Source organism: Blautia sp. SC05B48 (genome assembly GCF_005848555.1).
GTDB lineage: Bacteria > Bacillota > Clostridia > Lachnospirales > Lachnospiraceae > Blautia_A.
In genome coordinates this window covers 2,730,515-2,788,185 of sequence record NZ_CP040518.1, presented here as the reverse complement: position 1 = coordinate 2,788,185, position 57,671 = coordinate 2,730,515, and the positions used below count along the sequence as shown (strand labels likewise).

51 protein-coding genes and 2 pseudogenes (2 of these 53 running past the window's edge) are annotated in these 57,671 nt (G+C 44.5%); 5 read left to right on the top strand and 48 right to left on the bottom strand.

Features of this window, described 5'->3' with window-relative positions:
• The 12 genes and pseudogenes from EYS05_RS12845 to EYS05_RS12795 form a co-directional block, all read right to left on the bottom strand.
• Positions 1 to 460, bottom strand: partial view of a Fic family protein gene (locus EYS05_RS12845; protein WP_138277323.1) — the beginning only. 623 nt of this gene lie to the left of the window's left edge; the window shows 460 of its 1,083 coding nt (coding positions 1-460); the start codon lies at positions 458 to 460; its stop codon lies off the left edge, out of view.
• 20 nt (positions 461 to 480) lie between these two features.
• Complete coding sequence (locus tag EYS05_RS12840) at positions 481 to 1,371, bottom strand: Fic family protein (RefSeq protein WP_138277322.1); 891 nt, start codon at positions 1,369 to 1,371, stop codon at positions 481 to 483.
• 217 nt (positions 1,372 to 1,588) lie between these two features.
• A pseudogene (locus EYS05_RS17380) lies at positions 1,589 to 2,106 on the bottom strand (LPD25 domain-containing protein); the annotation flags it as partial.
• Positions 2,107 to 2,262: 156 nt separating this feature from the next.
• Positions 2,263 to 2,487 (bottom strand): hypothetical protein, encoded by a 225-nt coding sequence (locus tag EYS05_RS12835; protein WP_138277321.1) that lies wholly within the window; start codon positions 2,485 to 2,487, stop codon positions 2,263 to 2,265.
• Positions 2,488 to 2,602: 115 nt separating this feature from the next.
• Positions 2,603 to 3,637, bottom strand: coding sequence for an alcohol dehydrogenase (locus tag EYS05_RS12830; protein WP_138277320.1), 1,035 nt, complete (start codon positions 3,635 to 3,637; stop codon positions 2,603 to 2,605).
• Positions 3,638 to 3,721: 84 nt separating this feature from the next.
• A complete protein-coding gene (gene iadA, locus EYS05_RS12825) occupies positions 3,722 to 4,870 on the bottom strand; it encodes a beta-aspartyl-peptidase (protein WP_138277732.1) in 1,149 nt (382 codons plus the stop codon).
• 32 nt (positions 4,871 to 4,902) lie between these two features.
• Entirely contained in the window at positions 4,903 to 6,423 is a 1,521-nt protein-coding gene (gene yfcC / locus EYS05_RS12820) for a putative basic amino acid antiporter YfcC (protein ID WP_118513288.1), read from the bottom strand.
• A gap of 230 nt (positions 6,424 to 6,653) precedes the next feature.
• Positions 6,654 to 7,871 carry a carboxynorspermidine decarboxylase gene (locus EYS05_RS12815; RefSeq protein ID WP_138277319.1) on the bottom strand — a complete coding sequence of 406 codons (1,218 nt, stop codon included), beginning with the start codon at positions 7,869 to 7,871 and terminating at the stop codon, positions 6,654 to 6,656.
• Entirely contained in the window at positions 7,871 to 9,130 is a 1,260-nt protein-coding gene (locus EYS05_RS12810) for a saccharopine dehydrogenase family protein (protein WP_022426348.1), read from the bottom strand. Before EYS05_RS12810 ends, EYS05_RS12815 begins: the two co-directional genes overlap by 1 nt.
• Positions 9,131 to 9,172: 42 nt before the next feature.
• A complete protein-coding gene (gene speB, locus EYS05_RS12805; protein WP_015524486.1) occupies positions 9,173 to 10,030 on the bottom strand; it encodes an agmatinase in 858 nt (285 codons plus the stop codon).
• A gap of 3 nt (positions 10,031 to 10,033) precedes the next feature.
• Complete coding sequence (gene speE, locus EYS05_RS12800; protein WP_015524485.1) at positions 10,034 to 10,888, bottom strand: polyamine aminopropyltransferase; 855 nt, start codon at positions 10,886 to 10,888, stop codon at positions 10,034 to 10,036.
• A gap of 5 nt (positions 10,889 to 10,893) precedes the next feature.
• Complete coding sequence (locus EYS05_RS12795) at positions 10,894 to 12,360, bottom strand: aminotransferase class I/II-fold pyridoxal phosphate-dependent enzyme (RefSeq protein ID WP_015524484.1); 1,467 nt, start codon at positions 12,358 to 12,360, stop codon at positions 10,894 to 10,896.
• Between the two features lie 572 nt (positions 12,361 to 12,932).
• On the opposite strand from EYS05_RS12795, the gene EYS05_RS12790 reads away from it, so the two are divergent.
• Positions 12,933 to 14,318 carry an MATE family efflux transporter gene (locus EYS05_RS12790; protein ID WP_092070385.1) on the top strand — a complete coding sequence of 462 codons (1,386 nt, stop codon included), beginning with the start codon at positions 12,933 to 12,935 and terminating at the stop codon, positions 14,316 to 14,318.
• Positions 14,319 to 14,408: 90 nt separating this feature from the next.
• Here EYS05_RS12790 and EYS05_RS12785 read toward each other — a convergent pair whose 3' ends face one another.
• From EYS05_RS12785 to EYS05_RS12775, 3 genes are all read right to left on the bottom strand, one after another.
• The gene (locus EYS05_RS12785) at positions 14,409 to 15,875 is read right to left on the bottom strand and encodes a sensor domain-containing diguanylate cyclase (RefSeq protein WP_138277318.1); all 1,467 of its coding nucleotides are present in this window, start codon (positions 15,873 to 15,875) and stop codon (positions 14,409 to 14,411) included.
• A 203-nt stretch (positions 15,876 to 16,078) separates the two neighbouring features.
• Positions 16,079 to 17,815, bottom strand: coding sequence for an adenine deaminase C-terminal domain-containing protein (locus EYS05_RS12780; RefSeq protein WP_092070388.1), 1,737 nt, complete (start codon positions 17,813 to 17,815; stop codon positions 16,079 to 16,081).
• A gap of 15 nt (positions 17,816 to 17,830) precedes the next feature.
• On the bottom strand, positions 17,831 to 19,135 hold the full coding sequence (locus tag EYS05_RS12775) for an NCS2 family permease (protein ID WP_021650670.1): 1,305 nt from the start codon (positions 19,133 to 19,135) through the stop codon (positions 17,831 to 17,833).
• 114 nt (positions 19,136 to 19,249) lie between these two features.
• Between EYS05_RS12775 and EYS05_RS12770 the strand changes: the two genes are divergently transcribed.
• Together EYS05_RS12770 and EYS05_RS12765 are read left to right on the top strand one after the other, a co-directional pair.
• Complete coding sequence (locus tag EYS05_RS12770; RefSeq protein ID WP_022426354.1) at positions 19,250 to 20,158, top strand: LysR family transcriptional regulator; 909 nt, start codon at positions 19,250 to 19,252, stop codon at positions 20,156 to 20,158.
• A gap of 218 nt (positions 20,159 to 20,376) precedes the next feature.
• Positions 20,377 to 21,755 (top strand): annotated as a pseudogene (locus tag EYS05_RS12765) (alanine/glycine:cation symporter family protein).
• Positions 21,756 to 21,862: 107 nt separating this feature from the next.
• On the opposite strand, the gene EYS05_RS12760 reads toward EYS05_RS12765, so the two are convergent.
• The 3 genes from EYS05_RS12760 to EYS05_RS12750 form a co-directional block, all read right to left on the bottom strand.
• A complete protein-coding gene (locus EYS05_RS12760; RefSeq protein ID WP_138277317.1) occupies positions 21,863 to 22,366 on the bottom strand; it encodes a gamma carbonic anhydrase family protein in 504 nt (167 codons plus the stop codon).
• Positions 22,367 to 22,466: 100 nt separating this feature from the next.
• Positions 22,467 to 23,498: a LacI family DNA-binding transcriptional regulator gene (locus EYS05_RS12755; RefSeq protein ID WP_138277316.1), complete on the bottom strand. Its 1,032-nt coding sequence runs from the start codon at positions 23,496 to 23,498 to the stop codon at positions 22,467 to 22,469.
• Between the two features lie 225 nt (positions 23,499 to 23,723).
• Positions 23,724 to 25,214, bottom strand: a complete 1,491-nt coding sequence (locus EYS05_RS12750; RefSeq protein WP_138277315.1) for an AAA family ATPase — start codon at positions 25,212 to 25,214, stop codon at positions 23,724 to 23,726.
• Positions 25,215 to 25,503: 289 nt separating this feature from the next.
• Between EYS05_RS12750 and EYS05_RS12745 the strand changes: the two genes are divergently transcribed.
• Complete coding sequence (locus EYS05_RS12745) at positions 25,504 to 26,877, top strand: MATE family efflux transporter (protein WP_138277314.1); 1,374 nt, start codon at positions 25,504 to 25,506, stop codon at positions 26,875 to 26,877.
• Between the two features lie 122 nt (positions 26,878 to 26,999).
• On the opposite strand, the gene EYS05_RS12740 is transcribed toward EYS05_RS12745, so the two are convergent.
• From EYS05_RS12740 to EYS05_RS12730, 3 genes are read right to left on the bottom strand one after another with little or no spacing between them, the layout of a single operon-like run.
• Positions 27,000 to 27,380 carry a prenylated flavin chaperone LpdD gene (locus tag EYS05_RS12740; RefSeq protein WP_015524472.1) on the bottom strand — a complete coding sequence of 127 codons (381 nt, stop codon included), beginning with the start codon at positions 27,378 to 27,380 and terminating at the stop codon, positions 27,000 to 27,002.
• Positions 27,365 to 27,934 carry a UbiX family flavin prenyltransferase gene (locus tag EYS05_RS12735; RefSeq protein ID WP_044960990.1) on the bottom strand — a complete coding sequence of 190 codons (570 nt, stop codon included), beginning with the start codon at positions 27,932 to 27,934 and terminating at the stop codon, positions 27,365 to 27,367. Before EYS05_RS12735 ends, EYS05_RS12740 begins: the two co-directional genes overlap by 16 nt.
• Entirely contained in the window at positions 27,931 to 29,397 is a 1,467-nt protein-coding gene (locus tag EYS05_RS12730; RefSeq protein WP_138277313.1) for a UbiD family decarboxylase, read from the bottom strand. The genes EYS05_RS12735 and EYS05_RS12730 overlap by 4 nt, the downstream gene beginning before the upstream one ends.
• Before the next feature lie 171 nt (positions 29,398 to 29,568).
• Between EYS05_RS12730 and EYS05_RS12725 the strand changes: the two genes are divergently transcribed.
• Entirely contained in the window at positions 29,569 to 30,444 is an 876-nt protein-coding gene (locus tag EYS05_RS12725) for a LysR family transcriptional regulator (RefSeq protein WP_138277312.1), read from the top strand.
• Positions 30,445 to 30,454: 10 nt separating this feature from the next.
• Here EYS05_RS12725 and feoB read toward each other — a convergent pair whose 3' ends face one another.
• The 27 genes from feoB to gltX form a co-directional block, all read right to left on the bottom strand.
• Complete coding sequence (gene feoB, locus EYS05_RS12720) at positions 30,455 to 32,833, bottom strand: ferrous iron transport protein B (protein WP_138277311.1); 2,379 nt, start codon at positions 32,831 to 32,833, stop codon at positions 30,455 to 30,457.
• Positions 32,834 to 33,242: 409 nt separating this feature from the next.
• Complete coding sequence (gene glgA, locus EYS05_RS12715; protein ID WP_015524465.1) at positions 33,243 to 34,688, bottom strand: glycogen synthase GlgA; 1,446 nt, start codon at positions 34,686 to 34,688, stop codon at positions 33,243 to 33,245.
• 58 nt (positions 34,689 to 34,746) lie between these two features.
• A complete protein-coding gene (gene spo0A, locus EYS05_RS12710) occupies positions 34,747 to 35,553 on the bottom strand; it encodes a sporulation transcription factor Spo0A (RefSeq protein ID WP_015524464.1) in 807 nt (268 codons plus the stop codon).
• 324 nt (positions 35,554 to 35,877) lie between these two features.
• Complete coding sequence (spoIVB, locus tag EYS05_RS12705) at positions 35,878 to 37,083, bottom strand: SpoIVB peptidase (RefSeq protein ID WP_138277310.1); 1,206 nt, start codon at positions 37,081 to 37,083, stop codon at positions 35,878 to 35,880.
• Between the two features lie 150 nt (positions 37,084 to 37,233).
• Complete coding sequence (recN, locus tag EYS05_RS12700) at positions 37,234 to 38,919, bottom strand: DNA repair protein RecN (protein WP_118513309.1); 1,686 nt, start codon at positions 38,917 to 38,919, stop codon at positions 37,234 to 37,236.
• Between the two features lie 42 nt (positions 38,920 to 38,961).
• Positions 38,962 to 39,423, bottom strand: coding sequence for an arginine repressor (gene argR, locus EYS05_RS12695; RefSeq protein ID WP_021650687.1), 462 nt, complete (start codon positions 39,421 to 39,423; stop codon positions 38,962 to 38,964).
• 16 nt (positions 39,424 to 39,439) lie between these two features.
• On the bottom strand, positions 39,440 to 40,300 hold the full coding sequence (locus tag EYS05_RS12690; RefSeq protein ID WP_138277309.1) for an NAD(+)/NADH kinase: 861 nt from the start codon (positions 40,298 to 40,300) through the stop codon (positions 39,440 to 39,442).
• 23 nt (positions 40,301 to 40,323) lie between these two features.
• Positions 40,324 to 41,133, bottom strand: coding sequence for a TlyA family RNA methyltransferase (locus tag EYS05_RS12685; RefSeq protein ID WP_118513310.1), 810 nt, complete (start codon positions 41,131 to 41,133; stop codon positions 40,324 to 40,326).
• An 84-nt stretch (positions 41,134 to 41,217) separates the two neighbouring features.
• Complete coding sequence (gene dxs, locus EYS05_RS12680; protein WP_174235850.1) at positions 41,218 to 43,104, bottom strand: 1-deoxy-D-xylulose-5-phosphate synthase; 1,887 nt, start codon at positions 43,102 to 43,104, stop codon at positions 41,218 to 41,220.
• 22 nt (positions 43,105 to 43,126) lie between these two features.
• Positions 43,127 to 44,014, bottom strand: coding sequence for a polyprenyl synthetase family protein (locus EYS05_RS12675; protein WP_118513311.1), 888 nt, complete (start codon positions 44,012 to 44,014; stop codon positions 43,127 to 43,129).
• Positions 44,004 to 44,228, bottom strand: a complete 225-nt coding sequence (gene xseB, locus EYS05_RS12670; RefSeq protein ID WP_118624479.1) for an exodeoxyribonuclease VII small subunit — start codon at positions 44,226 to 44,228, stop codon at positions 44,004 to 44,006. Before xseB ends, EYS05_RS12675 begins: the two co-directional genes overlap by 11 nt.
• Positions 44,228 to 45,433, bottom strand: coding sequence for an exodeoxyribonuclease VII large subunit (gene xseA, locus EYS05_RS12665; protein ID WP_138277308.1), 1,206 nt, complete (start codon positions 45,431 to 45,433; stop codon positions 44,228 to 44,230). The genes xseB and xseA overlap by 1 nt, the downstream gene beginning before the upstream one ends.
• Positions 45,430 to 45,906 (bottom strand): transcription antitermination factor NusB, encoded by a 477-nt coding sequence (gene nusB / locus EYS05_RS12660; RefSeq protein ID WP_138277307.1) that lies wholly within the window; start codon positions 45,904 to 45,906, stop codon positions 45,430 to 45,432. The genes xseA and nusB overlap by 4 nt, the downstream gene beginning before the upstream one ends.
• Positions 45,907 to 45,938: 32 nt before the next feature.
• Entirely contained in the window at positions 45,939 to 46,325 is a 387-nt protein-coding gene (locus EYS05_RS12655; RefSeq protein ID WP_015524453.1) for an Asp23/Gls24 family envelope stress response protein, read from the bottom strand.
• 80 nt (positions 46,326 to 46,405) lie between these two features.
• Complete coding sequence (locus tag EYS05_RS12650) at positions 46,406 to 47,995, bottom strand: peptide chain release factor 3 (protein ID WP_118624473.1); 1,590 nt, start codon at positions 47,993 to 47,995, stop codon at positions 46,406 to 46,408.
• An 87-nt stretch (positions 47,996 to 48,082) separates the two neighbouring features.
• A complete protein-coding gene (locus EYS05_RS12645; protein ID WP_138277306.1) occupies positions 48,083 to 48,907 on the bottom strand; it encodes a SpoIIIAH-like family protein in 825 nt (274 codons plus the stop codon).
• Between the two features lie 11 nt (positions 48,908 to 48,918).
• Entirely contained in the window at positions 48,919 to 49,233 is a 315-nt protein-coding gene (locus EYS05_RS12640) for a hypothetical protein (protein WP_227752199.1), read from the bottom strand.
• Entirely contained in the window at positions 49,199 to 49,771 is a 573-nt protein-coding gene (locus EYS05_RS12635; protein ID WP_158293334.1) for a stage III sporulation protein AF, read from the bottom strand. Before EYS05_RS12635 ends, EYS05_RS12640 begins: the two co-directional genes overlap by 35 nt.
• The gene (locus EYS05_RS12630) at positions 49,768 to 50,910 is read right to left on the bottom strand and encodes a stage III sporulation protein AE (protein WP_138277304.1); all 1,143 of its coding nucleotides are present in this window, start codon (positions 50,908 to 50,910) and stop codon (positions 49,768 to 49,770) included. The genes EYS05_RS12635 and EYS05_RS12630 overlap by 4 nt, the downstream gene beginning before the upstream one ends.
• On the bottom strand, positions 50,907 to 51,293 hold the full coding sequence (locus tag EYS05_RS12625; RefSeq protein ID WP_021650699.1) for a SpoIIIAC/SpoIIIAD family protein: 387 nt from the start codon (positions 51,291 to 51,293) through the stop codon (positions 50,907 to 50,909). Before EYS05_RS12625 ends, EYS05_RS12630 begins: the two co-directional genes overlap by 4 nt.
• Positions 51,294 to 51,308: 15 nt before the next feature.
• On the bottom strand, positions 51,309 to 51,503 hold the full coding sequence (gene spoIIIAC, locus EYS05_RS12620) for a stage III sporulation protein AC (protein WP_021650700.1): 195 nt from the start codon (positions 51,501 to 51,503) through the stop codon (positions 51,309 to 51,311).
• A 58-nt stretch (positions 51,504 to 51,561) separates the two neighbouring features.
• Positions 51,562 to 52,080 (bottom strand): stage III sporulation protein AB, encoded by a 519-nt coding sequence (locus tag EYS05_RS12615; protein ID WP_021650701.1) that lies wholly within the window; start codon positions 52,078 to 52,080, stop codon positions 51,562 to 51,564.
• A complete protein-coding gene (gene spoIIIAA / locus EYS05_RS12610; RefSeq protein ID WP_138277303.1) occupies positions 52,065 to 52,997 on the bottom strand; it encodes a stage III sporulation protein AA in 933 nt (310 codons plus the stop codon). The genes EYS05_RS12615 and spoIIIAA overlap by 16 nt, the downstream gene beginning before the upstream one ends.
• A gap of 84 nt (positions 52,998 to 53,081) precedes the next feature.
• Positions 53,082 to 54,230 carry a hypothetical protein gene (locus EYS05_RS12605; RefSeq protein ID WP_138277302.1) on the bottom strand — a complete coding sequence of 383 codons (1,149 nt, stop codon included), beginning with the start codon at positions 54,228 to 54,230 and terminating at the stop codon, positions 53,082 to 53,084.
• A 17-nt stretch (positions 54,231 to 54,247) separates the two neighbouring features.
• Complete coding sequence (locus EYS05_RS12600; protein ID WP_138277301.1) at positions 54,248 to 54,796, bottom strand: 4'-phosphopantetheinyl transferase family protein; 549 nt, start codon at positions 54,794 to 54,796, stop codon at positions 54,248 to 54,250.
• Positions 54,793 to 56,619 (bottom strand): ATP-dependent helicase, encoded by a 1,827-nt coding sequence (locus tag EYS05_RS12595; protein ID WP_138277730.1) that lies wholly within the window; start codon positions 56,617 to 56,619, stop codon positions 54,793 to 54,795. Before EYS05_RS12595 ends, EYS05_RS12600 begins: the two co-directional genes overlap by 4 nt.
• Positions 56,620 to 56,641: 22 nt before the next feature.
• Positions 56,642 to 57,671, bottom strand: the 3' portion of a protein-coding gene (gene gltX, locus EYS05_RS12590; protein WP_138277300.1) for a glutamate--tRNA ligase. The gene runs 425 nt beyond the window's last position; the window shows 1,030 of its 1,455 coding nt (coding positions 426-1,455); the start codon falls outside the window, past its right edge; it ends in the stop codon at positions 56,642 to 56,644.

The window sequence follows — 57,671 nt, the reverse complement described above, 5'->3', positions numbered from 1 at the left end:
TACTGTTCCACGCTGCGTAGGTTACGGTATCGCCTTTTAATATCCATTCCTTTTTTGTAATATTATACTGGCGAATCTGACCGGCATGGGTAAACACGCCCTCAAACAGTCTGCGATGAATCGTCAGCCATTCAGCCGGAGAAAACTGAAATGCTTTCTCGCCCAACAGCTTCGCTATCCTTGCGGACACAATATCCGCTTCCTTGGTATTGTTCTCAACTTCTGTACGATCAGTACACTGCTCATAATAGCTCTGAATGCGTTTCTGTGCTTCATCAATACTGATTTTTCCCTCGATATGTTCCTTGGCAGTATCTAACAGATACGCAGAGGTCTTCAAACCATCTACCGCCTGCAAGCCGATTGCAGTCTGCCACGCTTCACTCTTTTCGATTTGACCAGGCTCGCCTTGTTTGATATATTCTTCAAGTTCAAATTGCCAGTTCTTTTCTGCCGACATAGCTGCACCTCACTTCTTGCTTAATACCCAATCCTAAAATAATCCAAATACGCTTTATACTTGTCCTGTGCGTTCAGGCAGGTATCGGTCAGATAGCCTTTTTCGTTATCCCATTCCTTCAATCCACGGTAATAGAACATCTTCAGATTGTCCTCAATGATGAACGGAACGATATTGTATTTCAGGCACTCCTTAAACATGATCAACCTGCCCACACGGCCGTTGCCGTCCTGGAACGGATGAATCCGCTCAAACTTCACATGGAAGTCTAGAATATCCTCAAATGTCTTTTCTTCCTTAGTGCTATATTCCGTCAGCAGGGCCTTCATTTTATCGGCAACTTCTTCCGGAAGAGCGGTATCCATGCCGCCGACTTCATTCGGAAGTTTTTTATAATCGCCAACAGCAAACCAATCTTTTCTGGAATCGCTGGTGCTGTTCTTCAAAACCAAGTGAAGCTCTTTGATAAACTTTTCCGTCAGAGCTGCTTTTGCATGATCAATGATCATATCAATGCAGCGGAAATGATTTGCTGTTCCAATCACATCATCCACGTTCAGCACTTCTTTTTCTACACCGATGGTGTTGGTTTCAAAGATATATCTGGTCTGATCGTGGGTCAGTCGGCTTCCTTCTATATGGTTGGAATTGTATGTCAAATCAATCTGTGTTTTGTGGTAGATCCCGCCGGAGTATTTACTTGCCTTTTGATCTTGCAGGATATCCAATAGAGTAATCGGTTCTTCTTTTCTTTTGTTGGTACGCTCCGGTTTTTCAGCATTTTCGGGAATATTCCAAGTCTTTCCGGTAAGAAACGCACCGTTCACACGCCCCTGAGCACAATAATTTCTGACACTGCGCTCGGACACATCCCACTTTTTCGCTATTTCAGCAACTGAAAGATATCGCATCTATGATCCTCCACCATAAAATCCATCAAAATACTACGTTAATCTATTACATAGTATACCATATCATCGGCAAAAATATCAATAGGTTCAGGTTTAATTATTATACTTTTTGCCGACACAGGAAATACACCTTCTGGATGCAGAAAGGGGCTATCCTGAAAACGTAGTTCAGCGATAACCTATAAACAAGCATTCTAAATCAGCTCCTCTCTCCGGCTTATCTTTTCCCTGTTTTTCTCAGATGATTCTCTTATTGATTTCCAAGCGTTCATGAATCAATGGTTTATTCTCTTTTCCTGCCATTGCCTGCTTCTGCTGTTCCGATTTTCTATCTGCTCTTCCTGCATCCTTAACCACTACATTTGTTTCGGTGCTTGTTCCCCACTCATCTGCTCTTCCTTTATTTCTTTCTTCTATCTGCTGTTCTCTTCTCTCCTTCACACCTTTTTCTTCCAGGTTACAAAAGCTCTGCAGATACGGAAGCACATGATTCTGCATGTCTGTCAGATCTTCCATATACTTTTGGAACTCTTCACTTCCTTTGCCTTTCTGGTAATTGATCCAATACTCATCTGTAAGCTTCATTTCATTGTCATACTGCAACTGACTTACAATACCGCCATATCCATTTCCAATATCCATTGACTTCTTGAAATGATGCAGCTTCTGTTCACCTTTTTCCGCATAATATACAGTCACATATATCTTTGCGATTTTCGCAGGTTCGTTAGTCTCGATATCACTTGGCAGATAAGTCAGTACATCACAATTAATTCTCGTATGCAGATAACCCGATGCCGACGGAATCAACAATCAAATACTTATAATCATTCCCGATGCTTTTTCTCCTGCTCAAATAGCCTATATTATTTTTATAAAACTTCGGATAAGCTAGTGCAAAACTGCCGCAGATAGCAACATAAATCCAACAATAGATAACATCGTATATACTGAGATCGCAGATGAATAAAATTCCTTTTTCTCTGTTTCTTCAATATACAACGGCAGCACAAATGGCGGCGGCAGAATCATCATAATAACTGCCGAGATCAAGGTCAGCTGCTCCGAAAAAATGCCACCCAGCGCATGGAACAAAGAAAATACAACTACAGCCATGAGCACCTGTTGTACCAGACGCAAAACAATTCAGCCTCATATCCTGTCAGTGTAAAGGGAAAATAGACATCCTTTTCTTTTACAAGTTTACAAAGCAGCCTTCTTTACCTGTTTCTCAGCATTCCACTGCTACTTTAATCACGCCATCTCTCTTATTTTCGAACAATTCATATGCCTCTTTAATCCTATTTAACGGATATGTATGCGTAATCAGCGGTTCCGTGTTGATCTTACCTTCTGATATCAGCTTCAGAGTTTCTTCGCAATCGCAGCCATCCACTCCACCTGTTTTAAAAGTGAGATTTTTACCATACATATCTGGGAGTGGCAACATCTGTGCTTTATCGTAAAGCGCAACCACTGTCACGATTGCATTTGGTCGGGCACATTCCCACGCCAGTTTAAATGTCGATTCTGCTCCGGCAACTTCAAGGACTGCATCAGCTCCACCATGCTCACTATTAGTCTTAACAAACTCTTTACAGTCTTCCGGTGAAACAGTAAGAGTCTCCGGATAATGCTCCTTAATAAAGCGAATACGTGTTTCGTCCTTTTCACATATAATGATCTTCGCTGGATTTTTCAGCATAACACTAAGTAAAGTACATATTCCTGTTGGACCGGCTCCAATGATCAGTACAGTATCTTCCTCTGTGATTTCAGAAATACGTGCTGCCCAATAACCAGTAGCAAGAACATCTCCTACCAGTAAAGCCTGTCTGTCCGTAACACCTTCCGGGATTTTATTCAATCCCTGATCTGCAAAAGGAACCCGGACATATTCTGCCTGTCCCCCATCGATACGACAGCCAAGTGCCCAGCCACCATTCTTGTCGGTACAATTGTTTACATATCCTTTCTTACAGAAAAAACACTCTCCGCAAAAAGTTTCTACATTTACAGTCACCCGGTCTCCCGGTTTTACATGCGTCACCTTAGAACCGACTGCCTCAACAATACCTACCATCTCATGGCCAACTGTAATTCCCGGGACTGCACGCGGTACACTTCCGTGTTTAATATGCAGGTCACTGGAACAGATGCTGGCCAGTGTCACCTTTACAATGGCATCTCGTTCATGCATGAGCACTGGTTTCGGTTTTTCCATTAGTTCAAATTTTCCCTTTGAAACATATGTATAAGTCAGCATTATTTTGCCCCCATCTATTAGAATATATGCTAATAAAATATCCGGTACGGAACACTTCTGTTCTTATACCGGATATTTCTGATTCTATCTTGTATACACTGTTTTACCTCTTGCTATTACCTCAACAAGCTGCAGGTCCTGATCCAGGATACAAAGATCCGCATCATAGCCCTCTTCAATCTTTCCTTTTCCATTAAGGCGAAGGATTTCTGCCGGATTGGATGTTATTGTTGAAAGTGCAATTTCCAGCGGGATATCCGCTTTAAACACACACTCTTTTACTTCCTTCAGAAGGCAGCTGGACTGTCCAACACCCATTCCAAGGAATTCGCCATCACTGCTGTACATCGGAAGGCTTCCCTGTCCATCAGAAGAAATTGTCATGCGGTCAGGATTTACTCCTGCATCTAACATCCGTTTGATACCATTACATACACGTACCTCATCACAGATAGTTTCCCAATAGTCAATATCTTCATTTCCGGTAAAATCTACTGCTCCGCCCTTCAGCGCATATTCAACTGACTTACAGAAAAGCATCTCATTTCGATTGATATGTGTTGGCAGTATTTGAGAAGTCGGTATCTCTGTCTCATCTACCACTCGTTCAATAAGATCTAAGCATCTCGGACTGTCACCAAGATGAACATTTACAATGCCAGCTTTCCCGGAAAGAACACCACCAAGTCTTGTATCCGCAACGACACGTGCAAATTCCTCAAAAGTCGGCTGTGAAGACCGATGATCAGAAATCGCGATTTCTCCAGTTCCAATGATTTCCTGAATCATCATGATATCTTTCACAATACTGTCAGTCAACGTACGAACCGGAATATGATAACTGCCTGTATAACAGTATGCAGACATTCCCTGCTCATTCAATCCTTTTGTCTTTGCAACCAATGCACATATATCACGACCGATTCCATCTGTTCCAAGGCAGCCAACAACTGTTGTTACTCCAAACTTCGTAAGTCCTTCCATAGTTGCTTCCGGAGTACGATTGGCGAATCCACCTTCGCCACCGCCTCCTAGTACATGAACATGACTATCAATGAATCCCGGAGTTAAAAGTAACCCCTCTCCATTGATCATTTCTGACTCCGCAAGAAATCCATCTGCAGATATAGAACCTGAATCTTTAATCTTAACAATCTTATCATTGATTATAAGTACGTCTTTTTTCCCCAGATGCTGTGGAGCATAAACATCAATATTCTGAATTAATTTCATCATAAATCACTCCAAATTATACAATGCATGTTTTAGAATCCAATTCCAACTGCAATAAGAACTGTAATAATTGCACCAATCATTAAGACGCCAAGGAATTTCCACATGAATTTAATCCAGTTAGACCACTCAATCTTTGCAATTGCAAGAGATCCGATCAGACATCCAGATGTAGGAACAATCAGGTTTGTAAATGCATCACCAAGCTGGAATGCAACTACAGCTGTCTGTCGTGAAACACCTAACAGGTCTGACAGTGGAGCCATAATCGGCATTGTGATCGCAGCCTGTCCTGTTCCGGATACAACAAAGAAGTTGAATACAGACTGGAACAGATACATAAGTACTGCTGCAACTGCTCCGGAAACTCCAGACAATGCATTTGAAATATTATACATAATTGTATTGATAACTGTAGGTGTTGTCGGATCAGATCCACCAAGAACCTGCATGATACCCTGTGCCATAGCAACAACAAGTGCAGCACCAATCAGATCTTTTGCTCCATCTTTGAATGATATTGCGATATCATTCAGTTTCATATCATTCAGTTTAAAGATAACTCCGATCACACCGGAAACAATTCCCATAATAAAGAACTGTGTAGCAATCTCTGGCATGTAGTATCCTTGAATCATAACGCCCCAAACTACCCATACTACTGTAGCAGCCAGTGTCAGAAGAACTAAAATGTGTCCAAGACCAAATGAATGTCCTTCGTCAATTCCTGTTTTTTCATTCTGCTCACGGAAATATGAATCGGTCTTATATGCGATTGAGATTGTCGGAGTCTTTTTGATCTTTGATGCATAGAACATAGTCATTCCACAGCCGAGTGCTGTAAATACTACCCACATTACCATACGGAATCCTGCTCCGGAGAATACGTCAATACCTGCAATACCCTGTGCGATACCTACGGAGAATGGATTCATCCAGGATGAACCAAAACCAATCTGTGTTGCAACATAAGTAACAAGAACTGCGATAACTGAATCATATCCAACTGCTACAAACAACGGACAAAGAATCATAGTAAACGGAAGCGCTTCTTCTCCCATCCCGAAAACTGCTCCACCAAGAGAAAACAGTACGAAAAGTACCGGAATCAGTAGTTTTTCTGCTCCCTTTGACTTACGGATCAATCCGATCAATCCAGATTCAATCGCACCTGTACGGATCATGATACCGAATGCACCACCTACTACCATAAGAAATGCAATAATCTCGATTGCAGAACTATTTACGATTCCGTTATACATATAGTTGAAAAATCCTGTTCCACCATCTCCACTAAAGAGTGCTACTCCTTCTGTTACTACATTTCCCGTATCATCTGTCAGATACTGGAAACTTCCGTCTTTGATTACCGTACGGGTTTTCTCAACACCATTGATCATATATGAAATATCCTGTGTTTCGTAAAATCCCTTTGGTACAAGAAATGTCATAAGTGCTGCGACAACAACTACTAAAAAGATGATAATGTAGGTATCAGGCACTTGGAACCCCTTGTTAAAAGACTTTAACCCTTTTCCTTCGTTTTTGCTCATTTTTGAATCTCCCTCCCATTTTTGATATACTATATCAGTGTACCACAAAATGCTTAAAATCCAACTAAAACTTTACATATTTTATCAAATTTATTTGTTTTATAAGAACCTGTCAAATTATCTTAACCAAATGCAGATCCACACCTTTTTGAAACATGAAATAACCCCAGTATTTCCTGTATTTATAACACCAATAGCCACATCATGTCAGATTTTCAAAAAAACTGTTCTTATTTCCTGCAGCGTCCAAGTCTGCCTTTAAAATCTTCATACCCAAAATCAGTAAGACGTTCCATGGTTTTATCGCCATGTCTCAGCCATATATCAGGCAAAGGCATTCCATTAAAGGTATTGTTCTTGCAGGTTGTATAAATGGCCATATCACCAAACATGAGGATATCTCCGTACTTCAACGGCTCTGAAAAGCTGTAATCTCCTATGATATCTCCTGACAGGCAGGTTGGTCCTCCGAGCCGGATTGTGACTGCATTTTCTCCCGGTTCATCTGCTCCAAGAAGAGGAGGACGATAAGGCATTTCCAGAACATCCGGCATATGACACGCAGCACTTCCATCCAAAATTGCAAGCCGGATATCACCATTTTGCAGCACATCCAGAACAGTTGTCAAAAAAAATCCTGCATTTAAGGCCCATGCCTCTCCGGGCTCCAGATAAACATCTACCTTCCATTCTTCCTTTGCTGCTCTAATGCACTTCTCAAGCTGTGCAATATCATAGCCTGGTCTTGTAATATGATGTCCACCTCCCAGGTTCAGCCATTTCATCTGAGAAATCAGATCTCCGAATTTCGTCTTTACTGCTGTAAGAGTAGTTTCCAGATCAGAAGAGTCCTGCTCACAAAGGGTGTGAAAATGAATACCATCCAATAATCCGATCAGCTCCGGATGCTTTCTCACAGCAGTCTCCCATTGTGCTCTTGTGGTACCCATGCGGCTGCCTGGGGCACAGGGATCATAAATAGCATGTCCCTCCTGGGTAGAGCATTCCGGATTGATCCGAAGCCCTGCATTTTTCCCGGCCTCCTTCACTCTTTTTCCAAAGCGAAGAAGCTGAGAAGGAGAGTTAAACACTATATGATCTGCAAAGCTAAGCAGCTCCTCAAATTCATCCTCACGATATCCGGCGCAAAATACATGTACCTCTTTTCCAGGCATCTCCTGGGCACCAAGCCTGGCTTCGTACAGTCCGCTTGCTTCTGTTCCCGTCAGATAAGGTTCCAAAAGATGATAGCAGTCATAATTACTGAAAGCCTTCTGTGCCAGGAGCATTTTGCAGCCTGTTCTTTTGGCAATATTCCCCATTAATTCTGCATTTTTTATAAGCGCCGCTTCGTCGAGAACATAACAAGGTGTTTTGATCTTCCGCAGCTCCGGCGGAATAATTCCGCCGGACGCTGCAAAGGGTGGTCTTGTATCTGTTCTTTCCATTAATCCACCAGCTCCGGATCATGATTTTCGCTGCGTGGAAGTCCATATTTGTCAAGTGCTTCCAGGAACGGATCCGGGTCAAATTCTTCTACTGTGTACACTCCCGGGCGGATCCATTTTCCGGTAAGCATCATTAATGCTCCGCACATAGCCGGAACGCCTGTCGTATAGCTGATTGCCTGACTTCCAACCTCTTTATAACATTCCTGGTGGTCACAAACATTGTAAATATAATAGGTTTTCTCTTTTCCATCCTTTACCCCGGTGAAAATGCAGCCAATATTAGTTTTTCCCTTAGTCCGTGGACCCAGGCTGGCCGGATCCGGGAGAAGAGCCTTCAAAAACTGGATAGGAACGATTTCCTGTCCATTATAGTTGATCGGAGTAGTAGAAAGCATTCCCACATCCTCCAGACAGCGCATGTGATCCAGATAGCTCTGTCCGAAGGTCATAAAGAAACGAATTCTCTTTACACCCGGAATTGTCTGGGCAAGGGACTCGATCTCCTCGTGATGCAGAAGATACATATCTTTATCGCCGACCTGATCAAAATCATATTCCCGCTTGATCGCCATCGGAGGGATTTCCACCCAGTGTCCATTCTCCCAGTAGCTTCCGGGCGCACTTACCTCACGAAGATTGATTTCCGGATTAAAGTTGGTTGCAAATGCATATCCGTGGTCTCCTCCATTGCAGTCCAGAATATCAATGGTATCGATCTGGTCAAACTCATGCTTTAATGCATATGCACAATATGCCTGGGTAACACCCGGGTCAAAGCCGCAGCCAAGAAGTGCTGTAAGTCCTGCCTCTTCAAATTTCTTCCGGTATGCCCACTGCCAGGAATAATCAAAATATGCGGAAAATCCCGCTTCCTTGCAGCGTTTTTCGTAAATAGCACGCCATTTGGGATCATCCGTATCCTCCGGCTCATAGTTTGCCGTATCCATATAGTTTACACCACATGCCAGACATGCATCCATGATGGTCAGATCCTGGTACGGAAGCGCAATGTTCATTACCAGATCCGGTTTGTAACTATTGATCAGCTGGATCAGCTGGTTTACATCATCCGCATCCACCTTTGCGGTGGTAATAACTGTTTTTGTTTTTCCTTCCAGTTTCCGGGCAAGTGCATCACATTTTTCTTTTGTCCTGCTAGCTATACACAGTTCTGTAAATACAGTATCTGCCTGACAACACTTCTGAATTGCTACACTGGCTACTCCGCCGCAGCCGATTACAAGTACTCTGCTCATGTTTTTTGTCTCCTTTTTTATACTCAATTTTCGTAACTGTTTTTATTTTGCCACCGCCAGCAGCAGTTCCCTGACCACCTTACATGCTGTAGCTGTGGAAACACCGCTTGGATCCAGCATAGGTGCCAGCTCATTAACATCTGCTCCCACAATATTTAATTCTGATACCTTCCGGATAGCAGCGAGCAATTCAAGGAAGCTTACGCCTCCTGCCTCCGGTGTACCGGTTCCCGGAAATACAGATGGATCCAGACAGTCCAGATCAATGGTAAAATATACCGGAACCTGCTTCCTGGCCAATTCCTGTACGGTTTCTTCCAGGCCTTCAAAGGTAAAGGGATGAAAATCTGTATGCTCTTTTGCAAACCGGAATTCTTCTCTTTCCCCGCTTCGGATACAAAACTGATGTATCCGCCCATCTCCCAGAATATCATAGCATCTGCGGATAACACACGCATGACTTAAATGGGCACCAAGATAATCGTCTCTTAAATCTGCGTGCGCATCAAAATGAATAATATGAAGTCCCGGATATCTCCCGGCGACAGCTCTCACAGCAGCCAGTGTCACCAGATGCTCTCCCCCCAGAAGCAACGGCATTTTTCCCTCTTTCAGGATTTCCTCTGCACGATCCTGTATATCAGCAAGCGCCTTTTCACTGCTACCGAAGCAAAGTTCCAGATCTCCACTGTCAAATACCCGGATATCCATAAGGTCACGATCCTGATAAGGGCTGTAGGTTTCCAGTCCAAAGCTTTCATGACGAATGGCAGAAGGACCGAACCTGGCTCCCGGACGAAAGCTTGTGGTCGAATCAAAGGGAGCTCCGTAAAGAACAATTTCTGCTTCCTCAAAGCTGCTGTCACAACCGATAAAATTTTCAATATTTGGTAAGATCATAAATCAGTCCTCCACCTCCTGAAGCATTTCCTCCAGAAAAGCCGGAAGATAAAATGCACCTTTGTGAAGCCTTGTAGTATAGTAACGGGTGCGAAGATTCAGTGAATTCCATGCCTTCGAATCCAGGTCATCCACAGGATGATATTTTTTACTTGCAAAGCCAAACAGCCAGTAGCCGGCAGCAAAGGTAGGAATATGAGCCTGGTAAACACGGCTGATCTGGAAAGTACTGGCAATTCTTTTGTGACTGCGCTGCATGGCATGCGCATCCTCGGAATAAAAAGGACTTCCCTGCTGATTAACCATGATTCCATCCGCCTTCAGCGCATTATAGCAGTTTCCGTAAAATTCACGGGTAAATAATCCCTCCGATGGGCCAAAGGGATCCGAGGAATCTACAATAATAAGATCATATTTATTTTCGCAGCGGCGTATATATTTCAACGCATTTTCATAATGAAGGTGCACTCTCCTGTCATCCAGCCTGCAGGCATTTCCCGGAAGATATGCGCGACAGGCTTCTACTACCATAGGATCCATCTCTACCAGATCAATATGGCTGACACGGTCATACCTGGTCAGTTCACGTACAACTCCGCCGTCTCCTGCTCCGATCACAAGAATATCTTTGGCTTCTTTGTGAATAGCCATAGGTACATGAGTGATCATTTCGTCATAAATAAATTCGTCACGCTCTGTGAGCATTACATTACCGTCCAGTGTGAGCACCCTGCCAAATTCCGGTGTCTCAAAAATATCAATTCTCTGATAGTCACTCTGCTTTGAATAAAGCTGACGGTTTACCCGGATACTATGCTTCACATCCGGTGTATGAAATTCCGAAAACCACATTTCCATTTTCTTTACCTCCCTGCCAGTACGTTTAAACGCAATATATCCGGATCTTCAGGGCCTGTCATATTGCATCCTTTTGCCTTGGCATATTCAATATAATCCAGGATTTCCGGAGTGATTCGTTCCCCCGGAGCCAAAATCGGGATTCCCGGAGGATAACACATTACAAACTCGCTGCATACTTTGCCTTCGGTTTCTCTGAGAGGAAGGCTGCATTTTTCTGCATAAAAAGCTTCCTGAGGACTTGTCACTACCTGAGGATCGATATATTCCTGATCCAGCAATCCTGATTTATCCTTCTGGAATCGCCTGCGGATCTCCGCAAGAGCACTTACCAGCCGCTCTATTTCCTGGGCACGATCTCCGATCGACAGATAAGCCAAAATATTTCCAATATCACCAAATTCGATTTGAATATCATATTCATCTCTCAGTATATCGTAAACCTCGATTCCTGCAAGTCCGATATCCAGGGTATGTACACTTAATTTCGTAATGTCAAAATCAAAAACCGAATCTCCATTCACCAGCTCTTTTCCAAATGCATAATAGCCGCCAATAGCATTGATCTCTTCCCTTGCATACTCTGCCATATCTGCTACCTGATGAAAAATCTGGCGTCCTCGCTGTGCAAGATTCCGGCGCGAAATGTCAAGACTTGACATCAGAAGATAGCTGCCTGAAGTAGTCTGAGTCAGATTGATGATCTGACGGACATAACCGGCATGAACACCTGGTCCTGTAAGAAGAAGGCTGGACTGGGTCAGGCTTCCGCCACTTTTATGCATGGATACAGACGCCATATCTGCACCGGCTGCCATTGCCGAAACCGGCAGACCTCCGCCAAAATAAAAATGGGTTCCATGTGCCTCATCTGCCAGACACAGCATTCCTGCTTCATGAGCCATGCGTACAATTGCGCGAAGATCACTGCAGATTCCATAATAGGTGGGATTGTTCACCAGCACAGCCACCGCATTTGGGTGCTCCTTAATTGCCTTTGCCACCTGTTCACGTCGCATTCCAAGAGAAATCCCAAGTCTCTGATCCACCTCCGGATTCACATAGACCGGGATTGCTCCGCACAGAACCAGCGCATTCAGCACACTTCTGTGGACATTTCGGGGAAGAATGATCTCATCTCCCCTCTTACAGGCAGTTAGCACCATAGTCTGCACTGAGCTTGTAGTTCCTCCAACCATAAGAAATGCATGCGCTGCTCCAAAGGCATCTGCTGCCAGCTCTTCCGCCTCCCGGATCACAGATACGGGATGACAGAGATTATCAAGCGGCTTCATGCTGTTTACATCCACACCTACACATTTTTGTCCCAGAAATTCAGTAAGCTCCGGATTTCCTCTTCCTCTTTTATGTCCCGGCACATCGAAAGGTACTACTCTCATACGCAGGAATTTTTCCAGAGCTTCATGAATTGGAGCATGATTCTGGTCCAGTTTAAAACGACTTCTGTTCATTGCTTCTCCATTTCCAGTTCCTTTATCCGCACAAAAAAAGCAGGCCGATACAAAACCGTAAACCTGCTTAGATCATTCTTCCTGATTTTATTTTCATCGCATATAAATATGAGAATCCCCATATTTACATGAGATCAGAATCCGGATGATATATGTCAGAGTCTATATAGCAATCATACTTTTACTACTCTTATTGACCGTTTCACAAGTCTGCGCAACATGCGCATGACGGTTATCAAAGGAACCAACTTATAAAATTTGAGCTTCTAACTCAATCAATAAGGCAACCAAAGTTACCATCAGCGGCAGTGGACCCGGCTGTCCGTATGGCCTTGACCCCAAAATGGAGTGGTCCAAAATAATTGCTTTGAAAAGACTCTTTCTTGTCCTTCAAAATCTACATAAGCATAGCATATCTGAAAATTCATGTCAACTATCAAAATCGTTTAAATACTTATAGTATGGACCATTTATAATAATGTCAGAAGGATATTCTTTTCTTGAATCCCTTATATTTTCATGCTAATATATATAATTAGGTCAAAAACTACAAAATACAAAATGGAGGAAATATGAATCAAAAAAGTACATCTGCTCCCATAGCAGAAAACAAAATGGGGACCATGCCCGTAGGAAGGCTTGTACTAAACATGTCTCTGCCAATGATGATCTCCATGCTGGTGCAGGCATTGTACAATATTGTAGACAGTGTTTTCGTTGCCATGCTTTCCGAAAATGCTCTGACGGCAGTTTCCATGGCTTTTCCACTGCAGACACTTCTGATCGCAGTAGGTGCAGGTACCGGTGTGGGTATGAACGCACTGCTTTCCAAATCCCTTGGAGAAAAGAATTTTGAAAAAGCTGATCGGACAGCCAGCAATGCTGCTTTCCTGTATGGCTTAAGCTATCTGGTTTTCCTGATCCTTGGATTTACAGTAGTAAAACCATTTTATGCCAGCCAGGTACATAACGCAGACCCTGAGATCCTTAAATTTGGGATTGAATATCTGAGCACAGTTATGATATTCTCCTTTGGTCTGCTTGGACAGTTTTTCTTTGAACGTCTGCTCACATCCACAGGAAAAACCATATTCAGCATGACTTCTCAGCTGTGCGGTGCCATCACCAACATCATCCTTGACCCGATCCTGATCTTTGGTCTGTTCGGTGCTCCGAAAATGGGTGTTACCGGAGCTGCTGTAGCTACTGTGATCGGACAGTGTGTAGCCTGCATCGTTGCCGGAATCTGCAACCATAAATTTAATCATGAAGTCCGGCTCAGCTTCAGGGGCTTCCGTCCTGACCTTAAGATCATCGGCCATATTTATGCAGTAGGTATTCCATCGATCATCATGCAGTCCATCAGTTCTATCATGACCTACTGCATGAATCTGATCCTGGTACAGTTCACAGTCACTGCAACTGCAGTATTTGGTGTTTACTTCAAATTACAGAGTTTTTTCTTCATGCCTGTATTTGGACTTAACAACGGCATTACACCGATCATTGCCTATAATTATGGTGCACGCCACAGAAAGCGTATGCTTAAAACTGTCAAAGTCAGCATGTTCATCGCATTCTGTTTTACATTCATTGGTTTTCTTGCCTTTGAATTTATTCCGAAAACACTGCTGGGGCTGTTCAGTGCTTCCGAAGATATGCTTACCATCGGAATCCCTGCACTTCGTATCATAGGAATCCACTATCTGATCGCATGGTTCTGTATCATTGCGGGAACTGTATTCCAGGCACTCGGAAAAGCTGTATTCAGTATGATCGTATCTATCATGCGTCAGCTGTTTGTCCTGGTACCTGCTGCTTATATCCTTGCTTCCATCGGCGGACTTCACGCAGTATGGTGGTCTTTCCCCATTGCGGAGATCATTTCTCTGATCGTGTCCGTAGCTTTCCTGGTTGTCATAAACAGAACGATCATCCAAAAAATTCCGGAAGCATAAGGATATCAAAGCTTCCCATTCCAATTTATACAAAAAAATGACAGAAGATTTCCTTTTTTCTCTTCAGGATATCTTCTGTCTTTTTTATTGTTATTTATAGATCCGGTAGCCATCCCTTCCGGAGCGTTTTACCTGATAAAGGGCAAAATCTGCTTTTTGATACAGTTCCATAAAGGTATCTCCATCCTGTGGTGCAAAAGCAATTCCTGCACTAAAAGTAAATGTATGCTCTCCCATGCCTTCCATACGGATCTCCCTGAGCTTTTCATGAAGTTTTTTTATTCTGCTCTCCATATTTTTCCGGGAACCGATATTACAGAGCAGGATCACAAACTCATCCCCGCCGATACGCCCGATCACATCCTGTTCCCGGAACTGCTCTTTAAGAAAACCTCCCAGCATCTTTAATACATTATCTCCCATGACATGTCCGTAAACATCATTCACTTCTTTAAAATGATCCATATCCAGGATCAAAAAGCCATGAAAGCCTTCCGGAGCTTTTTCTCTCAGAATAGCATCGATCACCTTCTGCGTATTCTCTCTGTTATAAACGCCTGTAAGCGCATCCTTCTGGGCAGAACGTACCAATTCCGCTTTCTCCTGATTATTTCTTACAACAATATACAGGAGCAGGAGCAGCACCAGAATACAGAAGCTTCCCATAAATAGGATTTCATAACCAGAAATGAATTCATAAGCCTGCTGTGCACTTTTTACAGGAATTGCATAACAGATCATCCAGTCGTTGTATCCAAGAGGCATATATGCCAGATACCGGTCTGCTTCTTTTCTCTCTTTGAGGCTAAGCTTCACCAGACCACTTTCGCCAACTTTAAAATCTTCCTGAACATCCTGAAGAGCATGCTTTCCTTTAAGATTTTTTTCTCCGTAATATTTAAAAAGATTGATTCCATATGTGATCTCCGTACCAGACGCCGAACCACTGTCAAAGGCAATGATCTCTCCATCACTTGTAGCCAGAAGACTGTTTCCCGCTCCATCAAAAAGATCATTAAAAAGCATATGGCTCAGCGCTGTAACATTACAGGATCCGCCCAACACACCGATCACTTTATGGTCTTTGTATACCGGCACACCTAAAACCACCCGCACCTTATGGTCCACACTGCTTTCCAGGGGATCGCTGATGGTCTGCTCTCCACTGATAGCCTCCTGAAAATATCTGCGATGAGAAACATTCTTGGTTACTCCATTGTCGTAGTATGCATCTCCATTCTTATCAATAAGAGCAGCCCTCTCCAGGTCTGTCTTTTCATAAATAGATATCAGTCGTTCTTTATTTTCTTCTGAAAAAAGTTCTTCTGATCTTCCCATTGCAGAGGCAATCTCATTCAGATATTGATAATTAATATCCAGTATCGTCCGCAAATGTTCACTTTGTCTCTGCACATTTATCTTCAATGTATTCTGAGAATTCACCTGTACAGCCCTCTGCACACACTCGAAAAAAATAAGAATCCCTGCTATAACCGCCAAGATAAAAACGCCGGTTGCCATAACATAATTTTTTAATTCAAAGTGATTCTTTTTCATACGTTTTCTCCTGATCTAACCTTTTTTGTCCTGCATTTTTATTTTACCATGATTTTTGTTTTTTCTCTATAACAAAAAATCTGCAGATTCCAATCATAAGATTGAAAAATGCAGATTTTTTACAACGATATCTGATTATTATGCCTTATTATGCCGCCTTCCGCAACTCACGTCCGGCTTATATTGCTGCAATAAGAACAACGTTATTTATTTTTCTTTGTGTTTACGATCAGCGGAACAATTTCTCCTTTTTTTACATCCACCAGTCCCTTATCAGTCAGCTTCAGTGCCGGGCTTACCGGTAATCCAAGTGTTGCCACTGACATGATCGGATTATTATGCACATATCCCAGATCTGTAAGGCTTTTTCTTACCGCCTTCAATGCAAGGCCATTCTCCCTGATTGATTTTTCGGATAAAAGCCCACATACCGGAAGTGCAAGTTCAGAAAGGATCCTTCCATCTTTTACTGTCAGAAATCCCCCCTGCAGTTCCCGGATCCTATTTACAGCAAATAACATATCATCCGGAGAGCTTCCTGCCACAAAGAGATTATGATGATCATGAAAATATGTTGTTGCCACAGTTCCCTTTTTCAAGCAGGAGCCTGTAAGAAATCCATAGCCGATATTTCCGTTCTTCCCATGACGTTCCACCACCATAGCCAGAAGACATCCGCTGTTTTCCCAGCAGATCTTTCCAGCTTTCACCGGCATTTCCACCAGTTTTTCAGTAGTATGGGTACGATCCGGATTGATCTCTATCACACGAACCGTTGCATATCCTTCCTGAAAAGGAGCATTCACCTGAAAATCCTTCAGAAAAATCTCCGGAAGCTGTACACTCCGGTAAAAATCTGCCGGAAATTCATATGTGGAAGCAGACAGCGGCAACTGCGGTTCATCCTTTGCATAAATCGGAACACCATTTTTGAATACAGCTTCCGGTTTAAGAACGGACGGATCTTTAAGCAGCATAAAGTCCGCAAGTTTTCCCGGTGCGATAGCTCCTCTGTCATAAAAATGCATCCGCTGACATGGTGTATATGTGGCACAGTAGATTGCCTGTTCCATCGGAAATCCCATATCGATCGCTTTCTGTACCACTGCATTCAGCGGTCCCTGCTCATACAAAACATCTGCCATAGTATCATCTGTTACAAAGGAACAATACTCGTAGAGCTGGTTCTGACAGATATATTCCAGGATTTCCGGTTTCAGCATTTTATCCTGGATCTCAAAAAACATTCCGTTTTCGATCCGCTGCTTTACTTCCTCAAGAGTATGTTCTGTATGATCACCATTAATACCCAGATAAAGAAACTTTGCAAGATCCAGATCCAGTAATGACGGACAGTGTCCCTCGATCACATATCCCGGATGGTCTTTTTTCAGATATTCCAGAAACCGGCTGATCTCCAAATCATTTTCCCGGATGATCTGCCGGTAATTCATGATTTCGCCTACACATACCACATCTTTTTCTTCCAGCAGATGCTTCATTGCACTGCAGTCAATGATCCCGCCTGTTGTTTCCAGCTTTTCACTGGTTGACGGAACGCTGCTTGGAATCCCGTAAAAAATATCGATAGGTGCATTCTTTGCCGCAGAGATCATTTCCAGAATCCCTCGGATCCCTTTGACATTGGCCATTTCGTGAGGCTCTGAAACCACCGTCGTCACACCATTTTCTCCTGCACATTTTCCAAAAAAAGCCGGTGTGGCCATAGAACTCTCAATATGCATGTGAATATCTGTCAGTCCTGGAATCATGTATGATCCCTTTGCATCAATCACATTGTCAGTCTGAAGATCCGTATCCTGTTTTCTGTCTATGTAATAAAATTTTCCATCTTTCACCGCAACATTGGCAGATATGAATTTCTTAAGATAGGAATTAAATACCTTTGCGTTTTTGATCAGCAGATGAACCTGCTCCATACCATTTCACCATCCTTAGATAATTGAATAAAAATACAACAGACAGACTGCTACCAGTACATACATGACCGGTTCAACCTTTTTGATCTTTCCTGCTGCGATTTTCATAACGAGATAAGCCGGAAGCGCCACGCAGATACCATTTGCGATATTATTTGCAAAAATCGTAAAGGTTACACATAAAAATGCCGGAATATACTCTGTAATATCCGAATAATCAATATTTCTCATAGCACCAAGCATATTGATGCCGATATAGATCAGCACCGGACCGGTTGCCGCAGATGGGATCACAAGAGCCAGTGGTGCCAGAAACAGCGAAAGTCCGAAGAAAATGCTTGTAAAAATAACCGTAAGTCCCGTTTTTCCTCCTGCTTCTACGCCTGCAGATGACTCCAGATAAGTAGTAAGACTCGGCATTCCAAACAATGCTCCAAAGCTTGTTGCAATCGCATCTACCTTAAAGCATTTATCAATACCCGGAAGATTTCCATCCTTATCCAGATAGCCTGCCTTTGCTCCCACTCCCAGAACTGTTCCGAATGTAGAAAAGAAATCCGGTACAAACAGAGCGATCAGAAATGGAATATAAGCAAAATTCAGCGCTCCCATAAAATCAACTTTCAGGAACTGATGGCCGATACCTGCCGGAAATGCAAAAATGGATTCCGGAGCATGTGTAACACCGAAAGGAATTCCTGCCAGAGTGGTCAGCAGGATCGCAAGAATCATACCACCCGGAATATTTCGTACCTTGATTACCAGAAGAATCAGAAATCCGATCACTGCTACGATCACAGATGGAGATGCAAGATCTCCAAAGGAAAGACAGTTTTTTGCATCATTTGCCACGATCAGTCCACAGTTTTTTGCACCAAGAAGTGCGATAAACAGACCAATACCGGCACTAACCGCTTGTTTCAGGCTTACCGGGATCACACGTACCACGGCTTCTCTCAGACCAAAGAATGAAATTATGATAAAAAGAACACCACTCCAGAATATCACACCTGCTGCGATCGGCATACTTACGCCTTCATTGGTAATCATAGACGCAATAATTCCAACGCTTCCAAGTCCTGGAGCCAGAGCAAACGGTCGATTGGTAACCAATGCCATTGCACAGCTGGTCACAATGATCAGAATGATCATAGCTGTCAGAGTCGTGTGTTTATCATAACCGGCGCCTGCCAGAATATTTGGGATCGTAGCAAGCACATACGCCATAGTTACAAAAGTTGTCAGTCCTGCCAGAAGTTCTGTTTTTATATTTGTATTGAACTCAGACAGTCTGAACTGTTTTTCCAGCCAGTTTTTCATTTATTTTTTCCCCCTTGATATGATGATAGGATGTATTGTAAAATATGCATATCAGGAAGTCAAATTCATATTATACATAAAAATTATACCAAAATGGAATAATTGGAGGAAAACATGAACTATCATGAACTGAAGTACATTCTCTGCATTGCCAAATATCAGAATCTTACAAAAGCCGCACAGGAGCTTTATATTTCCCAGCCAACCCTGACCAAGCATCTCCAGAAACTGGAACGAGAAATGGGGACCAAGCTGTTCAGCCGCAGCGGAAACAGCTATACACCTACCTTTGCGGGCCGCAAATATATGGAGTATACCCGAAAGATCCTGCAGATACAACAGGACTGGGAAAAAGAGCTGAAAGATCTTACAGAAAATAATGAAGGAGAACTGAACGTTGCTTTCCCACTGATGAGGAGTACCTGTATGGTTCCTCAGATCATGACCTCTTTTTTTCAAAAATATCCTAAAGTAAAGGTCAATATCCTGGAAGAGGCATATTCTATCCAGGAAAAACTTCTGCTCAATGATCAGCTTGATTTTGGCATTTTCAATGAAGTACATAAACACCCCAAGCTGGAATACGAACTGCTGAAAAAAGAAGAAATCCTTCTGATCATGCCTCCGGAGCACCCATTGGCTGCTGCCGGCAGTGTATCCACTCACGGCATATACCCGAAGCTTGATCTCTCACTTCTGGCAGAAGAGCCTTTTATCCTGCATTTTCCGGAACAGACTACCGGACAGCTTTCGCTGGAAGCATTGAAAGCTGCCCATATCAAGCCTTATGTGCCAATACAGAGCCGCAACACAGAAACCTGTGTCAAACTCTGCATGCAAGGACTTGGTATGTGTTTCACCCCGGAAACCTATGTCCAAAATATGGACCTCCCTGTAAAACCAGCCTGTTTTTCCATTGGTGAAGATGGCGTTTTCAGCACACTGACAATTGCATACCGAAGAGGTACCTATCTCCCACAGTACGCCCGGGATTTTATATGTACTGCGAGGAAGGTCCTGTAGTGTTTTGATCAACATATATTGAAGCAAAAAATCTTCTGTTCAGAGGGAATGTTTTTGTTGCATTATTCTGAATATTCCTGTATAATTAACACAATAATCAAAACTCAAGAGCGTAACGTACAAGGGCGTACAGCACATATTTCCTGTGTCTGTACGCCCTTGTGCTATTTCTGCAGTCCTGCGATATTTCGCTTTGAGAAAGGGAGGCGATTTCTATGATGAATGCAATCGGAAGTGTGATAAACCAGATCGACAGTCTGGTGTGGGGCTGGTGGATGATCATTTTACTTCTGGGCACCCATATTTTCATGACCATCCGTACCGGTGTGATCCAGCGTAAGATTGGTACCGCCATTCGCCTGTCTGTCACCAAAGATACCAATGCGGAAGGTGAAGTCAGCCAGTTTGGCGCCCTGACAACAGCCCTTGCTTCCACTATTGGAACCGGAAATATCATCGGTGTCGGTACTGCCATTGCTCTTGGTGGTCCCGGTGCAGTCCTCTGGTGCTGGCTTACCGGTGTCTTCGGAATCGCCACCAAATACAGTGAGTCTCTCATCGCTGTAAAATACCGCGTCAAAACCAAAGACGGCCGTATGCAGGGTGGTGCTATGTATGCCCTGGAGCGCGGATTAAATATGCGCTGGCTTGGTCTGATCTTTGCCTTTTTCGGTGGCTTTGCTTCCTTTGGAATCGGATGTGCTACCCAGGTCAATGCCATTGCAACGGTATGTAATGAGAACCTTCATATTCCGCCGGCAGCGATCGGCATTGCTGTGGCAGTTCTTACTGCCCTTGTTATTTTCGGCGGGATCAAATCCATCGCCAATGTATGTGAACGTCTTGTTCCGTTTATGGCATTTTTCTATGTGATTGGATGTATCATCATCCTGGGGATCAATTTCGATTTTATCATTCCCGCAGTAAAAACCATCTGCAAATTTGCTTTTACCCCTGGTGCTGCTGCAGGAGGTCTTGTAGGACGTGGTATCATGATGGCCATGCAGTATGGAATCGCAAGAGGACTTTTTTCCAATGAATCCGGTATGGGTTCTGCCCCATCGCCGCTGCTGCCGCACAGACAAGAAATCCGGTTCGTCAGGCTCTCGTTTCCAGCACCGGTACATTCTGGGATACCGTTGTGGTATGTCTGATGACCGGTCTTGTTCTGGTAACCAGTATTATGAAAAATCCTTCGATCGACATGGGAAATATCACTGATGGCGGTGTTCTTACTACACTGGCTTTTCAGCAGATCCCGGTTCTTGGTCCTGTGATCCTTGTAGTGGGTATCATTTCCTTCGCATATTCTACAGTCCTTGGATGGGCATATTATGGCGAGCGATGCGTGGAGTATTTCTCCGGCAAAAAGGGACTCATTCCCTATCGTGTGCTGTACATTGCGGTAGCTGCCATCTCCCCTGTTATTTCTCTGAACCTGGTATGGACCGTAGCGGATATCCTGAATGCACTGATGGCTATTCCAAACCTGATCGCAGTACTACTGCTTTCCAATGTGATCGTAAAAGAGACCAAAAAATATATCAACGACCTGGATGCACGGGATGACACACCGGTGGAAGTGATCGATAAATAAAAAAACGATAAATATAAGCATTTTATATAACAAAGTTACAGCTCCGACTGCTTCTCATATTACAAAGCAGTCGGAGCTGTCCGTTTACAAATGTCTTCTTCACTTTTTTATAATACATCCTGCGCTTTCATCTCTTCGGACACAGTAAGATATTCTTTGCTGTTTTCCACGATACCAAGCTTCTCTTCCCAGGTAAGGTTTCGTTTGATCCTGGCCGGACTTCCCATTACCAGGGAGCCATCCGGGATCACCGTATTTTTAGTCACAAGGCTTCCGGCTCCTATGATACAGTCATTTCCGATCTTTGCACCATCCAGGATCACGGCTCCCATTCCGATCAGTGTCCGGTCTCCGATGGTACATCCATGGATCACCGCATTATGTCCCACAGTAACGTTGTTTCCGATATGGACCGGCATGTTGTGGCTCACATGAATGGTACAGTTTTCCTGGATATTGGTTTCTTCTCCGATCACTACCGGCGCATCATCTCCGCGGATCACCGCATAATATAATACACAGCTGTCACGGCCGATCGTTACATTTCCAAGGATCACAGACTGCTTTGCGATCCTGGCACCTTCTGCGATCTTTACATTTTTATAATTCATTTTTCCTCCTGAATCTGCTTTTTTTCTGTACAGAACCCTGGTATATAATCTGACTATAGACTCCGTGCACAACAGCAATTTTAATGTTTATACTGACTTTTTAACCTATATTATATTTCGTCCGGATCACAATATCTGTATACTGGTATTCCTTTTCCGGTGCCTTGCTGTCAAAGAGAAGCTGGAACAAAATAATCACCGGAGAATGTCCCTGTACAGCCGCATCCTGACCAATAAGGAAATTGATCGTCCCCTCTTTCAGCCATTTCAGATTTTCTTCCAGGAAATCATTGGCGATCACATGCATGGTTTTATCCTTTCCAAGCTTCTGCAAGGTCTGGCAGACACCCTTTACACCATGACCCGTAATATAGATCCCGGTCAGCTCCGGATAAAGCTCCAGAAATTCTTCCACGATCTTGGATGCCACCCATTCGTCATCATAAGAATACCTTATATCCACGATCTCGATTCCCGGAAAGCTTTCTTTGATCTCTGTCGTAAATCCTTTCTGCCTGCTGATCAGACCAGGATTGGCAACCTGTCCGGAAATTATGGCAACCTGCCCGTTTCCGCCTGTCATCTCCCACATCAGGCCTGCTGCCGTACGACCGGCCTGAAAGGTATCCTGTCCCACAAAGCATAACCTTTTTGTATCTTCCAGATCCGCATTAAAGGTAACTATCGGAATTCCATACTCTTCCTGATACTGATCGATCCTCGCTCTCAAAAGCTGATCCTCTGATGGAGTCAACGCGATTCCATTAAACCCCTTTTCCCGGAGTTCTTCCATTGCAGCCATTACTTTTTCCGGTTCCACGCCTTCGATCTCATAAATCTTTACTGTTCCGCCAAAGCTCTCTACTTCTTCTTTTGCTTCCAGGACTCCCTTTAAAACCTGCTGCATAAAAGGAGTCTCCATATACTGAAGGATCACACCGATACGGATTTTCCTCTTTGCCATGGCAAGGGCACGACCGGCACGGCTGGGCTGATATCCCATCTCCCGGGCGATCCTTTTGATCCTTTCCTCTACTTCCGGGCGGATACGGCCTCTGTTGTTCAGTGCCCTGTCCACAGTGCCTCTTGAAACTCCTGCTGCTTCCGCAATCTGTTGTAATGTTACTGCCATATTTTACCCTCCAAAACCTCTCCTGTGTGCTTTGTGTTCACGCGCACGCTCTTTTGTCTCATTATACACATTTACACTTTCTCAGGCAATCCCTGATTTCATTATTTTTATAATTTTCCTTTACGATCAGACAGGCCCGGCATAAACAGGTGCATTCCCTCAGCCAAAAATGCTTCCGAAAAAATCTCCGGAAGCATTTTTATCATTGCAAAACTGGTTCCCTTGTCAGTCCAGAAGCTCCTGTACCATCTCGGGGGTAAAGGTTACAGCCTTCACATGATCCACCTCGATCTGATACAGGGCATTGGCCGCAATATGCTCCGCAGCCTGCTCCAGATCACGGATTCCTGTGGTATCTTCAAATTTCTTAATTACTGCGTCCAGCGCCTCATCCGTTACGATACATTCTTCCTGTTTCAGGCTCATACGTTTCAGAACCTTGGGAAGCGCAAATCTGGAAAAGATGATCTTCTTTTCCTCCGGTGTGTAATCCGGAATATCGATCACTGCAAAACGTGACATCAGAGGTGCGCTGATCTGTGCCTTATCATTGGCTGTGGCAATAGGATAGACACCAACTGTCGGAACCATACATTCCATATAGTTATCTGTAAAACCAAGGTTATCCAGCAGTGTCAGAAGCACGTCTGCCGGATTTCCGTTTCCTTTACCTGATGCAGCCTTGTCAAGCTCATTGATGATAAATACCAGATTGGATTCTCCTGCCATGGAAAAAGCCTCCATGATAATTCCAGGCTTGGCATTTGCATAAACACGAGAGCTTCCTGTAAGCTGTTCCGGATCATTGATCGAACTCATATCCAGGGTTGTCCACGGCATTTTCAGGATTCTTGCAACTGCATAAGCGATCTGAGATTTACCGGTACCTGCCGGTCCTACAAGAAGCAGTCCGTAAGCAGGAAGTGTATGAGTACGGTTGATCTGAATGATCGTCTCAATGATCCTCTGTTTTACACGCTCCATTCCATAAAGCTCCTCATCCAGGATACGGCGTGCTTCCTTCGGATCAATAGACTCAAAATAATTATGCTTCCACTGAATATTCATCATGATGGAAAGTGCTCTCTGGGCATGGCGTCTTTCCTCCTGAGAAACCTCATGAGAACGGGCAACTGCCAGATTTCTTCTTGCCCAGAGACGGATATTATCCGGCATAGTCTTTCCGGCACAGTTCATAAAGTCGGTGATACTCTGAATACTGGTAAGCTTCATATCGTCACCGTCTTCTTCCTCATCATCGTTCTCATTTTCTTCTGCCGGCGCACTGCTTGCAAACAGACGCTCGATCATAAACTGAAGAAATCCGTCCTCAGCAGAAAGCTTGGTGCCTCCGCCAAAAGCAATCTCGCGGATTTTGTAAACAGCATATCCTTCTTCTGTATTCTGTCCTGAAAGACGGATGTTGATATGATTTTCTCCGAGCCATTTGATCAGGCTTGTAAAACGGGAATCGATCTTCAGGATGTCTGCCGGGAAAACACCGTCCTCTTCCTTAAACTCAAATGCAGTCTGCTTCGCAGGATTAGAAAAATATCCGCAAGAATGATGTTTCCACTCTCTTTTGCTGTTATCCAGGATCAGCACCGGTTTCTCCGGTGTGGCTTTTGTTTCATTGGAACGAAACGTTGTATATGTGCACTGGCTTTTTGTCTCTTTTTTATCTGCCGGTGCTGCGCTGAAATCAAAAACTGGCATATTTTTTACTCCTCTTTCTCTGAAAAATATCTTCATTCAGTTTATCATGGATTGGAAATCTCAACAACTGCTGATATGGTTTTTTATGCATTTTTTATTCATTTTTTGTATTCGTCATTTTCCCGTAAGTTGTTTAAACAGTTCCACAGTTTGCTGATTGACACTGCCTGTAAACTATGTTATCGTGCAATCATGTCTGCTTTCATTTTTTACAAAAGCTGACACAGTTACCATGTATGTGATTTACTGTTTTTCACGTCATTGTAATTGTATTTTTTTGGAGGAGGAAATGAGAAATCAACTTTCACAGCGGGATGATTTTTATCCACAGATCGTTAAGCTTGTCATCCCCATCATCATTCAGAATCTGCTAAGTGCAGCGGTCAATTCCGCCGATGTTATCATGCTGAACTTTGTAGGTCAGTCATCCATCTCCGCAGTATCCCTAGCAGCGAATTATTCCAATGTCCTGTTTATGGTATATTACGGTCTTGGTACGGGAGCCACCCTGCTTTGTGCCCAGTATTATGGAAAGGGAGATTACAAAGCCATTCAGATCATCGAGGGAATCGCTCTTCGTTTTTCCATGATCATCTCTGTTCTCGTGGCGCTCGTTGCATTTACCATGCCGCAGATGATGATGAAACTGTTCACCAATGATCCGAAGCTTCTGGCCATTGGTTCTTCCTATATCCGCATTATGGGTATCACCTATATCTGCTGGGGTATGACGGAGGTTTATCTGGCTGTTCTTCGAAGCATTGGCCGGGTAACTACCAGCATGGCGATGAATATGCTGGCATTTGGACTGAATATCCTTTTGAATGCGACTTTTATCTTCGGATTGTTCGGAGCACCCAAGCTTGGTGCTACCGGTGTGGCTATTGCTACTGCACTTTCCAGAATGATCGAGCTGATCGCCTGTTTTATTGTTTCTGCTTTCAGCAAAAATGTCCGACTGGATCTCCGATGTATGTTCACAAAAAGCAAACTGCTGTTCAGTGATTTCGTGCGGCTTTCCCTACCGGCTCTTGGCAATGATATTTCCTGGAGTATTGGTTTTTCCATGTACTCTGTGATCCTGGGGCATCTTGGTACGGATGCGGTTGCTGCCAATTCTCTGGTTGTAGTAGTCCGTAATATCGGCTCTGTTTTCTGTTTCGGTATTGCCAGTGCAGGAGGTATCCTTCTAGGCAATGTTATGGGGCAGGGCGATCTGGAACGTTCCAGGCGTTATGCTTCCAAAACACTGAAGCTTACTGTTATTGCAGGTTTTTTGGGCGGACTTATCGTTCTTGCCATCACACCGTTCGTAATGAGATTTGCGTCCCTGACACCCACTGCCATGCATTATCTGAAATATATGCTTCTGATCAACAGCTACTATATTATGGGGTCTGCCGTAAACACAACCCTGATCGCCGGTGTGTTCCGGGCAGGTGGTGATACAAAGTTTGGTCTGATCTGTGATACCATTGATATGTGGATATATGCAGTACCCCTTGGATTCTTCGCTGCTTTTGTACTGAAGCTGCCGGTTATGTGGGTGTATTTTCTGCTCTGTACGGATGAATTTGTGAAATGGCCATGGGTGATCAAAAGGTATCTCAGTGGGAAGTGGGCTAAGAATATTACCCGTGAGAATATATTTGAAAATAAATAGAATACAGAAACATTTTAGACGGCTGGAATCTGCGTTATTTTTCAAAAATTCGCTGTTTGAGCGAAGAAAGTTTCGGACTTTTGGAAAATAACTTTAGCAGGTTCCAGCCGTTCGTTACTCAACTACCGCTGCAGTCCTTCTATCACCATCTCTGTCAGACGCACAACACTTCCCTGCACCTCCCGGATCTCTTTCTCCGAAATACCATCCTTATGAAATCCCCCGGTGCAAACCACTCTCTTTCCCAGCTCTTTCGAAACCTTCTCCGCCATCCACCGGCAGATCACCTCGTCCTTATGTCCCGGAAAATTCAAAACTGAAGAAGTCGCACTCACAGAACCATCCCCTGTCAGAGACACTCTCGGTTCCGTCTGCACCACACATCCCAGATGAGGTCTCTCTCCGCCTTTCAGACAGATAAGCACATCCTCTCCGATAAATGCAGCACTGACCTCCAGCTCACAGCCTGCAGTCTCCACACACTCTTTTATAATCCATTCCATCTGCGATACTCCTTTGCTTCGATCCCAAACGGTTCCAAAAGCTTTGCCGCAATATGATACACCATATCATCAATGCTCTCCGGTTTATGATAAAACGTCAGCATCGGCGGAATGATCCGCACTCCCGGAAGCATGGAAAGCTCATAAAGATTTCGGAGATGAATCCCGCTTAACGGTGTTTCTCTGGCTGCCAGCACCAGTGTTCTCTGTTCCTTGACCGTCACATCTGCCGCACGCAGAATAAGATTATCTGCATAGCCACTGTGGATCCCCGCGATCGTCTTCATGCTGCAGGGCACGATCAGCATCCCCTCTGTTTTGAAAGAACCACTGGCCGGTTTTGCCCCAATTTCTCCCGGTGCACATACATGATCTGCCAATCGTTTCACATCCTCCGGTTCCAGCTCCGTCTCCTGGCGAAGAGTCAGCTCTGCACTGGAACTCATGATCAGATAAGACTCAAAATCCGGATTCTCCCGGATGATCTCCAGACATTTTACAAGGAGCGGCAGGCCGCTTGCACCTGTCGCACCAACTATAATTCTCTTTTTCATTTTTTCAGCCATTTCTCCGGATCCAGTTCCATAAAACGGGCTCTGTGAAAATCTTCCTTCAGATCATAAGGCACCGTACAGTCAAAAATAGTCTTGCATGCAATTCCATGATCACGGATACTTGGAGAAAATGCAGGATCATTGGACGGATCAAGAGGATGACAACGGACACCCGGAATGGTGATCACATCCACATCCCCCTGGAATCTCGTATTCATCGCCCAAAGTACGTCATTCATATCAAAACAATCCACATCTTCATCTACCAGAAATACATTTTTCAGCTCACTAAAGGCAGAAAATGCAAGAAGTGCAGCCTGACGCTGTCTTCCCTCATCACTTTGAGAAAGCTTTTTAAACTGAAGGACAGCCATATACTTTCCACCTCCGGCACTGTTGCAGTATACGTTCTGAAGTCTTCCAGGCATTGCTTTTTCCACCATGCCATAGATGCTGGCCTCTGTAGGGATTCCCGCCATGGATACGTGCTCCTCACTTGGCCCGATACAGGTCTGCATAATCGGATTTTCACGATGTGTCACTGCTGTAACCTTGATCAGCCAACACTGATCACTTGCAGGCCCTGTATATCCCGGAAACTCCGGCATGGCGTATCCGGTATTGCTGTTCTGATCTTCCTTTACACGCACACCCGGGATCACTTCTCCCTCGATCACGTATTCCGCATTGGCGATGGCACGCTCGTTAACGGTTAAACATTTACAGAGTTCCACCGGCTCTTTGCGCAGTGCACCGGCTACAGACAGCTCATCATACCCCAGTGGTGTTGTAGGCGGCTCAAAACAGGAACCGATCTCAATAGCAGGATCAACTCCGATACTGATAGAAATCGGCAGCCTTTGTCCCAGCTCCTCAGCACGCTCTGCCATTGCTCCGATATGTCTGGCACCAGGTGTAAAGAAAATGGAAAGCTCATCTTTTCCCTGAATGCAGAGACGGTGAATGGTCACATCGTGAACTCCAGTATCCGGGTGTGTGGCGTAGCACATGCCAAGTGTGATATACGGGCCCGCATCATCCGGTGTGTTCGTTGGCGCAGGAACCAGCTTATAGAGGTCAAAATCCGGATCTGCTGCCTTATGCACCACCTGCTGACACGGTGCATCGCCTTCAAGATCGACCGGTGGAATTGGATTCTCCACGCTTTTGCAGAGCATCTTTCCAAGATTTTCCGGCTGAGTGTCAAGTAAAGCAGCAACTCTTTTTCTGCTTGCCAGAAGACCGATAGCTACCCTTGCATCCGGGTGTCCTTTTATACGATTAAAGATCATGGCAGGTCCTTCCTTTGTGGGACGCTTCACCGTTCCACCGGCTCCTACATAACGATATACCCCTGCAAGCTCTGCCATCGGATCAACTTCCACCTCTGTTTCGATCAGCTGATCTGGCATCTGCTCCAGAAGTGCCAGAGCACTTCTCAGATCTCTTACTTTTTCTGCCATAAAAAACCTCCTGCGTTATCTTTATATTACTGTTCACTCCGTTCTCAGTAACATCTTTATTTTCTTATGTTATTTTATCTCTTTTTTACATGGTGAATCAATTCTTTCTATGATATAATTGTTTCCAATATGGAATGATTCGTCACTATTTTCTAAAAGGCAGGTGTTACCATGACTCTTGAACAGATCGACTATTTTATCTGTGCAGCTCAATCCCGGACTTTTTTTGATGCTGCAGAAGCTATGCATATCTCCCAGTCCTCCCTTTCCAAGCAGATCATGAAACTGGAAAAAGAACTGGAGCTTACCTTATGGGACCGCAGCAAGCGTACTGCTGTGCTTACTCCTGAAGGAGAGTTTTTTTACAAAGAAGCACTTAAGATTTCCAGACAGTATCATCGTTCTCTGGAAGCAGTGTACCATTTTAAGGACAGTAAGCTCCAGGCACTTCATATTGGAACACTTCCTTTTCTTTCTCAGTACCATCTTACTTCTGTGATACACAGTTTTTGTGATACACACCCGGAGCTTTCTTTTTCTCTGAAGGAGGTAGAAGACGAAGAACTTCTTTCCGGTCTTGAAAAAGACTTTTTTAATCTGATCTTTGTACGAAAACACATGATAGACCCGGAGCTCTATACTTTTCATGCTCTCACAGCAGACCGTCTGGTTGCTGTTTTTCCTGAAGCTCATCCCTCCGCGTCCAAAAAATCGGTTTCTCTTTCCGACCTAAAAAAAGAGACTTTTATCCTGATGCCTCCGCACACCTCCATTTACCGTTTCTGTATGCAAAGTTTTCATAATGCAGGGATCCACCCTCAGCTTCTGCGTACTGCCCGCGCAGAATCTATTGTCAGCGCAGTGGAAATTGGCGAAGGGATCAGCCTTCTTACAGAAAGCAGCTTTCAGTTCTTTCGTCAGCCTTCGCTTGTTGCTGTCCCGGTTAATGGACTGAAAAAGCTATCTGTTGGAATTGCCCATAAAAAAAATATGGCTCTCACAACCTCTGCAGAATGTTTTCTGCAGTTTGTGAAAAGCCATATGTAAGGTATTTTTTCTATAATCCAAGCATCATTCCCACACCATGTACCGCAAACGCAACGATCCATGCAGTGGCACACTGTACTACTACAATACCGGCGGCAGCTCTTACAGTTCCCATCTCCCGACGCACAGTTGCAATAGCTGCAACACAGGGTGTATAGAGCAAGGTAAAGATCAAAAATACGTAAGCAGTAAACGGTGTAAACAAATTCTGAAGCAATGCCGTATTTCCGCCCAGAAGGACTGTCAGCGTAGACACAACGCTCTCTTTTGCCATAAAGCCCGTGATCAATGCGGTGGATACTCTCCAGTCACCAAAGCCCAGCGGAGCAAAAAGTGGTGCCACGATGCTTCCAATCTGTGCCAGAAGGCTCTGATCTGTGCTGGTAACAAGGTTAAGACCTGCATCAAAGTTCTGCAGGAACCACACGATCAGCGTTGCCGCAAAAATAATTGTAAACGCTTTCTGGATAAAGTCCTTCGCCTTTTCCCAGATCAGCTGTCCTACACTTTTTGCAGAAGGAAGTCGATAATTGGGAAGCTCCATGACAAACGGAACCGGCTCTCCCTTATATTTCGTCTTTTTCAGGATCAGCGCATACAGGATCCCGCAGAGAATTCCTGCAAAATAAAGGCTGATCATCACAACTCCTCTCCACTGCTTCGGGAAAAATGCACTGGTGAGAAGTCCGTAGATTGGAAGCTTGGCACTGCAGCTCATAAACGGAGTAAGCAGGATCGTCATTTTCCGGTCACGTTCACTGGATAATGTTCTGGTTGCCATAATGGCCGGCACCGAACAGCCGAATCCGATCAGCATCGGCACAAAGCTTCTTCCGGAAAGTCCGATCTTTCGAAGGAGCTTGTCCATAACAAAGGCTACACGAGCCATATATCCGGTATCTTCCAGGATTGACAGGAAGAAAAACAAAGTAACGATCGTAGGAAGAAATCCGATCACGCTTCCGATACCGCTTAAAATTCCATCCACAACCAGTGACTGCAGTACTGGGCTGACACCTGCCGCCTCCAGTCCCCTGCCAATAAGTGCAATTACCCAGTTCACGACCATAGTCATTCCGTCTGAAAGCCAGGCTCCCAGATAATTAAACGTCATCACAAATACAATTGCCATAATTCCCACAAAACAGGGAATTGCTGTATATTTTCCGGTAAGGATACGATCTATGGCGACACTTCGTTTATGTTCACGGCTTTCTGCCGGTTTTACCACAGTTTTCTCACAAAGCTTTTCAATAAAATTGAAGCGCATGTTCGCAAGAGCTGCCTCACGGTCCAGACCGCCATCCTTCTCCATAACATGTACCAGCCCATCAAGAACCTTTTTTTCACCTTCAGGCAAATCCAGACGTTTTTCGATCAGAGAATCTTTCTCTACGATCTTCGTAGCTGCAAAACGTACAGGAAGTCCTGTTTTTTTTGCATAGGGTTCGATCAGATGAACGGCTGCATGGATACATCTGTGAAGTGCGCCTACCGGATCCTTCGGTGACTGATTGTCAGTACAGAAATCAATTCTTCCTGGTGCTTCTCTGTATCTTGCAACATGGACTGCATGATCGATCAGCTCATCAATTCCTTCATTCTTCGCTGCTGAAATAGGTACAACCGGAATTCCTAAAATCTCCTCCAGTTCATTGATCCGAACAGAGCCTCCATTTGCCCTTACCTCATCCATCATATTTAAGGCCAGCACCATTGGGATTCCAAGCTCCATCAGCTGCATGGTAAGATAAAGATTTCTCTCAATATTGGAAGCATCTACAATATTAATGATTCCTGTCGGCTTCTCATTCAGCAGAAAATCTCTTGTTACGATCTCCTCGCTGGAATACGGGGAAAGTGAATAGATTCCAGGAAGATCCGTTACCGTTGCCTCCGGATGCCTCCGGATGCTTCCTTCTTTCTTGTCAACAGTTACACCTGGAAAGTTACCAACATGCTGATTGGAACCTGTCAGCTGATTAAAAAGAGTTGTCTTTCCACAGTTCTGATTACCTGCCAGTGCAAACGTGATCGGTTCCCCTTTGGGAATCGTATCACCGATCCGGTTCTTACGATAATCTCGAGCCTTTCCAAGTTCTCCCACACCAGGATGAGCAATCGGCTGATGCCGTTCATTTTCTTTCTTCGTTTCCGTCATGGATTCGATCGATACGATCTCAATCTTTGCAGCTTCCGCCAGCCGCAATGTCAGCTCATATCCGCGCAGCACAAGCTGTACCGGATCTCCCATAGGAGCTGTTTTACGAAGAGACACTTCTGTCCCCGGTGTAAGCCCCATATCCAGAAGATGATGTCTCAGCTCCCCCTCGCCACGAACACTGATGATTCTGCCACATTCTCCAGTCTTTAATTTGTCCAGTGTCATATTGTCACCTCATCATAAGTACAATTTACATGGTCAATACATATATCTGTATTATCCACTGGTACATCGTTTCGTAAATAACTATATCAATCGGATTCACAGACAAGTGAATGGTATAGTTATTTCAAAAACGATGTACTAATATAAATGTAACACAATTTAAGTTATTTGACAATAACTGATTAATCTGATAAGTTTCGTACAAATAATACCAATTCAAAAGTTATTTATCATTAACATTTATATTTTTTCTCACTTTAACACAATTCCTGTTTGATAAACAAACACCTTCATATTTTTTTTGCAGACATACAATAACATCCATGTATATTCCCGCAATAAAAAAGCGCAAACGACATATTATCTGTCGTCTGCGCCTTTTTATTGCGAGAACCGCTTCGGTGAATCCTTACTCACCAATTAACCAATTGTACATTTCCTCATACTGACGTGCGGAATTGTTCCAGGAAAAATCTGCAGCCATCGCGCGATCTACCATTTTATTCCATTCACGTTTCTTGTCATAATATACACTCTCTGCATAACGGATCGTAGCAAGCATTTCATGTGCATTGTAATTTACGAAGGAGAATCCTGTTCCGGTTCCCTCGAATTCATTGTACGGGACAACTGTATCCTTCAGACCACCGGTCTCTCTGACGATCGGAAGAGTTCCATAACGAAGGCTCATCAGCTGGCTTAAGCCACATGGCTCAAACAGTGACGGCATCAGAAATGCGTCAGATGCTGCATAAATTCTGTGAGACATTGCCTCATCATAGTAGATCTGTGCAGATACCTTGCCATGATACTTCCAGTCAAAATGACGGAACATATTCTCATAACGTTCCTCACCGGTACCAAGAGCAACGATCTGAACCGCATCCTGACACAGTTCGTCCATAATATAAGCGATCAGATCAAATCCCTTCTGATCTGTCAGGCGGGATACAATACCGATCATCATAGCTTTCGGATCCTGCTCAAGTCCAAGATCTTTCTGAAGCTGGATCTTGTTCTTGATCTTCTCCTTGCGGAAGTTCTTTGCATTGTAGTTCTTGGTGATATTCGGATCTGTCTCCGGATTGAATTCATTGTAATCAATACCATTTACAATACCACGCAGGCTGTTGGCTCTCGCATTGAGAAGTCCGTCCAGCTTCTCACCATAAAACGGTGTCTTGATCTCTTCTGCATAGGTATTACTTACTGTGGTAATGGCATCTGCAAATACCATACCGCCCTTCAGGAAGTTTGCGTCCTTGTATGCTTCCAGTTTATCCGGCGCAAAGTAGTAATCGGAAAGGCCTGTGATATCCTTAACAGTCTTAACATCCCATACACCCTGAAATTTCAGGTTATGTATTGTCATAACAGTCTTGATTCCACGGAAGAATTCATTCTCCTGGAAAGAATCGTGAAGGTAAACCGGAACAAGTCCTGTCTGCCAGTCATGACAGTGGATGATATCCGGTCTGAATCCGATCACCGGAAGAACCGATAACACAGCTTTGGAAAAGAAAGCAAATTTCTCAAGATCCCATGGTGCGCTGTCATATGGTTTCGGACCGCTGAAATAATATTCATTGTCAATGAAGTAAAACTGGATCCCGTCATACTGCATCTGCATAATGCCTACATAGCAGTTCTTAAATCCCAGATCCATATAAAAATGGGTCACATACTCCATTTTGTCTTTCCATTCCTGTTTCATACAGGCATATTTCGGTAAAATCACGCGGATATCAAAATATTTTTTGTCAAAGCACTTAGGCAGTGAGCCGGCAACATCAGCGAGTCCTCCTGTTTTGATAAAAGGTACTGCTTCTGATGTAGCAAACAGAATTTTTTTCATCTGTATTCCCCTCCCTGGGTACACCCGTTTTTATTTATGATTATACTCCAAAATTCATCTAATTTAAAGACCGATTTTTATATTCTAGTCTGATTTTATCTGCGATCAGTGCTATAAATTCAGAATTCGTGGGTTTCCCTTTTCCGGTGCTTACAGTATATCCAAACAATTCATCAATGGTATCCATCTTTCCCCGGCTCCATGCCACCTCGATCGCATGTCGGATCGCCCGCTCCACTCTGCTCGGTGTTGTCTGATGGCGTTTCGCAATGGTTGGATATAATACCTTGGTAATGGAATTGAGCATTTCCATGTCATTGACAGACAAAATGATCGCATCCCTTAAATACTGATACCCTTTGATGTGTGCCGGAACTCCGATCTCATGAATGATATTCGTCACATCGGTTTCCAGATTCCTCTCCGGCTGAGGCTTTTTGGTTTCTGTGATACCTGGCCTTGCAATCTCCCGCACTCTTCTGTCCCCGATCTTCCGAATATGTTTGATCCGGTTTAAAAGTGTAGTGTTGTCAAAAGGCTTCAAAACATAATAGTCTGCTCCAAGACTGAATGCATCCTCTGTAATCCTCTCCTGTCCAATTGCAGATAATACGATAAACACTGGAACTTTTTTGACATTTGCGTTATGGGAAAATTTCTCCATAACGGAAAGACCGTCCATCTTCGGCATAATGATGTCGAGAATTACCACATCCGGCTCCTTATCTTTGATTATGTTACAGATTTCTTCTCCGTTGTGTGCTTTTCCGACCAGTTCAAGGTCTTTATCTTCTTCGATCATCTGACCGAGCATGTCTGTCATTTTCGCGTTATCATCAGCAATTGCAACATTTAATTTGTCCATGAGGACCCTCCTAACTTCTATCTCCTTGGGTTTCCAGACATACCCCCGTCACCACGGCAGTAACCGACACTGTTAGCTGCCTGCGCTTTCCCCTTGCTGGCGACAAAATTATTATAGTAGAAATCCCGTAGTAAAATCAAGATAAAAGTAGTTATTTTATCACACTTTCGTACGATATTTTTCGACATTTTTTCTCTTATATATAACAAAATTCACCAAAATGCAGGTATTTCAATCTGTATCCGGCATTTTTCCCCATATAAAAAAGAGGCACTTTTCCCGGACTTTTTCCATGTTTTTTGTGCCTCTTTCCTCAACTGCAGATTATGCATTGCCTGTCATATTTTCAATAAAAATCCCATATCCGCCGGTAGAATCCTGCACGAATACATGAGTCACGGCACCAAAGAGTTTTCCATTCTGGAGCACAGGACTTCCAGACATTCCCTGAACAATCCCACCTGTTTTTTCCAGGAGTTCCTTATCTGTGATCTGGATCACGAAGCTTTTATTAGAATCCTCATGGTTCATATCGATCCTGGTGATCTCTGCGGCATATTCTTTTACTTCGCCGTCTGTGCAGCAGAGAACAGATGCGGGTCCAATTTTCAGATCCTGTTTGTAACCTACAGGAAGCTTCTTCAGATCCAGATTTTTCACCTGGTCAGCATCCACAGTTCCAAAAATACCGTTTTTACTGTTTTTGGAAATCTCACCCAGGATATTACCGGCTTCGTATCGGATCAGGCCGGATAGTTCTCCGGGATTTCCCTTTTCTCCTTTCCGGATCCCCAGGATCTGGGCATTGTAAAGATTTCCATCTGCGATGCTTAAAAGTTCGCCGGTATCCACATCGCTGATCCCGTGACCAAGAGCACCGAACTCTCCATTTTCATCCACATAAGTCAGAGTTCCGATTCCCTGTGTATCGTCCCTCACCCAGATCCCAAGCTTGTATTTTCCTTTCTCATCTTTCACCGGAGTCAGGGACAGGGGAATCGTCTCTTTTCCCCGGCGGACTTTCAGCGTCACAGATCCTCCGCAAAGATCTGCCATATCCTCCAGAAGATCCTGCTTGCACTGTACCCGATTCTGATCAAAAGCCACAATATAATCTCCCGGCTTTACAATGTCCCGGGCCGGTTCTTCCATCTCGCCACTTTCCGAAAGGATCTCGCCTGTATCAATGATCAGAACTCCTTTCGTCTGCATATAAATGCCTACTGCATCTCCGCTTGCATATACTTCTTTCGCAGTTATATTTTTCACTTTCACATCCTTAAAAGGAATCACTCCCAGGAGTCTGCAGTGTAACTTATAGCTGTCTTTCCCTGAAACTGTAATAGCATCATCAAAGCTGATAAAAGGGCGCTTAAGAATACTAGCTACTTCCCGGCTGTCCTCATGATCCACCAGGATCTGATCCGGGATCTTCCTGTCCAGAAGCCGGTATCCCAGCCATCCCATCAGAATCAGATCTAGCGCAAGAAATACAAGTAGCAAACATCGGTATTTTCTTTTTCTGTTCATCTTACGTCACATCCTTTGTAATTTTCTGATACAAGCAAATCCCCTCCCACTGCTTATTGCTTTTCGCAATTGAAGCAGGGGACTGACTTGATTCGGTTAAAAAAGAGGACTGACCTTTCGGTCGTCCTCTCTTAGTATGTAACGTATAAATTATTTCAGTCTTGTATTTTTTTGTTGCTGTGCCAATTCCTTCATCTCTCTTGCATTTCCAAGAACAGCCGGAGTGATCTGGGCACCGCCCAGAAGTCTGGCAAGCTCACGGACAGATTTCTCTCCTTCCAGAGGATGGATCTGGGTGATAGTTTCAGTTCCCTCTACATGTTTCTCGATTTCAAAATGGGTATCTGCCATTGCGGCGATCTGTGGAAGATGTGTGATACAAAGCACCTGCCTGTGCTGTCCGATCACTGCCATTTTTTCAGAAACCTTCTGTGCAGTACGCCCACTGATCCCTGTATCGATCTCATCGAAGATCAGTGTATCAATCTGATCTTTATCTGCAAGGATTGCTTTGATGGCAAGCATGATTCTGGAAAGCTCACCACCGGATACGATCTGTCCCAGCGGTTTTCTGCTCTCACCTGGATTTGTGGAAATCTCATATTCCACCGAATCATAACCATTATCTGTATAATTTTTTCTGCGGTCAAAACGGATAGAAAAATCCACATCCTCAAAATTCAGTTCCTTCAATCCTTCGATAATCTTTTCATCCAGCTGTTTACTGTATTTTTTCCGGATCTCTGAAAGTTCATGCGAAGCTTCCTCAAGAATCTTTTCTGCCTGCATAAGTTTTTCTTTCAGTAACCGGAAATTTTCTTCGAATCTTTGAAGTTTTTCTAATTTTTTCTGCTGTTCCTTCTGATAAGACAAAATTTCCTGGATCGTCTGTCCATATTTTGCCTTCAGATTATTGACCAGATCCAGTCTTTTTTCTGTTTCAAAAAAAGTTTCTTCGTCAAAAGTAAGACTATCCATATAAGAGGACAGATCACGGCAGAAGTCACCGAGAAGTGAATCGATTTCCGCAAGAGCTTCCTGTAAAGGTGCAAGATCCTTATCGTAATCTGCAATTCTTGAAAACTCTTTCAGGGCATTTCCGGTCATATCTGCGGCGCCCTGTTCATATCCGGTCATCCCACGGACCATTTGTGCTGTTTCCATGATCCTTCTGGCATTGCTCAGCTTCCGGTAGCGGTCCTCCAGTGTTTCGTCCTCTCCCGGAATAAGAGCTGCCTCCTCGATCTCATTGATCTCAAATTCCAGAAAGGCTTTTTCACGGTTGCGCTGTTCCTCATCCATATCCAGTGCTTTCAGCTGATCCACACAGTCCCGATACTCCTGATATGCTTTCCGGACCTTCTCCCTGGCAGGAAGGATCTGTTCTTTTCCGTATACATCCAAAATAGCCAGCTGGCGGTCTCCGTAAAGAAGCGACTGATGCTCATGCTGTCCGTGAATGTCCAGAAGACAGGCTGCTGCGGCTTTCATCTGGCTGACTGTACTTGTCTCTCCGTTGATCTTGTTGATACTTCTGCCGTCCATGATCTTACGGGACATCAGCACCTGTCCGTCTTCCGGATAGATGTCAAGCGCCGCAAGGGACTCTCTGGCTTTCGTGTTTTCAACCTGAAACAGCAACTCTACCAGGGCATAGGAAGCATTTTCACGAATCATGCTTCTGGAAGTTTTTCCACCCAGGATGAGCTGTATGGATCCTAACAGAATGGATTTTCCGGCTCCGGTCTCACCGGTTAAGATATTTAAGCCCGGTCCGAATTCCACCTCTGATTCCTCTATCAGTGCAAGGTTTTTTACATGCAGATGTACTAACATTGATTTCCTTTCTGGTATAAAGCATTTACATATTCTGTCATTTTATTTTCCTCTGGATAAGATCCCACCAAGCTTCTGAACTACACCCGGTGCCTGTTCAGAAGTTTTCACCACACACATAATGGTATCATCTCCGGCAATACATCCCAGGATTTCCGGCCATTTCATGGCATCAAGAGCTGCTGCTGCCGCCATGGCCATTCCCGGAATTGTTTTTACTACTACGATATTCTGTCCAATGTTCATAGCGATCACTGCATCTTTCAGAACTCTGGAATATTTATCACTTAACACATCCGGTGTATGTTCTTCCAGAATCGCATATCTGGACTTTCCGTTGCTGCCTGCAACCTTTGTCATTTTCAGAGCCCGGATATCTCTGGATACGGTAGCCTGCGTAACCTTAAAACCGGCCTCATTCAGTCTTGCCGCAAGCTCTTCCTGTGTATCGATCTCGTACTGACGGATCAGTTCGATAATTTTTTCATGTCTTGCTACTTTCAAAATTGAACCTCCTGCATCAGCTGTTACTCATTTTCTGTCTCAGAACCTCCACAAAGCTCAGATGATTCAGCTTGAGGATTTTTGTCCTGACTGTGGCTTTCCGGATCACGATCCGGTCACCGGTGACCATGGATATCTGGGTATCCCCGTCAAAAGAGGCCACTGCTTTCTCAATGGTATTATGCCTTCCCTCACCGATCTCTACTGTAACTGCCTCTTCCCCGGAAAGAATGATACTTCGGGTGTTCATGGTATGGGGAGCGATGGGGGTCATGATCATCATACTGGCACTGGGAGAAACCACGGGACCTCCCGCTGACAGACTATATCCGGTAGAACCGGTCGGCGTGGAAATGATGATACCATCTGCATTGTACGAATTCATATATGCATCATTAACATAATTCTTGAAACGGATCACACGGAGATGTCCTTCTCTTCCGATCACAATGTCATTTAATGCGATATCTTTTCCAATAAGTTCTTCTCCCCGATAGATCTTTCCTTCCAGCATCATCCGATCTTCCAGCTCATAGTCATCTGACAGAAGCCGATTCAGAGCCGGATACACGGAATTTTTGTCCACCTCGGCAAGAAATCCCAGAGTTCCCAGATTGATTCCAAGAAGTGGGATATCCAGATGCACCACATCCCTTGCAGCCTGCAGAAGTGTTCCGTCTCCCCCCAGTACAATAATGCACTGTGTATCCTGCGGAATCCCATCCGGATCTGTATAATGATACGGTCCTTCCATTTTTTCGGTGATCTTCTGCACATGACACCTGGCACCATGCTTCTCCAGATAGGCAATGATCCTATTAGAAAATGTCAGTTCCGGATCCTTGGCACTGTTTGGAATTATATAAAATCTGTCCATATTGCTTCAGTCCTTTCCAAACATCAGTCCAGCTGTCCGTGGGCTTCCTTTACCACATCCTCTACGGATACGTCAAAACTCACAGGTACTTCTGTTCCTTCCGGATGTTTTTTCAGATGAAGGAGATATTCAATATTTCCCTCAGGTCCCTTGATGGGAGAAAAGGAAAGATGACAGGGCTCCATAGAAATACTCATGGCATAATCTCTGACTTTCTCAATAACTTCTTCATGGACCTTCGGATCACGGACAACACCTTTTTTTCCGACTTTTTCTCTGCCGGCCTCAAACTGAGGTTTGATGAGACATACGACCTCTCCGTCTTCTGTGAGAAGGTTTCTTACAGGAAGAAGTACTTTTGTAAGGGAGATAAAAGAAACATCGATCGAAGAAAATGCTGCCGGGCCTTCCAGATCTTCCGGTACTACATAACGGATGTTTGTCTTTTCCATACACACAACTCTCGGATCATTTCTGAGTTTCCAGTCCAGCTGTCCATATCCTACATCAATGGAATAGACTTTGACCGCTCCGTTCTGAAGCATACAGTCCGTAAAGCCGCCGGTGGATGCGCCTACATCCATGCACACCTTATCCTTCAGCGTCACACCGAAATTTTTCATGGCTTTTTCGAGTTTCAGACCGCCTCTGCTGACATAGGGAAGGGTTTTTCCTCTTACCTCCAGCTTGGCAGTCTCAGCAAACATGGAACCGGCCTTGTCTTCCTTCTGACCGTTAACATATACTTCCCCGGCCATAATATATGCTTTTGCTTTTTCACGTGACGGTGCAAGTCCCTGTTCCACCATCATGATATCCAGTCTTTTTTTCATATTATCCTCCAACAGCCCGGCTCTTTATGTGCCGGGCTGTAAAATGCCTCACAGCTTCGTATTCTTCTGCAAAGGCTATGTCCTTTATTTTCTGTTATTCACAAGATCTTCCCAGCTCTGTTCTACCGCATCCAGGATTCCCTGTACATTTAAACCTGTTTTCATCCGCTGACGATCCACCGTTCCATGCTCAATAAAATGATCCGGTATTGCCAGTGGAAGAACTCTTACTTCCGGATGACATGCTTCCATATAAGCAGATACATGTTCTCCGAATCCACCGCTTTTTACGTTCTCCTCCACAGTAACCAAAAGACTGTGGTTCTGCGAAAGCCGGTCAAGAAGACCTGTGTCCAGCGGCTTTACAAAACGTACATTGACAAACGTAGCTCTTGCTATTCTGTGATCTCTTATTTCCTCACAGATCTTCTGACAGACAGAAACCATGCTGCCAACCCCAAGAACTGCAATCTCACTGCCCGGAGTGATCACTTCACTTCTACCCTTCTTAAGTGGCTCATGACATTCTTCCATATCGGTACATGCCGGTCCTTTCGGGTATCGGATCGCACAGGGACCATCCAGCTCTTCTACTGCAAATTTCAGCATCTCCTCAAGCTCTTTTCCATTCTTGGGAGCCATAACTGTCATATTGGGGATCATGGACAAATAAGAAAGGTCAAAGCATCCATGATGTGTTTCTCCGTCTGCTCCGACAAATCCTGCCCTGTCAATAGCAAAGATCACATGCAGATCCTGCATACATACGTCGTGGAGGATCTGATCGATCCCTCTCTGAAGGAACGAAGAATATACCGCAAAAACCGGGATCATTCCCCCGAGTGCCAGGCCTGCTGCAAAGGTTACTGCATGTTCTTCCGCAATACCCACATCAAAAAAACGCTCCGGGAATTTCTTCCGGAATCGGTTCAGTCCGGTTCCATCTGGCATAGCAGCTGTAATAGCAACTACCTTTCGGTTCTTCTCTGCCAAAGAACATATTGCGCTAGAAAAATGATTCGTATATGTCGGCGCTATTTTTGCTGCAAGGGGTCTGCCACTCTGAATGTCAAAAGGACCTGTTCCGTGAAAACGCTCCGGATGGGAAGATGCCGGTCCATAGCCTCTGCCTTTTTCTGTAAGGACATGGACAACAACCGGTCCCTCCACTCTCTTTGCCTCATTAAAAAGTTTCATCATCTGGCGCATATTATGGCCATCTACCGGTCCCAGATAAGTCAGCCCCATGTTTTCAAAAAGCATTCCGGGAATGATCAACTGCTTGATGCTGCTCTTGGTCTTTCGGACCGTATCTACCACGGCGGTTCCAACATGAGGAATCTTTTTGAGTGTTTTTGTCACGCCGATCTTCATTCCTGTATAAGTCTCAGCTGTACGCAGAGCGCTTAAATAGGTGGACATTCCTCCTACATTCTTGGAAATAGACATGTTATTATCATTGATGATAATAATAAAATTAGTCTTCAGCTCAGCCGCATTGTTCAATGCTTCATAAGCCATCCCACCGGTAAGCGCACCATCCCCAATCACGGAAACTACATGGTATTTCTCTCCCATCAGGTCTCTGGCACGGACATAGCCAAGTCCTGCGGAAATGGAATTGGAACTGTGTCCGGTATCAAACGAATCACAGTCACTTTCATTCCTTTTTGGAAAACCGCTTAAGCCTCCTTCTTTACGAAGATCCTTAAAGCCATCTTTTCTTCCTGTAAGGATCTTATGTGTATAAGCCTGATGTCCCACATCCCAGATCAGCTTATCCTGTGGAAGATCAAGCACATTATGCAGAGCAAGAGTCAGCTCCACCACACCCAGATTGGATGCCAGATGGCCACCTGTCTCACTTACACTCTGGATCAAAAAGCTCCTGATTTCCTCGGCAAGGCGCGGAAAATCCTCCAATGAAACTTTATGAATATCATTTGGCTTTTTAATTTTTTCCAGAATCATTCGTACCCTTCCTTTGTTCCTTCTATTTCCTGCGGCTGACAAGACTTTCCACAAGAAGATCCAGAAATCCGTTCTTCCTGTCAAGGCCTTCTAAAAGTTCTACCGCATGGTCAGAAAGTTCTTTAACCCTGCTGGCTGCTGCCGGGGTTCCAACAAGACTTACATAGGTAACCTTGTTGTTCTTTTCATCACTGTGGATCGGTTTTCCCAGTTCCTCCTGGGTGCTAGTCACATCAAGGATATCATCCTGGATCTGAAAAGCCAGCCCGATGTTTTCTGCAGCCTGTTCCACAACCTCAAGTTCTTTCTCAGATGCCCCTGCCAGCACAGCACCGGTCATCATGGAAGCCTCGATCAATGCGGAGGTCTTGTTTTTGTAAATGTAATCCAGCATCTCGTGTTCCAGAGGTTTACCATCATTTTCCACATCCACACTCTGTCCACCTAGCATACCGTTGATGCCGGTCTTATCTGCAATGATCCGCATGGCGGCTATCACACGGTCTTTATCCCCGGTCAGGTCAAAAGCGGAAAGCATCACTTCGTAAGCTCTGTTAAGGAGTGCCACGCCGCTTAAAACTCCCATGGCCTCTCCGTATACTTTATGCGTAGTCAGCCTTCCTCTCCGGTAATCATCGTTATCCAGTGCAGGGAGATCATCATGGATCAACGAATGTGTATGGATCATCTCCATAGCCGCCATAAAAGGCTCACAAAGCTTATCCTTTCCTCCAAACAGCTCGTAGGTTTCCCTGATCAGGATCGGGCGGAGTCTCTTTCCGCCTGCCGTCATACTGTAATTCATGGCCTCTGCCATGGTTTTTGCAAAACCGGATTCTTCCGGAAGATATTCCCGGATCACATGTTCTGCTTCTTCTGTTCTTCTTTTCAGTTCTTCTTTAAAATTCACGAAATGTCCCATCCTCATTCATCTGAAGCATCTTTTTTTCTACAGTATCCAGTCTTCCGTTCAGATTCTTAAGGAGCTCCATTCCCTGTCTGTAGAGACGGAAAGACTCCTCAAGAGGTGTTTCTTTATCCTCCAGCTTCCGGGCAAGCAGATCAAGCTCCCCAAAAGTATCTTCTATGGATTTCTCTTCTTTCTTTGCTTCTGTCTCTGCCATTATCGCTCTTCCTTCCTGATGCGATCCGCAACTGCTTCTATGACTCCATCGGTTACTGCAATGGAGATCCTGTCGCCTTTTTTTATCTGACTGATCTCTGTCACCGCATGTCCGTCTGAGTCGGACACAAATGCATATCCTCCATTTAGCTTTCTTAATGGAGAAAGTCCCTCAAACCGCTGGATCCATATTGCCAGTTCATGTCTTTTCTCTGTAAGCTTTTGTTCCATGGAAGAACGCAGGCATTCCTCCAGTTCCGATGCATACTGACGTTTTTCACGTAACATGGACTCCGGGCTCAGATACTGGAATCTGTTCTCATAGGCCTTAAGTTTTGCGGCAAAAAGTTCTGTCTTACTGTTCATAGCACGCTGCAGACGGTCTCCGTACATATGAAAGCTCTCCAGAACACTGCGAAAATCATCCACTGCCAGCTCTGCTGCAGCAGATGGTGTAGGTGCCCGCAGGTCTGCCACAAAATCCGCAATGGTAAAATCCGTCTCATGTCCCACTGCCGAGATCACCGGTGTCCTGCACTCAAAAATAGCACGGGCAACGCTCTCCTCGTTAAAGGCCCAGAGATCTTCAATAGAGCCACCTCCACGGCCGACGATGATCACGTCCACCCCTGCTTCATCCAGCTTCCGGATTCCCTTTACGATACTCTGCGCCGCTCCCTCTCCCTGCACAAGTGCCGGATAAAGGATCACCTGCAGATAGGGATTCCTTCTGCCTGCAATATTGCGGATATCCTGTACTGCTGCCCCAGTAGGTGCTGTCACCACGCCAAGGGTATGAATAAAATGAGGAATGGGCTGCTTATATTCCTGGGCAAACATCCCCATATCCTCCAGTTCCTGTTTCAGTGCCAGATACCGCTCATAGAGGGCACCAGCACCCTCCAGTGTGATCTCTTTTGCATAAAGCTGATAACGCCCGTCTCTCTCATATACGTCTACAATTCCGCCTGCGACTACCTTATCCCCGTCCTTCATACGAAAAGCAAGACCCCTGCGGTGTCCCGCAAACATCACACAGCTTAATGTGCCTGTTTCATCTTTCAGAGAAAAATAAATATGTCCGCTGGTATGGTATTTACAATTGGATACTTCTCCCTTTACATAGACTTTCCGGAGAAAGTAATCCTGGGTAAACATATTTTTGACATAATGGTTTACCTGACCGACAGAATAGACGTTTCTCATGCGTTCTCTTCCGGGGCTCCTGCTGACTTCTCTTCTGTATCAGCAGTCTCCTCCTCGTTTTTCTTCTCATCCTTCTCAGATGCGATCTTACCCAGTACTCCATTTACAAAAGAACCAGAAGCATCTCCGCCAAATCTTTTGGCGAGTTCTACCGCTTCATTGATAGCTACTCCTGTCGGTACGTCTGCATCATATTCCATCTCATATACTGCCAGACGAAGTGCTGCAAGATCTACACGGCTCATACGCTTTGTCTTCCATCCACGGCTTGCATTGTTCAGCTGTGCATCGATCTCTTCCAGATGTTCTTTCACATGTGCGTACTTCTTCTTCATATATTCCTGGTCCTGTTCTGAAAGTTCTCCAAGACCTTCAAAATAAAGAGAGAGCTGTTCTGTCATCTCTTCTTCTGAATTAAACTCTGTCATAAACATAAGTTTAAATACATGTTCTCTCTGTTCTCTTCTTCTCATAATTTCCTCCTAAGACGGAAAAAAGGAAAGGTTTACTTTCCTTTTTCGTTCTCCATATCCACGCTGGCAATATGAATATTTACATCTGCAACCTCAAGTCCTGTCATATTCTCAATAGCGGATTTAACCTTCTCCTGAACCTTCTTGCTTGTCTCAAGAATGTTTCTGCCATACTCGATATTCAGTGACAGATCCACGGTAACGACTCCTTCCAGAATGGTTACTCTCACGCCCTTGGACAGATTCTTCTTTCCAAGTTTACTTACCAGCTCATTGGTGATATTTCCTGCCATGGAAGCAACTCCATCCACATCTGTTGCTGCAAGTCCTGCAACGATCGCAACAACTTCATCTGCAATGTGAACTTCACCGATTCCACCCAGATCCTGTATCTTATATGTTGTTCTTTTTTCTGCCATGGGAAACCCTCCTACGGATATAATATTTTTGTTCGTAATTTTATACTATTATATCAAAAAAAGTTATGAAATAAAAGGGCTTATTTACTGAATTCTGTCAGTACCAGCTCAGGGTTTCTATCCTCAACCATGCCAACACTCCATGCATTGACAAAAAGCAGTAACGGATTTCCTTTAAGGTCTGTGACTTTCTTCATATCAGAAGTTCCCACGATCTTGTCTACTTTTACAGTCTCCTTGTTGGCGATCCAGCGGATATGCTCATATGGAAGTGTTTCCAGACGGATATCTACATTATACTCATTCTCCAGACGGTATTTCAGGACATCAAACTGCAGAATACCTACAACACCCACAATGATCTCTTCCATACCGGTGTTAAACTCCTGGAATATCTGGATCGCACCCTCCTGGGCGATCTGGTTGATACCTTTTACGAACTGTTTTCTCTTCATGGTATCGATCTGGCGCACACGTGCAAAATGCTCCGGCGCGAAGGTCGGGATTCCCTCAAAAGCAAATTTCTTTCCAGGTGCGCAGATAGTATCCCCAATAGAAAAAATACCCGGGTCAAAGACACCGATGATATCACCTGCATAAGCCTCCTCCACAACATGACGGGATTCTGCCATCATCTGCTGCGGCTGAAGAAGTCGCATCTTCTTGTCTCCCTGCACATGATAAACCTCTTTTGTCGCATCAAACTTACCTGAACAGATCCTCATAAATGCGATACGGTCTCTGTGAGCCTTGTTCATATTCGCCTGGATCTTAAATACAAAGGCTGAAAAATCATCACTCATAGGATCTACCAGTCCGCAGTCTGCAGTTCTCGGAAGTGGAGAAGTGGTCATCTTCAGGAAATGCTCCAGAAATGTTTCCACACCAAAGTTGGTAAGAGCAGAACCGAAAAATACCGGTGTCAGCTGTCCTTTGCTGACCTCTTCCTGAGAAAACTCCGCACTTGCGCCATCCAGAAGCTCGATTTCTTCCATCAGCTGCTCTTTCTGCTCAGGATCCATGATCTCATCTGCACGGGGATCATTAATATCAATCTCCTCTATCACACCTTCCTTGGTGCCCTTCTGTGTATCGGAGAAGGTAAGGATCTTCTTTGTATTACGATCAAACACGCCCCGGAATTTCTTACCGGAGCCGATTGGCCAGTTGATCGGACAGGTTGCAATACCAAGCTCTTTTTCGATCTCATCCAGAAGATCAAAAGTATCGTTGGCATCTCTGTCCATCTTATTGATAAAAGTAAAGATCGGAATGTGTCTCATAACACAGACCTTGAAAAGCTTACGGGTCTGTGCCTCAACACCCTTGGATCCATCAATGACCATAACTGCTGAATCCGCAGCCATCAATGTACGGTAGGTATCCTCGGAGAAATCCTGATGTCCAGGTGTATCCAGAATGTTTATACAATATCCGTCATAATGGAACTGAAGAACGGATGAAGTTACGGAAATACCTCTTTCCTTCTCGATTTCCATCCAGTCTGATACTGCATGGCGGGCCGTAGCCTTACCCTTTACACTTCCGGCCAAATTGATGGCCCCGCCATACAGCAGAAATTTTTCTGTTAATGTTGTTTTACCGGCATCCGGATGAGAGATGATGGCAAATGTTCTTCTTTTTTCTATTTCTTTCGTATACTTCGACACGTGAGCCTCCTGTATATTCTCTGATATCTCTATTTTACTATAACCTTTCCTATTCTAGTATAGACAAGGCTTTGCTGTCAAGGCAATTCAGTCGTAAATTCCCTCTGTATCAATAGTCTGATCGTTCTGGATATCTGCAGCCGTCTCTTCGTCCTCAGATGTTTGATCCGTCGGATCGCTTTCCACAGATGCAGCGGTATCCTGCACCTCATCACCTGTACTTTCCGCATTATCCTCTGCACCTCCCGTATTTTTTTCAGCTTCATCTGCAGTATTTATAACATCCGATGCATTTTTACTTTGACTCAGAGGCGTGATCACAATGCTCTCTGCTGCCACACCGGTTTTCCTCTTTACAATATCCTCGATCTGTGCACGTTTTGCATCCTCCAGATCTGCATCCGGCACCACAACATCCGCAGTTTCGCCCGTCAGATTTACGATCACATTTTCAAAACCCTTCGCCTCCAGAAGAAGCTCTGCAGCCGCCTCTTTTTCTGTAAAATCTGTCATGGAAACCATTGTGTTAATGGCATTCTGTTTTTCCTCATCGCTGATGTCTTTATTACTGATGATCGCCTGCAGGTCCGCTTTGTTCTGGGAACGCACCTGCTCCCTGCTGACTTTTGCCTGTGCTGCAAAATCCGAAGCACCGGTAAGTACGGCCTCGCCCGGGGATGCGGTATCCATCACCTCCGACTGGGTTGTGCCATCTGCCCCGTTCTCATCCAGAAGGGCTGTTTCATCGGTCAGGTCATAATTCACATCGTCCAGGATACCGCTGCTGTCCGTACTCGTCTCCTTATCCTTAAATCCCAGATCCACATCTGCGAAATTCAGATATCCGGCCACAGCAATGAGAATGGCCAGCGAGGTGATGATTACCTGATTTTTCTTCATGATCTTTTTCACTTCTACTCTCCTCATTTCATTTTCATTATTCTAATTTTATTAGCGTCGATCTGAAATAATGCCATAATTGCCTGCTGAATATTCTGGACTGTCACTGCGCTGCCTGCTCCCTGGGCCGCCACCAGCACACCGGTAACTTCATTATTGCCGCTTATGGAAAAGTTTTCCGTATTTCCCTCATCCCCGGTCATAATGATCACTTCCACTTCTCCTACTCCTTCCACATTGGAAAGCAGTTCCTCAAGACGGCTCTCCAGGCGGGTTTTCTCCGCATTCTGATCCTCTGCTGTTTTACTGTTCTTTCGGGTTACCGGAAGTCCTGCCACCAGAAGAAGGATTCCCAGAAGAAGGAAAACTCCCCACTCCTTCCATCCCATCCTCAGCAGCCAGGATCTGATACTGTCCTTTCCTGAGTCCGCAGATTCTTTCGAGCTCATTTTTCACCGCCTCCCTCTGTTTTTCTGTGACTGTTCCATAAAGTGTTATGGTCAGCTGAAGCTCTTTTTCCATATCTACTTCTGTTTTTGCCGAAAAAATCCCTTCTTTCCTGAGGATACCCTGAACCTGATTCTTCAGCTCCTGTTCATATGCGCCTTTAAGAAATGTTTCCCTTATTCCTTCTGCTTCTGTCTCCATACGTACCTGTTCTTCTCTCCCATAATTATTGCTGAATCCGGACAGAAGTTCCTCACTTTTTCCCACTACGGCAAATATAGGCGTACAGATCAAAAGCACCAACAGAAGCCCCATAAACAGCCGTATATACTGCTCATAACGCTTATCAGGCAGAATATGCAGAAGTGCTGTAGTAAGTACATGAAAAAAAGCCAGGCTTTTCATCCACTGATAAAGTTCTGTTCTCATCCCAAGCCTCCTCCTGCCATCAGGATCAGAAATGTAAGCATACATAAAATTTCCGCAGTAAACAGGATTCTCATCAGAAGTGCACATCCCTCTGCCATGGTGCCAAAGGCTTCTACCAGCCGTTTGTCTGATACAGGCTGCGCCGCAGCCGCCAGAAAGCGATAGGTCAGTGACAAAAGTCCATATCGGACCAATGGCCCCGCCCCCACCGCCAGGATCACCAGTAAAAGCGCAATGCCCAGACTGTTTCTTACAAGAACAGCTGTGGTAAGGACCAGTTCCGTAACTGCATTTACCGCGCTCCCGATCCCAGGAAGAGCACCTGCAGTTTTTCCCACAGCACTCCGCTTCAGAGAATCCATTACCGGAGCTACAAGCCCACGCACCACCTGCAGTCCTGCTGCCACTCCAAGTAATGTCCGAAGCCCCCAGGAGATCACAGTCTCGATCAGCTCAGCCATTTTTCCCAGCATTTCTTCCCTGGAAAGATGATTCACAAATCTCAGAAGAATATATAAACTCACTCCGGGAAGCAGTACTCGTTCCAGGATCCATTGAAAAAGCCACACCAGAAGCAGTACTCCCTGATAAAAGGCAGCTGCACTGGATGCACCTGACGCTGCTGCCACTGCCATAAAATACACCGGTGAGAGTTCCTTCATAAACTCCGTGATCCACGCAAGCATTGAAAGCAGTGATGCACTCAAACCGGAAAAACTGTTCATCAGAAGAGTAAAAACAAGAAGATACACCACATAAAAACTGATCTCTCCCACCTGCCCGTTATCAAAGGCACCGGCAAACCCGGAAAAAACGGCAGCGAACAACAGCAGAAGCAACAACTTCACGATCAACTCTTTTTCTCTTTCAATACCATAAAAAAGGAGACTGTGCAAAAATTCCTGCACACTCTCCTCCGAAAGCACCTCTTCCCCTGACAACAGTCTGTGAAACGCTTCTGTAACAGAAAATGTTTTTTCTCCAAGCATCTCATCTACCATGGACTGCAGGTCGGTAAGCTCCATCTGATCTGTGATCTGTTGTTCCGCCGAAGAAGCATAAACGATCACACCTCCAAAACAGCTTATAACTACAGCCAGAAACAGGGCTGCACAAATCTCTGACCAATATCTTTTCATGCAAGAAATCCCTGTATGGTATCCAGCAGTGCCAGAAGAACCGGCATACTTAAAACCATTACAGATAACCGGCAGAACAGTTCGATCTGTGCACCAGTGGAGGAATATCCTGCATCTCTGCATATACCGGATGAAAATTGTCCGATATAAGTGATCCCGATCATCTTCAGCAAAGTAGTGATGTAGCTTCCATCAATCGGGAGACTCTGTTTCAGTCTCTCCAGGGACTGGAACAGATAGCTGATCTTCCCTACCGCTAATCCCAGTATCACAAGACCTATTCCCATCGTAACAAGGCTTACATACTCCGGTGCGCGGTCTTTCAGAAGAATCCCCAGAAGAACCCCTGCCGCTCCCAGAACAGAAATCTTCAGAATATCCACGGTTCTTTCCCTCCCCTACAGTACAAAAAGCTGCTGGATATTTTTAAAAAGCTCATAAATATACGGCACGATCCAGAACAGTACTAAAAGAAGTCCTGAAAAACTCACCAGAAAAGCCTGTTCCTCCCTTCCGCTATGTTTCAGGATCTGAGAAAGAACAGAGACCAGGATCCCTACTGCACCGATCTTGAATATGATACTGACCTCCAAATGATCCCTCCTTTTCTTATGAAAGCCTGTCCTTCCTACTACTGTCTGATAAACAATACTATACCAGGAGAACCGCCAGCAGCAGGCCTCCAAGAATCCCAATTCCCTGGTACAGTTTTTTCTTTCCGGAAACCTCCGCTTTCCGCTTCAAAATCTCTGCTTCCAGATTATTTTCATACAGGGAAAGCTGCCGCATCTGCATTTCCAGATCCATATAGCCCAGATATTCTCCGAAAGAAAAAAAAGCGTCCTTTTCCCCATGGGTAAGGCAGCTTTTTTTCAGGGCGCTTTCCGCACATTCCCTGCATATCTGTGAAAGTTTTTCTCCTGTTCCCGCTTTCATCCTGTCCGCGGCACTGATGAGAAACTCTCTGTATTTTCCATTCATTCTTCCTGCTGCTCCATAAAAAGCATCCGGCAGTGATGCATTCCCGCAGCGGATCTCGCCTTTCAGGCAGATCACCATCTGAAGCAGTTTTTCCAGTATGCGGATCTGCTCCGAAAGTCTCATACTTCCGGAAAATCCCATTCCGGCTCCTGCAGCCACTACCAGAATACATCCTACAATCCGGTACATAGGCATTTCCCGTTTTCATCATAGATTCCTTCCACGATTCCTGCACGTTCATGCTTTCCCAGAAAAATATATCTCTGGAAAACCCGCGCTTCCCACAATTTCCGGAAAAACGGCTGGGATAATGTTTCTTCCATGGAAGCTCCATGTGCAGTTGCGATCAGACGACATCCACAGTGGATAACTGATTCCACAGCCTTGAAATCTTCTTCTTTTCCAAGTTCATCCACAGCAACCACAACCGGCGACATTGACCGGATCAGCATCTGCATCCCTTCTGCTTTCGGACAGCCGTCCAGGATATCCGTACGCATTCCAAGGTCATTCTGAGGGATCCCCTGATAGCATCCGGCCAGCTCACTGCGCTCATCGACTACTCCTACCGTAACACCGGAAATATTTCCCCATCCATTACTCATCTGCCGGATGATATCCCGAAGAAGCGTGGTCTTCCCACATCTGGGCGGAGAAACGATCAAGGTATGCATGATCTGCTCTCTTGTCTGGATATATGGCAGCACTTCTTCTGCACATCCCTGGATCTCATGTGCCAGACGGACATTGATGCAGGAAATATATTTCATCCCACGGATATGGTTTCCGTCCAGGATCACCTTTCCGGTAACTCCTACACGGTGCCCACCCTGTACACTCAAAAACCCCTGGCGAATCTCATCTTCATAAGCATACAGGGAATAGCCGCTGACATACTCCAGTGTTTCCTTAAGATCTTCCCGCGTAACCAGATAAGGTTCTGTATCTTTTTGCCGGAGGAAACATTCTCCCCCATCATAAGTGAGGAACAGAGGTCTTCCCACGCGGAGACGTATCTCATATAATTTATCATAATCAAGGTCTGCATCCACCAGAAGCTGGCGGACATTACTGGCAAACAGGTTCTGGATCTGGTTTGCGTCCATGTTTTCACCTCTTACACTTAAATATATTGCGGACATGCCGGATTTAGTACCTGTTGTCTTTTTTGATGCTCTCTCGTTTTTTCTTTATTCCGACAGAAAAAAAAGACTCTCTTCTTCGTCATAGGTCTCCATCTTCGAAAGACTCAGCTTCAGGACCCGATCCACAATATTTACGGAGGACGCACGGTATGCATAGGCACAGGATTCAAACATCACATAAAGGCTGTCACCCTCCACCACGATCTGTTCCAGTCGTTCCGGAAAACGATAAGTTCTGGCAGAATTCTCGTTTACATACAAACGCTTATCGGATTGTTCATAAAACACCAGCCTGGATGGCAGGATTCCAAAAGAATGAGAGATCAAAAGCTTATCATTATAAAAAGCAATTCCCTGAACCTGCTCCGATATGGTGGAATAATCCAACGGAACTGCCATTTCAAAATCCATGCCCAATTTCTCGTCCATGGTATTGATCAGTTTTCCCTCTTCGTCAACTCCGTATCGTGCAATTACACTTTCGTTATATTTTTCAAAGCAGCCTACATACAGACACCCCTCATAAAAGGTCATAAAAGAATCTCTCACGATCCCATAAAGACTGACTATCTGGAAAGTATCCACCGGCAGATGGCTGTCATCATAATCGTAGGCTTCTATTGTATCCATCTTTATACTCACTGCCTGTGCGATCCCGTTGATATTGGAGGAATACCATAATAACTTATGCTCCGGGTCATAGGCAAGTCCTCCCACATGAGGCTGTCCAGGCAGTATCACTTCTTTAATAAAATTATGTTTTTCCTTCTCAATCACATAAATGACCGAATTATGTTTCTGTGTGCTGCAGTAAGCGCTGACCAGCACATAATCCTCCGTAACCGCCAGTCCCTGAGGTGTCATGGATGTACACATGGCAGGAGTGGCACCTTTTTTTGTGAGCAGCGTCCTGGTATTCTTCAGCCCGGGAATGACATATGTTCCATATTCCTTCTCTTTTTCTCTCCCATCAAAGGCAAAATAAGAAAAATCCTCTTTCTGGGAAAGCATCTGTTTCTGTCCCCGCAGTGTATACACTGCAGCACCTCGGTTTGTCACCACAGCTTTTGTGGGCAGCTCCGTTTTTGCACGGTAAACAAATGCATATAAAAAATAACATATGCACAGCACAAAAACAACTGCCAGGATCTTCAGAATGAAAATCCTGAAGCTGTGTTTCATCTCTTTGTTCATTTTATCGTCTCTATTTGCTATTTCAAAATGATATCTTCGTATTCAAATCGTAATTCCAGGCTGTCTCTGGACCAGATCGCACCACTGTATCCCGGTTCCAGCTCCAGCATTATGTAATTTCCCTTATCCATGGAAATCGTACGCAGATCCCTGGACAATCCCTCTCCGGTCCATTTGATATATGCCTCTCTCAAAACCCACTGGGCAAAAAAGGCTTTCTCCATATCATCTGCATCCAGGATTTCCCGTATCATATCTGCCGGTACCAGTCTTTCAAGGATCCGTTCGTAATTTACCTTCTTGTGGATCTGCACATCAATGCCCACCTCTTCTCCGGCAAACAGACACATCACATATTTTCCGGAATGTGTGATATTATAATGAATTCTTGGAAGCAGGGTAAAAAACGGTTTCCCATGTTCCCCCTTTGACCGAGGCTCAAAAGCAAGCTTCCGTCCAAATTCCCGCTCAAGTCCGATTTCCAGAAGCTTTTCCCCGATCATATGCTCCATGTTCTTGCTGTTATATTCATCTCTGATCTTCGTATAATAAATAATCCCATTCATAATCCGGCCTCCTCAAGAAAACGGGACGGTTCCCGTTCCTTCTCATACTGCTGTCTTACATAATACAGGCAGAGTTTCTTCTTTGCCCGTGTCATACCAACGTAGAAAAGCCTCCGTTCTTCCTCCAGATGTGCCTCCAGGACTGCCTTCCGATAAGGCATGCTGCCTTCATTTACGTTCATGATATATACATTGTCATATTCCAGACCTTTGACCGCATGAAGAGTGGATATCACCACTCCTTCCCGTTTCACATCCTGTTTCTTCGCCTGTTCTTCCAGCTTTCTGGTATACTCGTCCATATAGGCCATCCATTCTTCCAATGTTTTCATTCCTCTGGCACTTTCATGGATCCGGTTCAGGGTTTCCATAAGCTCTTCCGGTTTTATTTTACGATACCTTGCATATTCCTGCAAGTATTCTTCGTATCCCATGCCATTCCGGATAAAATTAATGGCTGCATAAGGGGCCATGGTCTTTAAGATCCGAAGATGTGTCTCCATCGTTGTGATCCTGTCACACATCCAGTCCTTGTCTTTGTAAAACTCTCCCAATGCTTTAAAATCAACGTTTTTTTCTGTCAGAGCGTCTCTGGCTATGTATCGGTTTGGCCGGTTCATGATCTCCAGAAATGTACTGCGGCTCCGGTCTCCTTTTGCCATTTTCAAATAAGCGATCATATTCCGGCAGATCCAGTGTCGGAACAGGTTGGGCAGTTTTTCCTTCATAGTGAAAGGAACCCCATACTCCATCAACGCAGCGACTAGTCCTTCGGTTTCCTGATTAGTCCTGAAAAGCAGCGCTGTATCTTCAATATTATCCCCTTCTTCCATCCGGTTCCGCAGCAGGCCTGCAACTGCCATATATTCGTCTCTGGGATTTCGAAATTCTTTTATCTGCACCGGCTCTCCCGGTTCATTTGGTGTGGAAAGTTTTTTTGCATAACGGTTTTCATTGTAATTGATCACCTTCATAGCTGTATCCAGGATATTTCCACTGCACCGGTAATTGATATTCAGGATCACCGTCTCCGCATTTTTAAAATCTTCCGGGAAATTCAGCATGATCTCCGGGCGAGCGCCACGGAAATGATAGATAGACTGATCATCATCTCCCACCACAAACAGATTGTTCTCCGGTGCTGCCAGCATCTTCACGATATCATACTGAAGATGATTGATATCCTGAAACTCATCCACCAGAATATAGTGAAACTTTTTCTGCCATGCAGACAGGATATCTTTTCGTTTTTTCAGAAGTTCATAACAGCTCAACAGCATATCATCAAAGTCAAGTTTTCTTCTTTCATTCAGGACTTTTCGATATCCCTGAAAGATCTGTCGGAACACTTCATCCGGGCAGCAGGAAGAATAATAATGCTCCAGAGCGATCCTTCCACCCTTTACAACACTGATCTCCTTGGCAATATCTTCCACAAAATCCCCTTCCTGGGACTGCTCCGCAGCACAGTTTACCACCAGTTCTCTTAAGATCGCATATTTTTCTTCTTCTGACAGGATATTTCCTCCATTCAGACCATAAGCCTGTTTGAGGATCCCGTAAAACACTCCGTGAAAAGTCCCGAAAGTAACGCCGGTTCGCTGAACACCGGTAAATTTCAGAAACCGTTCTTTCATTTCCACTGCTGCTGCCCTGGAAAAAGTCACAACAAGAACAGAGGAAGCCGGTATCTTCCCTTCCTGGATCATATGTGCTGTTCTTTCTACTATGACGGAAGTTTTCCCCGAACCGGGGCCTGCCAGAACCATCATAGGTCCTGACAGGTGGGCGATCGCCCTTTTCTGAGATGGATTTCGTTTCATAACTGGATTATCGATCACACTCTTATTTATTTTCAAGCTTTTCGATTGCTGCATGTACACGTTTCAGTGTCTCTTCCTTGCCAATGATCTCCATGATCTCTGTTGCACCGGCCGGTGTCATCTGCTTGCCGGATACTGCTGTACGAAGCGGCCACATAACATAACCATTCTTATATCCGTGCTCCTTTACAAAAGCGCTTAAAGATGCATACAGCGGATCATTGGTATAATCCTCCTGTGCTTCCAGTACCGGAAGCACTTCCTTGAGAACTGCAAGAGAAGTCTCCTCTGTTGTTTTCATCTTTTTGTGGCGGTACATCGCACTGTCATACTCCGGAACTGCCTCAAAGAAATCTACAAGCTCCGGAATATCCGGGAATACTTCAATTCTGCTCTGAACCATTCCTGCGATCTTCTTAAGATCAAAGTCTTTTTTCAGAACTTCTTTCAGATACGGAAGTGCTCTCTCATAGAATGCCTCCGGATCCATCTTCTTGATATACTCACCATTCATCCATTTCAGCTTGGCAATGTCAAAAACTGCCGGTGATTTGTTGATATGATGATAATCAAATACCTCCACAAGCTCCGGAAGAGAAAAGATCTCACGGTTGTCTGCCGGACTCCATCCAAGGAGTGCAACATAGTTGATCACTGCCTCTGTCACAAATCCCTGATCGATCAGATCTTCATAGGAAGAATGTCCACATCTCTTGGAAAGCTTCTGATGTGTCTCGTCTGTGATCAGCGGACAGTGAACATAGGTCGGGATTTCCCATCCGAATGCCTCATAAATACGATTATACTTCGGTGAAGAGGAAAGGTATTCGTTACCTCTTACAACATGCGTGATTCCCATAAGGTGATCATCAATTACATTTGCAAAGTTGTAGGTCGGATAACCGTCAGATTTGATCAGGATCAGATCCTCCATCTCCTCATTGTTAACGGTGATATCTCCGTAAATAACATCATGGAATGTAGTGGTTCCCTCTGTTGGCATATTAAAGCGGATAACATGCGGCTCACCTGCATCCAGACGGCGCTGAACC

Bases quoted from the DNA above. Each gene is read 5' to 3' on its own strand.
- EYS05_RS12840 (WP_138277322.1), bottom strand. From the start codon at position 1,371: ATGCGATATCTTTCAGTTGCTGAAATAGCGAAAAAGTGGGATGTGTCC.
- EYS05_RS12835 (WP_138277321.1), bottom strand. From the start codon at position 2,487: ATGGCTGTAGTTGTATTTTCTTTGTTCCATGCGCTGGGTGGCATTTTT.
- EYS05_RS12830 (WP_138277320.1), bottom strand. From the start codon at position 3,637: ATGCTGACTTATACATATGTTTCAAAGGGAAAATTTGAACTAATGGAA.
- iadA (WP_138277732.1), bottom strand. From the start codon at position 4,870: ATGAAATTAATTCAGAATATTGATGTTTATGCTCCACAGCATCTGGGG.
- yfcC (WP_118513288.1), bottom strand. From the start codon at position 6,423: ATGAGCAAAAACGAAGGAAAAGGGTTAAAGTCTTTTAACAAGGGGTTC.
- EYS05_RS12815 (WP_138277319.1), bottom strand. From the start codon at position 7,871: ATGGAAAGAACAGATACAAGACCACCCTTTGCAGCGTCCGGCGGAATT.
- EYS05_RS12810 (WP_022426348.1), bottom strand. From the start codon at position 9,130: ATGAGCAGAGTACTTGTAATCGGCTGCGGCGGAGTAGCCAGTGTAGCA.
- speB (WP_015524486.1), bottom strand. From the start codon at position 10,030: ATGATCTTACCAAATATTGAAAATTTTATCGGTTGTGACAGCAGCTTT.
- speE (WP_015524485.1), bottom strand. From the start codon at position 10,888: ATGGAAATGTGGTTTTCGGAATTTCATACACCGGATGTGAAGCATAGT.
- EYS05_RS12795 (WP_015524484.1), bottom strand. From the start codon at position 12,360: ATGAACAGAAGTCGTTTTAAACTGGACCAGAATCATGCTCCAATTCAT.
- EYS05_RS12790 (WP_092070385.1), top strand. From the start codon at position 12,933: ATGAATCAAAAAAGTACATCTGCTCCCATAGCAGAAAACAAAATGGGG.
- EYS05_RS12785 (WP_138277318.1), bottom strand. From the start codon at position 15,875: ATGAAAAAGAATCACTTTGAATTAAAAAATTATGTTATGGCAACCGGC.
- EYS05_RS12780 (WP_092070388.1), bottom strand. From the start codon at position 17,815: ATGGAGCAGGTTCATCTGCTGATCAAAAACGCAAAGGTATTTAATTCC.
- EYS05_RS12775 (WP_021650670.1), bottom strand. From the start codon at position 19,135: ATGAAAAACTGGCTGGAAAAACAGTTCAGACTGTCTGAGTTCAATACA.
- EYS05_RS12770 (WP_022426354.1), top strand. From the start codon at position 19,250: ATGAACTATCATGAACTGAAGTACATTCTCTGCATTGCCAAATATCAG.
- EYS05_RS12760 (WP_138277317.1), bottom strand. From the start codon at position 22,366: ATGAATTATAAAAATGTAAAGATCGCAGAAGGTGCCAGGATCGCAAAG.
- EYS05_RS12755 (WP_138277316.1), bottom strand. From the start codon at position 23,498: ATGGCAGTAACATTACAACAGATTGCGGAAGCAGCAGGAGTTTCAAGA.
- EYS05_RS12750 (WP_138277315.1), bottom strand. From the start codon at position 25,214: ATGCCAGTTTTTGATTTCAGCGCAGCACCGGCAGATAAAAAAGAGACA.
- EYS05_RS12745 (WP_138277314.1), top strand. From the start codon at position 25,504: ATGAGAAATCAACTTTCACAGCGGGATGATTTTTATCCACAGATCGTT.
- EYS05_RS12740 (WP_015524472.1), bottom strand. From the start codon at position 27,380: ATGGAATGGATTATAAAAGAGTGTGTGGAGACTGCAGGCTGTGAGCTG.
- EYS05_RS12735 (WP_044960990.1), bottom strand. From the start codon at position 27,934: ATGAAAAAGAGAATTATAGTTGGTGCGACAGGTGCAAGCGGCCTGCCG.
- EYS05_RS12730 (WP_138277313.1), bottom strand. From the start codon at position 29,397: ATGGCAGAAAAAGTAAGAGATCTGAGAAGTGCTCTGGCACTTCTGGAG.
- EYS05_RS12725 (WP_138277312.1), top strand. From the start codon at position 29,569: ATGACTCTTGAACAGATCGACTATTTTATCTGTGCAGCTCAATCCCGG.
- feoB (WP_138277311.1), bottom strand. From the start codon at position 32,833: ATGACACTGGACAAATTAAAGACTGGAGAATGTGGCAGAATCATCAGT.
- glgA (WP_015524465.1), bottom strand. From the start codon at position 34,688: ATGAAAAAAATTCTGTTTGCTACATCAGAAGCAGTACCTTTTATCAAA.
- spo0A (WP_015524464.1), bottom strand. From the start codon at position 35,553: ATGGACAAATTAAATGTTGCAATTGCTGATGATAACGCGAAAATGACA.
- spoIVB (WP_138277310.1), bottom strand. From the start codon at position 37,083: ATGAACAGAAAAAGAAAATACCGATGTTTGCTACTTGTATTTCTTGCG.
- recN (WP_118513309.1), bottom strand. From the start codon at position 38,919: ATGTTAGTACATCTGCATGTAAAAAACCTTGCACTGATAGAGGAATCA.
- EYS05_RS12690 (WP_138277309.1), bottom strand. From the start codon at position 40,300: ATGGACAGATTTTATATAATTCCAAACAGTGCCAAGGATCCGGAACTG.
- EYS05_RS12685 (WP_118513310.1), bottom strand. From the start codon at position 41,133: ATGAAAAAAAGACTGGATATCATGATGGTGGAACAGGGACTTGCACCG.
- dxs (WP_174235850.1), bottom strand. From the start codon at position 43,104: ATGATTCTGGAAAAAATTAAAAAGCCAAATGATATTCATAAAGTTTCA.
- xseB (WP_118624479.1), bottom strand. From the start codon at position 44,228: ATGGCAGAGACAGAAGCAAAGAAAGAAGAGAAATCCATAGAAGATACT.
- xseA (WP_138277308.1), bottom strand. From the start codon at position 45,433: ATGAGAAACGTCTATTCTGTCGGTCAGGTAAACCATTATGTCAAAAAT.
- nusB (WP_138277307.1), bottom strand. From the start codon at position 45,906: ATGAGAAGAAGAGAACAGAGAGAACATGTATTTAAACTTATGTTTATG.
- EYS05_RS12655 (WP_015524453.1), bottom strand. From the start codon at position 46,325: ATGGCAGAAAAAAGAACAACATATAAGATACAGGATCTGGGTGGAATC.
- EYS05_RS12635 (WP_158293334.1), bottom strand. From the start codon at position 49,771: ATGAGAACAGAACTTTATCAGTGGATGAAAAGCCTGGCTTTTTTTCAT.
- EYS05_RS12630 (WP_138277304.1), bottom strand. From the start codon at position 50,910: ATGAAAAGATATTGGTCAGAGATTTGTGCAGCCCTGTTTCTGGCTGTA.
- EYS05_RS12615 (WP_021650701.1), bottom strand. From the start codon at position 52,080: ATGTACCGGATTGTAGGATGTATTCTGGTAGTGGCTGCAGGAGCCGGA.
- spoIIIAA (WP_138277303.1), bottom strand. From the start codon at position 52,997: ATGGACGCAAACCAGATCCAGAACCTGTTTGCCAGTAATGTCCGCCAG.
- EYS05_RS12605 (WP_138277302.1), bottom strand. From the start codon at position 54,230: ATGAACAAAGAGATGAAACACAGCTTCAGGATTTTCATTCTGAAGATC.
- EYS05_RS12600 (WP_138277301.1), bottom strand. From the start codon at position 54,796: ATGAATGGGATTATTTATTATACGAAGATCAGAGATGAATATAACAGC.
- EYS05_RS12595 (WP_138277730.1), bottom strand. From the start codon at position 56,619: ATGAAACGAAATCCATCTCAGAAAAGGGCGATCGCCCACCTGTCAGGA.